Origin of the sequence: Fuerstiella sp. (assembly GCA_022447225.1) — a bacterium.
Classification (GTDB): Bacteria; Planctomycetota; Planctomycetia; order Planctomycetales; family Planctomycetaceae; genus S139-18.
Genome location: JAKVAZ010000007.1, coordinates 223,489 through 281,159, shown reverse-complemented (window position 1 = coordinate 281,159; position 57,671 = coordinate 223,489). Strand labels below are relative to the sequence as shown.

Here is a 57,671-nt window from a genome sequence, read left to right as displayed (position 1 = left end):
CCCTGGACAATTTGACGATCTCGAAGAATCCAAAACGCAGACTGCCCGCATTCATTACGATTTCCGTGCAAAACGGAGGTGACGACAGCAAAGGCAGTCAACGCGGACTGGAATACGACACAATGTCCGATCGTTTTGCCAGATTCATCAATGACGAGGTACTGCCAGCCGTGCTGAACAACGCGGAAATCAGGGCCGTCTATCCGAAGATCGCATTTACTGATAATCCCTGGGGCCGGGCAGCCATGGGGTGCAGTTCCGGCGGAGCAGCCACGCTCACAATGGGCTGGTTCCGCCCCGATCTGTTTCGTCGTTTGATCACATACTCCGGAACATTCGTGGATCAGCAGGACGATGATGCCCCCGAAGAAGCCACATACCCTCTGGGAGCGTGGGAATATCATTCCGGAATGAAGCTCATTGAAACGAGTGAGAAAAAACCGCTTCGGATCTTTACACATGTTGCAGAACATGACCTTCGTGCAACCGATCCCGAAAACACTTATCACAACTGGGTGATGGCAAACCAGCGCACCGCGGACGCACTCAAAGCCAGAGGCTATGATTATCGCTACGTGTTCAGCCGCAACTCCCGCCACTGCGATCGCCGTGTTTTCGAACACACGCTGGCCGACACGCTTGTCTGGATGTGGCGAGGCTACCACACCGAATGACAACTCCGGCGTAACGCTGATTGTGTTCGTGTCTTCCTGACTCCCCGCGACACAGAAACAACTGACGCCGGTTCCAGTCACAGGACTCGTTAAGACATTCCCCGCAACCGAACCCGCGTTTCTCTCGAGTTGGTGGTGTGTCTGCACGCCGGCACACGGACCTGGCAGCAGCAACAGTAAGGCTCACCATACCATCGAACGGTTTAACCGGCTCAGCCTTTCCCTGTAATCATACTGCTGCTCATCGGGAGAGAAAGTAGAAACCACTTCCCTCAATACCTCAGGGATGCTCGTGCTTTCCTCAAAGAGTGACTATGCTGGTGAACAGCATTACTGACCGCCTTTACGGTCGTATTCTTCTGAGGATTACTATGTCATTCAACCGTCGACAGTTCCTTAAACAATCCGCGTATTTCGGACTGGCAGGATACAGTCATTCTGTTCTGCAGGCCGAAGGCACTGTTGCGAGTGCAAAACATTTTGAGGTCGTCAGTATTGAGCGTTCCACTGTGCGTCTGGAATACCGGCCAGTCCCTTATCGTGCGATGAGTCGTGAGTTACCACACTGGCGTTATATCGAAATTTGCGATGTGACACTGCGTTCCGGTGTCACCGGAAGCGGCGAAACCATGTTGTTCTACACATGGAACGCTACATCAGATGATGCTGTTAACGACGCAGTCGGTCGAAATGCCGTTGATCTGATGTGGGATGATGGAATGGGCGCCGGCCTGCAAATGGCGCTGTTCGACGCCGTGGGACGCACCGCCGGAGTCCCGGTTCACTCACTGCTGGGCCCAAAGGTCCACAACACGACACCACTGTCATGGTGGAATATTGATACATCCGCTGCTGACATGGCACTGGACTGTGCTGAAGCCCTGCGTCTTGGTTACATGTCGTACAAAACCAAAGGACGTCCGTGGTTTGATCTTTTCGAACAGCTGGACGCCGCAACGAGTGTGGTTCCTCCCGAGTTCAAAATCGACATGGACTTCAACAGCAGTCTGCGAACCGCAGAACAGGCAATACCAATCCTTAAAAAAATGGAGGCATACCCTCAAGTTGATATTTTCGAAACTCCTATTCCACAGGGTGACGTGGAAGGAAACCGAAGGATTGCAGATGCAACACCTGTCAACATTGCCATGCACTTCGGCAGTCCGCGGCCAAAGACTGTCGTTCAGTCGGGTTGCTGCGATGGCTTTGTCGTAGGTGGTGGAGCCACGGGAGTGGTTGGCACAGGGCGTTTTTGTGAACAGGTCGGAATGCCGTTTTGGCTGCAGCTTGTCGGAGCGGGCCTGACAGCAGCACACTCGCTGCATTTTGGCGGTGTGCTGAAAGAGGCAGTCTGGCCGGCCGTCAATTGCCACCAGCTCTTTAAGCACGACCTGCTGACCGAACCTATCGTGCTTAAAGACGGCCACTCACCCGTTCCCGATCGTCCTGGTCTTGGTTATGAAATTGATCGTGACCAGGTTGCCAAACTGCGAGTGCCAAAACCTGCGGAACGTCCTCTGACGGAACGACTTGTGGAAACAACGTGGGCCAACGGTCGGCGAATGTTCACTGCGAGTGGCAAAGAAGTCAATTTCCTGCTCAACGCGGCCAACAAAGGACTGATCCCGTTTTACGAAAAAGGTGCCCACTCCCGCCTCGTACCGAATGACGGTTCCACTCGCTGGCGGGAACTGTACACCGCATCCATAGACGCAGACGGACCTGTGGAAAGGTAACCGCCTGCGATCATCGATTCCACATCGGGCGATCAATGCGAACGATGACGGCTCATTTGGAGCCCTCTCCGGCTGCAGAAGCTTTCGATATGCTCTCTGTCAGCACCACAGTTATTCCGTGTAATCGCGTCAGGATGTATTTTGCACAGGGTCCCGGTCTAAAACCGTGGCTGTGCCAACACTGTTATTCCCATACGGAGTTCTGTAGCAAACCGCAAATTATCGACCGGATACGATTTCAGCTGTGTTGTCCTGTCAAATGATGCCGCTGCCGGTCTGATCACGTACCCGTCTGCCCCCCTGACCCCGTTGCACAGTACGTACCTGCTGAGCGCGCCGCGGTACCATTGAGTAACTCACAGATTGAGTTTCCGGTGAAACGATTCAATTCGGAAGCCATCGCACCAGCCAACAACCCTCCCAGGCCTCTGACGATCACTCGTCTTTTCGATCGATTGTGTGACCGCGGAACCCGCCTTCGGCGACGACGGGTCGTCATAATGCATTGGTCATTTCCGATCCTGCGATGTGTTCCCTCGTTTTGACAGGATTCTGACTATTGCCTTTTGCAATGCAGCTTATTGTACGGAAGCAACAGACCAGTTCCGTCCGTCTCGAATCACTCTGCGATACAGCGTGTCCCGCTCAACCGGTTCACAACCGGCCTCTCGGATGAGATGATGAAGCTGCTCCACTGTTTTCCCCTCCGGCGTTTCTGCTCCTGCATCGTGGTAGATCAGTTCGTGCACCACTGTACCGTCAAGATCGTCGGCTCCGTAGCTCAGAGCCAGCTGAGCAGTCTGCTCCCCCATCATAATCCAGTACGCCTTCACATGGTCAAAATTGTCGAGCATGAGACGCGCAACGGCTACCATCCGCAGATCAAACAGGGCATCCGGTTTTTGGATATGATCCAGTTCGGTATTTTCAGGATGGAATGCCAGCGGAATATATGTCTGGAATCCGCCGGTTTCGTCCTGCAGTTCACGCAGACGTAACAAATGATCAATGCGGTGTGACGTATCTTCAACATGGCCATACAGCATCGTGGCGTTGGACCTTAACCCCAGCTGGTGGGCCGCACGATGCACGTCAAACCACACGCTCGAATCCGCTTTATGTTCGCAGATCTGACTGCGTACCTCCGGATCAAAGATTTCCGCACCGCCGCCCGGCATACTGCCCAGCCCCGCATCAATCATTTGCTCCAGAATCCATTCGACGGGCTTCTTCGTAATAAAGCTGAACCAGTGGATTTCAACAGGAGTCCAGGCCTTGATGTGGATTTCCGGACATGTCTGATGAAGCGTGTGAATCACATTCACATACCAGTCGAATTTCTTCCGATGGTGCAGACCGCCGACAACATGTATTTCCGTCGCGCCGCTGGCCTGTCCCTCCAGAATGCGTTCACGCAGCATTTCATCAGAAAAGGTATATGCCTTTTCATCTTTCAGATCTGCCCGAAACGCACAGAATCGACATCGATAGACACAGACATTGGTTGGATTGAGATGAATGTTGGTATTGTACCAGGCGACATTGCCGTTCTTTTTTTGACGTACCAGATTTGCCAGTCGCCCCAGCGCGTGAAGGTCGGCTTCTTTTTCCAGATAGAGACCATCATCAAACGTCAAACGCTCGCCCTGTTTGATTCTGTCGGTGATGGAGTCAAGTTTTGACGCAGCAATTGTCGACATGTTGGCTGACGATCCAGGTAGAACTTAAATGCGCCATTGAAAATTTATTTACTCGTGACGCAGCCAGACGTCCAGGCAACCCAGGACCAGAATACCGAAGCTCACGATCGCATTCACACCAAAGAATGCGGTATTAACCCGATCAAGATCACCGGGACTCACCAGCGTATGCTGATACAGCATAACAACGCTCAGAACCACAATTCCGACAAGAAACAGTGTTCCCAGATCCGTGAACCACCATAAGGCAAACAAACTGATCATTGCCGCGACATGGCTGAGAAATGCCACGTAGAGAGCACGCCCGATGCCAAGTCGAGAGGGAAGACTGAACAGCTTTTGAGTTCGATCGATATCAGCATCCTGACAGGCGTAGATAATGTCGAACCCACCCACCCAAAAGAAAATCATCGAAGCCAGCAGCAGCGGCGTTCGATCAACAGTACCGGTCAGTGCAATCCAGGTTGCGATCGGTGACAACATCAATGCTGCTGATAACCAGTAGTGGCACCAGTTGGTCCAGCGTTTGGCAAAGGAATAGCCAAACAGGAACAGGAGCACCGGCCCTGAAAGTCCGATCGGTAGACGGTTGGGCAGGAACAAAAGTGTCGACGCAATGAAACCTGCACCGGTCAGCGCAGTAAACAGTATGACGGCACGAACGCTGATAAGACCTGCAGGAAGGTGTCGCTGTGCCGTACGGGGGTTCAGCGCGTCAACATCGCGGTCGACCAGCCGATTAAAGGCCATTGCTGCGGACCGGGCAAAGACCATGCACAACAGTATTCCAGCAAGATCGTTCCACTGAAACGAACGGCCATCTGTTTGCCAGGCCAACACGGCTGCCAGCAGCGCAAACGGCAGCGCAAAGACCGTATGACTGAAGCGAATCAGCTCCAGATACTGCCGAACAGAAGCGGTCAGACGAACCGTTGACATATTTCAGTTAACCGGATGAAGGCTGTAAATAAACCCGGACTAGTTGTAAAAGCTCTGTCCGTCCAACCGCAACCTATACCCCAATGTAACGCGAATAAACTGCTCGAGCCGCCGAAGAATCTTCGGTCCCGCGAATGATGGCCCGACCATCCGGAAATACCGTGACTTCCATACCCGACTCTTCCAGAACGACGCGTACCAGAAATGAATTGGACGTCACCACACCGGCTGATTCCAGTCGATGTGACAGTTCTTCCAGGGAAATACTCAATTTCGAAGACGGTGAAACCTGAACCGCATTCCTTCCACACAGGACCGTGGATCCGGAAGCAGTCGATCCACTAAGAAATGCCCGTTCACCACGGTCGCAGGCGGGACAGTCTTGCTGATCGCGCAGCGCCGACACATCCATCGCTCTCACAGACCCGTTCCAGGCATCCACTATACTGAGCTGTAAGGGAACGTCTTCGGAGTGGCCGCTGAGAATCCGCAGGGCAATCGCCGATTCGAGTGAGGCAGTCATACCGATTGCCGGACCCAGGACACCGGCCGTATCACATGTCTCAGTGGAACCAGGTGGTGGAGGGTCAGGAATCAGGCATCTCAGGCAACCCGATCGCCCAGGAAAAACGGGCATCACCTGTCCCGTACTGCCTGTGCAGCCTGTATAGATCCAAGGAACTTCGAACTCCAGTGAAGCATCATTGATCAGATAACGGATCTCAAAATTATCGGTACCGTCGATGATCAGATCAACGCCCTCCGTAAATGAGCGAATATTTTGATAGTCGACGTCCGCCACATGCGCGTGGATCTGTACATTCGAATTCACCTGCTTCAAACGACGCTCTGCAACGATCGCTTTAGGCAGATGGTCCGTCACATCCTGTTCAGTGAAGAGACTCTGGCGTTGTAAATTGCTGAGCTCCACAAAGTCGCGATCGACAATCCGCAATAATCCGATGCCTGCCCGAACCAAATGATCTGCCACAACACATCCGAGAGCACCGCAGCCAACCTGGAGAACCTGACTGTTTCGCAGCTGCATCTGTCCGGTCTCCTGAATTCCGGAAAACAACATTTGCTTTTGATAGCGGGCAAGGTCTTCCATTTCGCGACAATCGCCTTTTCAAATTTTCGCTTGGTTCAACTGCGATAAAAACACGCACATTCGGAGCAACAACAACACAGGCGCAGCGATATTCTCACTATTGCCCGTCAGTCAGATCTTTGATGGCCTGTGGAAGATCCCGATCGACAAGCCCTTTGACACCTCGCCCTTCGTCAATTCGATCAAACACATCCCAGCTGATCGATTCATTGTCGATCTTCCAGTACTCCTCCATTTGCTCCCGGTTGACCGACTTCAGGGCGCGAATGATTCGAAACCCAACACCGCGGGCCGGATCATCGGTGAACCACCAGGGACTCTTAGGAATATTCGGATCCGTAAACTTCCAGTCTGTATGAACCGACAGCAAACGGGACGCACAGGTGCAGTCAGCTGCGGGCAGTTCCCAGCTTCCGCCGCAGACTTTGCGGTGATCCGGCATCTGTGTCCGCACCCATTCCGTCGAGGCGTCCAGAATCTGACCGGCCTCTGCAACAGAGGATCCGTCTGGACCGTCCAGCACCCACTCGGCTGCATTGCCGTGCATGTCATATAACCCCCATGGATTTGGCTTCTTTTGACCGACGATCTGAGCTCCCTTCTGATCTGACACCCCCACGAACCAGCCATAGTCTGACAGATCGTCGGCAGACTTTCCGAAATGGTAGGCTGTCGTTGCACCGGCCCGGCAGGCATGTTCCCATTCGGCCTCCGACGGCAGTCGGTACTGCAGTCCCGTAATTGCGGACAACCATTTGGTGTACTGTCTTGCGGCGTACTGTGTGACCGTAACAGCCGGCTGATGCGGGTCTTCACCAAATTCAAACGTGTATGTTGGTTCGTAAAGTGGTGTTGGAGCCGTAACGGCATCGACTTCATTATCATCATTCACCGTTCGCCGGCGATTGATCTGAAACTGCTTAAACACATGGTACAGCCCCATGAATTGTTTATATTCAGCCCATGTTACTTCGAATCGCCCCATCCAGAACGGCTCGACACGGTATTTACGCTGATCCGATCCTACCGTGATTTCACCGCCAGGAATCGGTTCCAGAGCAAAGACAACATCCGTACCAGGAATTGTCATTTCATATGGCAACATGAACCCCTGATCCGTCTTCACGAATCGCCCGGAATCAGGCTGCTCCAGCACAACCCCCGGAATCACGTCGGACGCAAGCACAGTGGTCGACAAACAGCAAAACACAATGATCTGGTTTTTCATACAGAAATCGACCTGTTGAACAGTACCGGGGGTGGAGAGTTGTCACAGCATACATTCAGAACACAGGAAATTGTTGTGGCGTCGGCAATCGAATACAAGACTCTGATTCGTGCGAGAATTGACTTTCGAGTGCCTGTCCCTCAACCGTTTTCACAGCCACATGAACCGAATAGTAATACGTCTACTCACCCAACTGTCCTGGTGGAACCTGTATAAACATGCGAAAGAGGTCACCCGGTCCGGAATGTTACAAACGTGGTACAGACGCCCCTGCCACCCGGAAATTAATAAAGTGAAACGAATCCACCTGAATTCACAACCTGGTGTGGTCGTGCTGACCGTTCTGATCCTGCTCAATGGTCACACCGCATCTGCCAGTGATCGAAAACCAATCACCTGGAACAATGTTTACGGACTCGACCGGATCGTCATTCGAGACCCGGCTCCTCGCGATTTCGTTTGGCTGGACACGATGACTCTGCTGCGGTTGGAGACAGTTTGGGAAAAAGTCAATGCCGTTACGGGAAAAGCAGCACCTTTGTATGATGCAAAACGGCTCCGGCAGCAACTGCTGGCAGGCGGGATTCCTGATGAGGACGCTGATGAAATCGCCGATGGAAACTGGACTCTGCACGATGCGGCGCGACGAATATGCGTTTTGCAAACCGATCGCAGACTGACTCTGGCCGGACTTGATGGCGAACACATTCGCATCGTGAATGGACTTCCGAAGCAGATCGAACTTCTGACACTCAGTCCTGTCGGGAACGCCTGCGCTTTTGTGTCGGGGAACGACCTGTGGTCCGCCAACTTCGAAACCGGAAATGTACTGCGGCTGACTCAGGACTCAGGACCCGATATCCGAAACGGTAAAGCGGACTGGGTCTATTTCGAAGAAATTCTGAAACGGACATGGAAAGCATTCCGGTTCAGCCCGGATGGTCAGTCTCTGCTTTTTCAGCAGTTCGATGATACGAGTGTCCCGAACTTCTCCATCATTGATCACACCAATCCGGTACAAAATATCGAAACAGAACATTTTCCGGTGGCGGGGCAATGCAACCCGATGGTGCGTCTGGGAATCGTTTCCGTCAATGGTGGTTCTGTTTCCTGGGTAAAATCTCCACTTCATGACAGTTCGACTCTGATCACTCACTTCGGTTGGTATCCCGACAGCAGCCACGTTTACTGGTACGTCCAGAATCGCCGTCAGACGTGGCTGGACCTTGTTCGGACATCCACGAGCACCGGTTCAAGTAATACACTGCTGCGGGAACAAACTTCCGGCTGGGTCGAGCAACCGGGAGATCTCCACTTTTTGAGTGACCACAGTTTCCTGATGCTGAGCGAGCGTTCAGGCTGGAGACATATCGAACGTATTTCGGCTGATGCAGCGACTCGGCAACCACTCACATCCGGTCCGTGGGACGTCACCGGAATTCATGCCGTCAACGAGTCCAAAAATCAAGTCATCGTGACCGGAACCCGACGTTCACCGATCGCCGATGATCTGTACCGCGTCGATCTGGACGGAGGATCCCTCCTGCGTTTGTCACAGGAACCAGGTCACCATACTGTATCGGTGAACCCGTCCGGAAGCCTGCTGATCGATTCCTGGAGCAGCCACAGCCAGCGCAGATCTGTCGTGTTGCGCAATTCAGCAGGTCACGTTGTCCGACAAATCCATCGTGCCACACCGCCCGATGAATGGACTGAATTTGAATTCGGAAACGTGGGAATTGAGGATGTACCGCTCGCTGATCAAACGAGCGCAGCTGCGATCGTCGTCTCCCCTCCGGATTTTAATAAATCACGAGCACACCCGGTCTGGATCAGGATTTATGGTGGTCCGCGCAGCCCGCAGGTCTCAGATACCTGGCATGCCCGGCTGGACGACCACCTGCTGGCCGGTCACGGTATCGTCGTGATTCGGTTTGATCCAAGAACCGCAGGGGGGCACGGGGCCGCCGGTGCATGGAAGGCATATGGACAACTGGGCGTTGAAGAAACCCGCGACGTGGAATCGGTCTGTGAGTGGCTCGCGACACAATCATGGGCCGACCAAAATCGGATCGGCATGAGCGGACACAGTTACGGTGGATTCCTGACAAGTTACGTGATGACGCACAGCAATTGTCTGACAGCGGGCATTGCCGGATCTCCAGTCACGAACTGGGCCAACTATGATACCATCTACACGGAACGGTATATGGGAACCCCTCAGGAAAACCCGCACGGATACCGGAGATCGTCCGTTGTGGCGGCTGCAGGGAATCTGCATGGCCGTTTGCTGCTGGCTCACGGACTTCAGGACGACAATGTCCATCCGGCCAACACGTTTCAGCTGGTTCAAGCGCTGCAGAACGCAAACAGGACATTCGACCTGATGGTGTATCCGCGCGCCCGTCACGGAATTCATGACCAGCACTTTGAAACGCTCAAGTACAATTTCATACTGGAGTCACTGGGAATTTTTCCATTGCCACCGTAGTTGGATTTCAAAACAGCCGAATCACGGCTGTTGCAGGATCTTAAAACGTACAGGCAGCTTTCCGGCTTACCGGGGTCAGCAATTGTAAGCGGAAGATTTCGCGCATTTTTTCTGAAGGTACTCCTGAAACCCGGCCGGACAGTCTGAATTGGTTTTGCCAGGTGGACAGTTTGCACTGCCTCATGTGCATCACACGTCAAACAGTCCCTCTAAAATTTTTCGGAAATACTTCGGCTGCGTCAGATGAGTCTTTTTACGAATGTTCGAATCAGTCTTTCAGTGAATTCGCCGATCGATCGTTCAACATTCGGACAGTGTTATGTCAATATGCCAACTCAACGATACAGCCACACCGCAACCGACGTTCGAAAACCGGCTCAATCTCAATCAGAATAACTGTAGAACACAGGTTCTCTTACCGAATCTAAATCATTTCTCAAACCGATTAAAAACACGCGGTGAACCCCGACTGTGACCGAGACATCCGATAGCCTTTAAATCGGGTACAGCAAACAATCATTGACTGATTTCCGTATAGAGAAAGAGAATATGTGGCCAGGCAGGCACGAGTGTTACACGTCCGGCAGTAACGTCAGCAGTCACCCGCCCGTTCGCCGGGACGCCCCACGGCTGGCACTGCGGGATGAGGTTTCCATCGATGCCTCCTGACCAAATCAAGTGAGACACAAATTCTGCGGGCAGCATGTCTATGCAATATCGAAAAATGACGAATCCAGACAAATGTATTATTTCCTGATTGTCACTGTGATGCTGCTGGTGCTTGGTCTGGTGATGATCTGGGTGATCGCCGGATCTCTGGTGGCCGCACATCCGGTCAAGGTCGGTGATCCGCCGGCAGATCTTCCTGCAACAAACATCACACTCGACAGCCGGTCCGGTCACTCGATTACCGGATGGCATATCCGATCTGTGGACCGCCGTGGAGTCATTGTGCTACTGCATCCGTACCGCGGATCACGTCTGTCAATGTTGAATCGAGCGAGACTTCTGTACACAGAGGGGTACTCTGTGATCATGATCGATTTTCAGAGTCACGGAGAAAGTCCCGGCAACCGGGTGACGATCGGATATCTCGAAAGCCATGACGCGAAGGCCGCCATCGACTTCGCTAAAACTGTGCATCCAAATGAACCGATTGGCGTCATCGGTTTTTCGATGGGTGGCGCAGCAACTCTGCTGGCATCCCCTCTGGACATGGACGCCGTTGTCCTGGAATCGGTCTATCCGGATATCGCAACCGCTGTACGAAATCGCGTCCGAGTCAAACTTGGTGCCTTCGCGGCACTCCCGACTCAGCTTTTGCTGATGCAGATGAAACCAAGAATGGGCATCTCAGTGTCTGAAATGCGTCCGATTGCTCATCTGAAAAACATCGGATGTCCGGTCTTCATCATGTCCGGCACTGACGATGCCCACACAACCGCAAATGACACCAAAATCATGTTTGAAGCTGCTGTCGAACCGAAGCAACTGTGGATGGTTGATGGTGCTCATCACGAGGATCTTCAGGATTTCGCCGGTAATGAGTATGAGCAGCGTATCCTGCAGTTTCTTCGGCAACACCTGGCACCGGCAACCACCATGGTTGAGCAACACTGTTAATCCGTGCGGGCGACGAAAACGACGTTAGTCCGTCGACGGGCAGCGATGGCGGCCCCAACGGTCTAACTAATACTGCATTGATGTTCGAGCCTTCAAAACGGTTGAACGCACTCAAATTTGTTTCAGTCCCTGCAGAATCGCAGGCAGGAGAAAATAAATGCAATGCGTCAATCTGCGGAAAACCAAACATCCACGCGGGCGTGCATCGTATACAGTCTCCAGTTTTCTCCGTCATGAATGAGAATACCGCTGGACTTGTTTTGCTCAATCGGCAGTAAGGGACCGCGTTTCAACTTGGTCCAGTTTCTCAGATCAGTGGACTCCACTAAATACGTACACCACTGTCGCGGCTTTTGTGGTGTGCCGGTGCCATGCATCACTGCACAAAAACGGTCACCGATTCGGACGATTTGATTCATGGCAATCATGAGTGCATCGTAGTCGTCCGGTCCGGGAATGATCAGCGGTTCGTCCGAAACATTCGTCCACACCTTTCTGTCTGTCGACGTCGCCAGCCATATTCCGGAATCATACCGTTCATAAAACAGATGCCAGATGTCATCTTTTACGAATACGGTCGGCGTCCCGTGTGGTCCCGGACTGATTGGCCGGCCGTTCGTCCGACGTACATCCAGTGTTCCGGTGCGGACCCACTGAATCCCGTCCACGGACTCAAGTAACTGCGGCTGATCACCTGCTCCTTCGGCAAACATGAAATACCGACCGTCCCGTTTGACGATCATCATATCTTCTACCCACGCATCATCATAAATCGGTTCCTCCGACCAGCGTTCCCATGTAACCCCGTCCGTGGACGTCGCGTATCCCAGCTTCATCGTCACTGGTTCACGCGATTTGTTGTATCCGGTGTACCATAATTTCCATGTGTCACCGTCTTTCATGACCCAGCCACGTTCCCGAATCAATGCATCCCATTTGTTGTGTCGGCCAGTGAACAATGGATTGGCGTCGCCACCTTTCCAATGAGCATCAAGTACTGAGACTTCATCTGCGGGCAACTGATTTTCACAAATTACCCAGCACAGCATGGTAACCATGGTCCATGTATGGCCAATTGCTGAACGGATCATTGAATTGTCCTGACTGTTTCCAAAGCGTTGACAAAACGATGCCAAAGGTCCTCCACAGGTTCGATTCCGACACTGAATCTCAATAACCATCGCGAGACACCGCAACGTTCGGCAAAATCCAGTTCTCTGTAGTGAGCTAGAATCGTGTATGGACAGCAAAGTGAAAATCTGGTCCCAAGATTGGGACCTTTTGAGACCTGAAGCTGGTCAAACACACCGGGGGTTGTGTTCGCCGCGTTTTTCAGCAGAACTGAAAACAAAGCCCCACAGCTGGTATCACTGTCACCGCTGTATTCCGGAAAAAACACCTGAGCAACCGCCGGATGCTGCCGCAATCGATCCGACAGCACCTGAGCATTCCGGACACACTGTGCCGTACGTCCTGCAAGATCGCGGGAATTCAGCTCAAGAATCTCAGTGTCGAGATCGCTAAGCGATTCCTCAAACTCGGCATCCAGCGAAGAGCGGAGTATCTCGTGCGCCACCGACTCAGAATTTAGCACAAGCGCACCTGCCAGAACATTGCCATAACCACTGAAGTATTTGGTCAGACTGGTGACCACCGCATCACAGGATGGCAATATCGTCTGCGGGCAGCAGGCCCGCAGCGTATCGTCGACTACCAGCAAAGAACCATGACGTGCGGTGATTTCCCGGAGGTATGAAAGATCAGGTGTCACCAGTAACGGATTCGTGGGAGTTTCACACAACACTGCTGCAAATTTTCGCTCAGGAAACATCCTGGTGAGTGTTTCCTCATCACCCGAAGATCCTACTGGCAGAAATTCGTGAGACGCTTCCGGAAACCGCTGCTGAATCTTAAGAGTATCCACATAAGGAAAACCAAACTGGCATGTTGGTCTTCCCGACGACAGTCGAACAATTGCACGCCAGACACCGGCTACGGCCGCCATACCGGAAGGATACAGATAAACGTTGTCCGCTGACGTCTGATGAAGTTCAGCAACTCGTTGTCTTACCGTTAATCGTGAATCATTTTGCGTGACCTCAACCGGTGTCTCCGCGAGAATTGCCCGGGCCATACGCGACGACACTATTTCTCCGGCATGTTGCCAGTATTGTCGGAGCAAAGGCAGTTCATCATCGTCAATCGCCACTCCCGCACAGGGTTGACCGGCAATCGGCTGTACAACAGCTGACCTGCCGCCGGCATGTTGCACATACTCGACAGCACGACCGGCAGCCGCCGATGTGGCAAATGGCAGGCCCGACCGCTGAGGAAACAGTTCATGACAAAGTTCCGCAACATCCGGATGAATGCAAAACCGGGGATAGGCTGCCTGGAGCTGTTTGACAACCAGAGGATCGTTCTCTTCATAGGCAATGTTGTGATCCCACTGCGGAAGGCATGCAGAAACAGCATCACGATCGTCGGGAACAGGCAACCCAAGATGTTCAGGTTTCCAGCGTGGAGATGTCAAAAGATCCGCGGACATGAATAATGAATCAGTCGGAAGCGAGGTAGTATTGGGTACCACGCGGATACTTAATCGGAATAAAAATTAAATGTCGATGCCGTGGTTCATGTAAAGTGACGGCTGATCCGTATCAGGACGTCCGACAGCTTCAGCTGGAACACCGGCAAACGTGGAATGCGGCGGCACATCGGTCAGAACCACGCTGCCGGCCCCGATTTTAGCGCCTTCTCCGACTTCGACATTGCCAAGAATTTTGGCTCCCGCCCCAATCAGAACCCCGCGCCGAACTTTAGGGTGGCGATCTCCTGAAGCCTTCCCTGTACCCCCCAATGTTACTTCATGCAGCATGGATACGTCGTCACCGACAACGGCTGTTTCTCCAATGACTACCGAAGTGCCATGGTCCATCAGAATTCCTCTGCCAATTCGCGCAGCAGGATGGATATCGACGCCGAAAATCTCGGAAATTCGATTTTGCAGGTGGATTGCCAGCAATGTCCGACCGTCCATCCACAGCCAGTGAGCAATTCTGTGGGAAGCCAGGGCATGAACCCCTTTAAGATACAGTAGCGGAACCAGACAGCAGTCGACAGCCGGGTCTCGTTCACGCACGGCCAAAATATCTGCCTGAATCGATTCCATGATGGAAGGATCTGAATTCACTGCACCTTCCGTAATCTCACGAAACTGTGTGCCGGACAGTGTCTGCGAATGTAGTTTTCCGGCAAGATGAAAACTGACGGCATCGGAAAACTGCTGGTGATTCAGAACAGACGTATGCAGATAATCGGCCAGCAACGGCTCGTTTTTCACATGGCGAAGCGCAGCGTCACGAATCGATGTCCAGACAGACTGTCCGGTTGCCGGGGTGGAAGAAGTTGAGCTTTTTGTGTTTTGTGTCACGAATCGTTTTCGGCGAATTTCGTTGATATGGTCGCAATTCACCCGGTCCCGCGGAATTACGACAGCATTTTTGAATTATTTCGTTCTGATGAGCTCTGAAGGACACAGAGGGTCCGGAAGTCAAAATATCATTTGATCGGATGATGTTATACGACACCTGCTCAACAGTCTGATCATTTGAACGCAACTCACAAGCCGGACTTCGAGATTGACCAAATTTGCTGACGTTTGACAGCTGTTGCTGAGACACAAGCCCTGCGGACGCGACGTTCTTTACTGAAATATGGGTCAGAAACAGCTTCGTACCCCCGCGTCGGGAACACAGTTCGGTGTCCTAGCCGCTTGTACTGTGTGGACACACAGAATGGCGTGCCGATTCCTCTCAACCTGTCAGCTCACCCGTCTGGCACCGGAAATCACACATCCGTACAATATCAGAACCGATCCGGCGGGATAGATCGTCTAATTCTCACTTGGCCGGATCGATATTTCTCCTGAAGGATTCAAGATGAGTAAGACCGGCAGTAACCTTTGGATGACTCTGGTGTTCGGAATTGCGGTCGGAGCATTTGCAGTCCAACTGTTGCCGCAGCAACCTGTTACTGGAGCCACCGCGAACAGCGCTGATAAGTTTTCAATGGTCACCGTACCTGTCGAAGGAATGGCCGACACAGAAGCCGTATTTATCCTTGATCATCTGACGGGTATCCTTCGGGGTGGGCGGCTGAACAATCAAACCGGAACGTTTACTCACCAGTACGTGCATGATGTTGCCGCAGATTTTCAGTCCAATCTCGGGCAAACAACTCCTGAGTACTGCATTGTATCCGGGGCGACTCAACTGAATGGCCAGGGTAATCAACCGGCCCGAGGCGCCCTCTACATCGCAGAAAAAAATTCGGGAGTTGTAGCTGCTTACAGCTTTACACTGCCACGGGGACGTGGCGCCAGCGGGTTACTGCCACTGATTCGAATTGATAACTTTAGTTTTCGTGAAGGAATTTGAATACTATTGTTTTTGTCATTGGACGCACTCAGAAATCCCGCATGTGGTCACCTCTTACAGCACACCTGTTGATTAAACATCGTATCAGTGCGACCGCCGGGACTGCGGCCCCCGGCTCGATGGATTTGATCGCAACGGTTTGATTCATGGACATGAAGGCTCCGGTCGCAGATGCCGGACATCCGCTCGCTCATCGGATACGTTGATTCCGATAAAACCGCTGCCGGTAATCTCGTCTTCAGGACGTGATTGCCGGCAGCAGTGATTCGAAACATCTGCTGCAAAGCCGCACATTGCCGGGAATTGACATCTCCGGCAGCGATCTGTGTAATCCGCAGACCATCGGCGCGACTGAATGACGGTTGCTTCAGCCGGCACCGACGGAAACCAAGGATTTAAAAATGCCCCGTCCGTGGTTGTTCCAGCCACATCAATCGGCTGCCATCACTAAGCTCTCACAGCAACTCCGTCTGTCTCCGCTTGTCGCTCAGGTATTGATCGCTCGTGGATACCAGTCAGCGGAAGTCGCGCGTGACTTTCTCAGTGCACGTCTGGCAGACCTCCTCGATCCGTGCCGGTTACCAGGAGTCAGTCAGGCTGCGGATCGCATTTTATCAGCAATCGCCGACCAGCGTCGAATCACAATCTACGGTGACTACGATGTCGACGGAGTGACTGCCACCAGTGTATTGTGGCACTGTCTCTCTTTAGCCGGGGCGACAGTCGATTACTATATTCCCTGCCGTATTGAAGAAGGATACGGACTCAATGCCGGGGCAATTCGTCAGCTGCATGAAGAAGATGCAGAGCGTTTACTGATTTCTGTGGACTGCGGGATTGCCAGTCCGAAAGAAGCCGCTCTGGCTCAGGAACTGGGTCTGGAACTAATTATCACCGATCACCACACAATCGGCCCGGAACTTCCATTGGCTTCATGTCTGGTTCATCCACGGCTGCCGCAAACAGATTACCCTTTTGGCGATCTTTGTGGGGTCGGCGTCGCATTTAAACTGGCATGGGCCGTTTGTCAGCGACTCGGCGACGGACGCAAAGCCAGTCCGCGTATGAAAGAATTTCTCAAGTCAGCTGTTGGACTGACTGCGATCGGAACTGTGGCTGACGTGGTACCGCTGCTGCAGGAAAATCGCGTGATCGTGCGCTACGGTCTTAGCACGATAAAAGAAAATGCGTCATTGGGACTCCAGGCACTGATGAAGGTCTCGAAACTGGATGAGAAACCGCAACTGACTGCTGAAGATATCGGCTTCGGTCTGGCACCTCGGCTCAATGCCGCAGGTCGACTCGGTCAGGCCCGACTGGCCGTCGAGTTGCTGACAACATCAGATCCGGAACGTGCCTCCTCCCTGGCGGATTACGTAGACCAGTTGAACAACAACCGAAAGACGGTGGAACGTCGGATCTTCAAAGCTGCCAGAGAGATGGTGGATCAGCAATCCGAATGGGAAAAACATCCCACACTGGTCCTTGCCGATCATGGATGGCATCCCGGTGTCATTGGCATCGTTGCCAGTCGGGTTGCGGAACGCTATGAAAAACCAACGGTCTTGATTGCTCTGCGGGAAGACGGAACGGGACAGGGAAGTGCTCGATCGTGGGCTGGATTTGATCTGTATTCCGGTATCGCTGCCTGTCAGGAGTGCCTAATCGGGTTTGGAGGTCATAAAGCGGCCGCAGGTGTTCGAATTGATGCAGGACGGATCAACGAATTCCGAACAGCTCTGGCAAACTGGACATCGACGCATCGGGGAGAACAGGATTCCGATTCGGCTCTGCAGGTCGATGCGGAAGTCCTGCTTTCTGAAGTCACACGCCGTGCTGTTGAGGAACTCAATCACCTGGGTCCATTCGGCGAAGCAAATCCGGTACCTCGATTTGCAGCCACCAACGTGGAACTGGCAGAGCCGCCGCGCACGATGGGCGAAGGAGATCGTCATCTGTCACTTCGTATTCGGCAGCATCAAACCGTCATGCGTGCAGTAGCCTTTGGTCGTGGAGAATGGGCGGAAGAAATTGCTGCCGTTAACGGACATCTGTCGGTGTGTTTTGCTCCGGTCATCAACTCGTTTCGAGGTTTTGAACGCGTGGAATTGAGACTGATCGACTGGAAACCAACAGGTTGACGTATCGCAGCCGGTCAGATGAAATGAAGATTCACCTCCCGACCGGATGATACAGTCAACTTCAATTCACTGATGATCCTGTTTGCGGCTCGCCTGCAGCTTCAGTCGATAAAATTCTCACAAATACATGTCTGCGCAGGACCTTAGCGGCTTCTGATGTAGTTCTGCACAGGTAAGTGCAACGTCAGACTTGGACTGGTATGTTGTCTCAACCGGATTCTCAGCGCCTCAATGAACGAAACCATCTGGGGACGCCCGTTCAGTTTGTACCGGGTGTCGGTCCGGTCCGGGCGGAACTTCTGCACAAGCTGAATATCCGCAGTGCTTTCGATCTGCTGTATCATCTGCCGCATTCATTTCATGACTTCAGCAATGTGAGAACGGTCCCCCGGCTGGAGTCCGACGTTGAACAGTCTGTCCACGGCATTGTTGTCGAACGAGACTCCCGCAAACTGACAAATGGCCGCAGTCTGGTAGGAATTTTGCTGGACTGCAGCGGTCATTTCGTGAGAGGCACCTGGTTCAATCAGCCGTGGATGTTCAGCAAATTCAGCGATGGCGACCACGTGGTCTTCAGAGGCAAACCCAAACGCCGGTCCGGACGCTGGGAATTCAGCAATCCTCATCTCCACTTTCCGGCGACGGATGACGATGACCTGATGAGTGCTGCCGGGGTGCTGCCTCGTTATTCACTGACCGAAGGAATTTCGATGGATCAGATGCGTCGCATGACCGCTGCCGTCGTCGAATACTGTGCGAGTGAACTGATCGATCCACTTCCTGAACACTTTCGCAACTACCATGAACTTTCGGGCCTCGCTGAATCGTTACAGGGTGTGCATTGTCCTCAATCGGTCCAGGACTTCAGGCAGGGACGACACCGACTCATCCTGGATGACCTGCTGGAATTTCAGCTGGGGCTGGCGATACGTCGCCGCTTATGGAATCACGCATCGAAAGCTCACACCGTCGCAACACCACCGGTTGTGGATGCCAGAATTCGAAAACTCTTCAGTTTTCGGTTCACTGACGGACAGAATGCCGCGGTTGCTGAAATCATCGAAGATCTGGGCAAACCGCAGGCCATGCATCGCCTGCTCCAGGCAGACGTTGGTGCCGGTAAAACGGCTGTCGCCGCCTACGCGATGCTGTCCGCTGTGGCGGCCGGTTATCAGACGGTGCTGATGGCACCTACGGAAGTTCTGGCAACGCAGCACTGGCAGACATTCGAAGAACTACTCAGTCACAGTCAGGTTAAACGGGGATACCTGGTCGGAGGACTTCCCGCGGCATCGAAACGCCGACTGCTGGAGGAAATTGCTGAGGGCGAATGCCGCTTGATTGTCGGAACACAGGCCGTCATTCAGGACAGCGTGCATTTTAAAAATCTAGCACTTGCCGTGATCGATGAACAGCATCGATTCGGAGTCCGGCAGCGAGCTCGGTTCGGCAGTGAATCGGAATCACCTCATGTGCTCGTGATGACGGCTACGCCCATTCCTCGCAGTTTGTGCCTGACCCGTTTCGGTGATCTGGACGTCTCACTGATTCAGGAAATGCCGCCTGGCCGTCAGAAGGTGGTGACATCGAGAGTCTCAGATTCTGTTAATCAGGCGAAAGCATGGGACTTTGTGAGGCAACAGATTCAGAAAGGTCGGCAGACGTATGTTGTGTGTCCCCGCGTTGAGGGTCAGCACGAGGATGATGATGCAAGTGCCGAATCCGTGTATCGGCAGCTTTCGTCCTCCGAACTCTCCGGACTGCGCGTCGATCTGCTTCATGGACGAATGGATCGAGATAAACGACATGAAGTTATGAACCGATTTCGACATCACGAATCCGATGTGCTGGTCAGTACCACAGTGATTGAAGTCGGAGTCGATGTTCCGAACGCCACCATCATGGTCATTCGCCAGGCAGAACGCTTTGGCCTTGCCCAGCTGCATCAACTTCGCGGCCGGGTTTGCCGGGGTCGCTTTCAGGGCTACTGTTTTCTGTTTTCGGATGTGGACTCCCCCGAAGCACAGGCTCGTATTAACGCTCTGGTGGAATCGTCCGACGGTTTCGTTCTGGCAGAAAAAGACGTGGAATTACGAGGCCCGGGAGATGTTCTTGGAACCCGGCAAAGCGGAGTTCTGCCCCTGCGGGTCGCTAACCCGGTCCGTGACATATCGATCCTTGCCACCGCTCGACGCATGGCCTTCGATCTGGTCCGTACGGCGGAGTTTGACGGACCGGATTATGCCGCCCTGAAATCTCTGGTGCTCGAACGCTTTGCAGACGTGCTTGACCTGCCCCGCACAGGATAATCCGGTGCAGAATTAACAGCCTTCAGACCCGTTTTCGCAGCCAGCTGCGGCCCAGATAACGCCATAACAGTAGTGCCGCACGCAATGTGACATCGACAAACATCCCCGTCCACGCCCCAATCAGTCCCATTCCGAGATGAACGCCCAGGAACCACGCCAGCGGCAGCCGCAGACAAATGGTACCGGTAATTGTGGCGATCATCGGCCACTGTGTATCTCCCGCGCCGTGCAGAGCGAATTTCAGCACCAGAAACACAATCAGAGGGATCTGAAACAGTGCCATCGCTCGAAACGGTTCTGCGCCCACTGAGGTAATTTGAGGATCACTGTGCATTGCGAGATAGATCGTTTCCGCCCCCCAGAAAAAAACAACCGTAACAATCACTCCCAGAACACAGCACTGGAGGGTGGCCACAATGCCGGCCCGAAAAGCCCGACGAATTTTTCGAGCTCCCAGACACTGACCGGTAATTGCCGCAGCCGACTGTCCCCAGGCAATTGCCGGAAGATAAGTGATGGCTTCCACCTGCAGTCCTACCATGTGTGCTGCAAAGATTACGTCGGCGGAAAACGGCATTCCTGTTACATTGCGGATGATGATCAAAAAACTGAACTGCCCCAGCCAGTTGATCAAATTGTCGGCTGCTGCGTATCCCCCCAGACTGACAAGCCGCCGGATGATTTGTGAGTCCGGACGCATGAGTCCCGGCCGAAATCGAAGAGCACCGCTTCCCGACAGCAGGACGCAGGCCATCATCAAACCGCCGGCGAGTCTGGCACCGACTGTTCCTGCTGCGATCCCGTACACACCGAACGCCGGCAGCCAGTCGGTCGCGGCAGAGATCGGACTCTCGGGACCAATTCCGTAAACAAAGCAGCAGGAAAGAATGATGTTCAGAACATTAATCGTTCCAAGAACTAACATGGGTCTCGCCATATCACCGGATCCGCGAAGCGCTGCTGCTCCAACGAATACGATTCCGGAGAGAACATGACCGATCGCATCCATTCTCAGGTAATTCAGACCAACCACAGCCGTCGGCCCCTCCAGCGCAAATGCCATGACGAATACCGGAGCCATCACATACAGAAACGCCGACATTCCCAGGCTGACCAACTGGCCGACAATCAAGGCAGTGTGCATGACACGATTGGCCTGCTCTGGCTCGCCCGCTCCTAAATGTCGCGCGACGATCGCTGTTGTGCCGATACAGATTGTGCTCACCACCAGACCTGCCAGCCAGCCAATGTAAGCCGCCATGCCGATAGCGGCTGTCGCGGCTGCATCGATTCGTCCGCTGAGCCACGTGTCGAAGAGTGCCACACAGAAAGTGAGCAACTGCTGCAGCAGAGTCGGCAGTGCCAGGATAAGTATCCTTTGCCCAAGATGACCGTGCAGGATCTGATGGGTTTTCAGTGCACCGTCTTTGCGGCAGGTCGTTATACTGCTGTCTGACAACGGTGAAGACTACTTTCAGTATGCCGGAGCGGGCAGAAGAAAACTCGTCTGGTCGAGGAGACGTGAACCGCTGGTTCCTGTGTCAGCTGTCAAACCGGACGTCGACACTCCCGAATCACCGGAATGTTCCTGCAGACGACTCGTCGAAATATGCGATTCATTAATCAACTGATAACAATAACATTGTTGTGATGCTCGTGTTCGGCATCATCCTGTCCCGCCATGAGCTGGAGTCAGTGGCTGAACCTCTTCTTCGATAACGCCGCGAATCCTTGGATACAGCAACACACATTCCAGCACCATCCAGGCCTGCAAAGCAAGAATTGCCAGTGCGAATCCTGTCAACAACCACTGGCCATGCCCTAACCAGCCGGTTTCACTGTTGAACAACTGCCAGAATAAGGCAACAGTCGGCAGGATCGACATCGCAAACGCAGGGATTAGTGCAAACAAAACCGGCAACCCGCGACGAGCCAGATAAAACACCAGGACCAGGAAGGCGAGACCGGCCAGCAACTGGTTGGTCGCCCCGAACAGAGGCCACAGAATTAATCCCCCTTTGCCGGCTTCGTGATTTGGTCCGCCAGGAATCATGGCCACCAGAGTTCCCAGCGTCACAGCACACAGCGTCGCTGCATATTTGCCTGACAGAGGCTGCAGATGCAGCGTGCCGGCAAGTTCCTGAATTACGTACCGCTGAAGACGAGTCGCCGTATCAAGCGTTGTCGCCGCAAAACAGGCCACCAGCACCGCAATGATTCCCACCCCAAGTTTCAGTGGAATCCCCAGGGCATTCACGAAGTTCGCTCCTCCCTGAACAAATGCACCAATCTTCGCACCCAGACTGAAGCCGGCCCAGCTGCTGTCGGCTTCATAAACCTTTCGCCAGGCTTCCCGCCCGACAACAGCACCGCCGTTCTCTGACACCACCGGTGCCCACTCACCACCTGAGTTGTCAATACTTCCCATTCCCAGTCCGGCACAGCACGCCAGAATAACGAGCACCGCGAGCGCCCCTTCAAGGAGCATTGATCCATATCCAACGTACTGAGCATCGGCTTCACTGCTGATTTGTTTGCTGCTCGTTCCACTGCTCACCAGACAGTGAAATCCACTGCACGCACCACAGGCAATCGTAATAAACAGGAACGGAAAAATCGGAGGAGCGTCCGCCGGAACGACGGTCGCAACTGCCGGAGCGCTGTCCGCCAGATCAGCCTGACCTGTCAGACACGCAACGACGAACCCTCCGATCAGAAGTGCCAGAGCGACCAGCAATTGCTGACTGTTGATGAAATCTCTCGGCTGAAGCAGCACCCAGACAGGCAACACCGACGCGATGAAGCAGTAACCCATCAGAACCACAGTCCAGGTAATCACCGGAGATCCCGCGATCCACAGCCACTCAGGCAGGTGCAGCTGAAAAAAGTCGGTGTAGACCCCCAGCAGAACGGAACCATACAGAATTGCCAGTGCCGCAATCGACGGCATCAGCAGGCTGCCCTGACGTCGATGCACCCACAACCCCACTCCAACGGCAACCGGCATCGCAACCCACACGGAAAGCACAGACTCCGGATAAATCGTGAAGATGCTGGCGATCACCAGACCAAAAATCGCCAAAACAATCGTCAGAGCAAAAAACAGAATCAGTAAAAATAAAAGTCGTGCCCGGGGATTGATCAGTCGCCCCGCAACTTCGCCAATCGTCTGTCCCTGATTTCTCAGTGAAATTACGAGTGCCGCGAAATCATGGACCGCACCGACAAAGATCGATCCCAGGACGACCCACAGCAATGCCGGCAGCCAGCCCCAGAAGACGGCAATGGCCGGGCCAACAATAGGCCCTGTACCGGCGATACTGGTAAAGTGATGACCGAACAGCACATGACGATTGGTGGGCACATAGTCTACGTCATCCTGAAGCTCGACTGACGGTACAACCGCCGTCGGATCAGTACGAAAAATACGCCGGGACAACCAGCGACCATATGTGTGGTAGGCAACGATAAATCCGATAAACGACAAAGCAGCGACCAACAATGTCATCATTTCCATATCTCCAGATACTGTCTGGGTCCGATGGTGCTCGCACAGGCATCAATACAAGACTTCAGGAACTCAACCTACTACTGCTTTTTCACTTCCAGATGCCGCAGCACCACTGAAATTATGATTTTTCAGATGCACTCAAGCCTCACGACAGTGTTACATAACTCCCCAACCAGGCAGTGACGATGCCAACCGTCTTCTTTAAACCGACATCAAAACAGGACAACAACGGCTCTCATCTCATGCGATTAATTAACCCGACTGCTCATCGGGACAGTGCAATCTAAAATGCGACGCACCAATACGACCTGAAGCACGAACGGACATCACGCACGATGCTTCCGGAACCAGCATCCTTACCATTCCGTGATGTGCCACACATGGTAAGCCGGCAGACAGAGACAGCGACAGCGACCGGACCAGTCTGGTCACTTTCAGCAGCAACACCCGTCTATGTGTTACGAAGTGTTAACAAAACACCAGTCGAATTGACAACCTGGACAGGGAATTCGAGATGATCATCAGACGACAGTGTTACTGGTCGTGACCACAGCCCCGGACTCGTTTCGGAACACGAGATTCGTTTCTCAGCAGATGAGGCTCTTTGACCGACGCAGAGGTACCGGGACGGCGAAACTTAGCATTTTGCGGCACAATGACGATTCCCGAATCGCTGATCGTCAGGTTATTTGCACGATCTTCCTCAGCGTCGTAACCGATCCGAGTGTTTTCGGGAATCTGAACACCCTTGTCGATGATTGCCCGACGAACGCGGCAATACCGCCCGATATGGACATCTCCGTAAAGGATCGAATCCTTGACTTCAGCATAACTGTTGACTCGCACCCGCGGGCCAATAATGCACCGATCAACCATACCTCCCGAAATCACTGATCCGGCGCACACCATACTGTCTGTCGCCCGTCCCACCCGTGGAAGTCCGCTGGTGTCGTCATTGAAAACAAACTTCGGAGGTGGAAGCGGCGGTTGTGCTGACCGAAACGGCCAGGCTGGATCATACAGATTCAGTTTTGGATGGACGCTGATCAGATCCATACTGGCTTCATAGTATGAATCAATCGTGCCAACATCTTTCCAGTACGCAGAATCACCGGTGTTCGAATCGACAAACGACCACGCCCGAACCACATGTTCATCAATGATCGAAGGAATAATGTCCTTGCCAAAGTCTCGATGGCTGCCAAGCCTGTTGGCATCTTCGCAAAGTCGCTCAAACAGAAATTCCGTGCGGAACAAGTAAATACCCATCGACGCCAGACATCGGGACGGATCACCAACAATCGGGTCCGGATTATCCGGCTTCTCACGAAAACTGAGGATCCGGCCCGAATCATCAGCCTGCATAACTCCAAAACGCCGTCCGTCCCGACACAGCACAGGCAGACAGGCGACCGTACACTCTGCCTCCGACTGCATGTGATCATGCACGAAGCCTGAGTAATTCATCCGGTAGATGTGGTCTCCACTCAGGATCAACACGTGAGAGGGCCGCTGTTGTTCAATCGCATAGATGTTTTGATACAGGGCGTCCGCTGTTCCCTGATACCAGTTTTCGTCGACTCGCTGTTCAGGCGGACGAACTCGGATGAACTCTCCGAGTTCCGCGGACAGGAAATGCCAGCCGCTTTCAATATGACGTTCGAGACTGGCCGCCTTATACTGAGTGACCACCAGAATTCTGCGAAGCCCGCTGTTGATACAGTTGGACAGCACGAAATCAATGATGCGAAAGTAGCCCCCAAACGGCACAGCCGGCTTACTTCTGTCGCGTGTCAGTGGATCCAGTCGGGCGCCCTTACCACCGGCCAGGATGACTGTCAGAACGTCGTTCAATGGACATCCCTCCCCATTAATCGTCTGTACACCCATTTTGTAGCGTTTTTCAGTAACTCCGCGACCCCTTTAGACATGATTATTCATCATTCTGCTGTTGTTGGCCCAATGACTCTGTTCCGGTATCCAGCCGAAAAAACATCGCCCCGGGAATCATGACCACGGCAAGTGCTGCAAATACCAGATATCTCAGGCGGTAGGCTGATTCGGCACCGTCCAGGTAATCTGTCACAAGATTTGAAATTTTGATGAACACGGCCGATGCCAGGATACCAAGCCAGCTCAGCAAATTGAGTGCTCCAATGACTCTTCCTTTCTGATTCGCCGGTGGTGCTGACTGGATGTATACCTGAATGGGAATCATGAAAACACCTGCCGAGAATCCCAGAAAGAACAAACTGCCACGCAGCATCCATTCCATCCTGTCCGCCTGAAACAATTCCACCGGAATCGATTTTGGTATATCTGACGGCAGGGGAGATCCGGCCAGTCCACTGCTGACGAAAGCAGTCACAGCCAGTGCCAGCACAATCATCCAGCCGCCAGCCCTGACCCACATCGAACCGTCACCCGAATTCCAGCTGAATATACCCGCAGTCAGACAACCAACGCCGATTCCCACACCGATGGACGCGGCCAGCAGACTGGTGCGAGTCTTACTCAGTCCGTAAGTGAGTTCTCCCAGACTGTTCACCGCCGGCTGTGTCACACCACCAATAAACCAGAAGAGCATGGCCATCATCAAACAGTTTCGCAACACGGGTCTGTTCCAAATCAGTCGCCAGGTTTCTCGCGGAACAAACAACATTTCCAACCGTAACGGTAACTCAGAGTGAGTCGGTTGGGTGCGTCGGATCAGAAGTGAACTGAGTGTCCCTGCGAACGCAATTCCTACCGCGATCACGCTGGCATACCACAACGAGTCTTCCAGTACATCCAGGGCAATTCCGGCCAGTGCCATCCCGAAAATGATGGCCAGAAAGGTCGTCATCTGGACCGCTCCGTTGACCGGCAACAGCTGATTGCGTGAAAAAAGTTCCGGAAGAATCCCGTACTTCGAAGGACCAAACAAAGCACTCTGGCCACCCATCATTGCCAGGACACCAATCAGCAGGACTAACCGGAAATGTGTCGAAATATCGCCCGTCAGCAGAACAATCAGGACACATGCCATCACAGCGATCTCAGCAACTTTGCACAGGACAATCACTCGCTGTCTTGAACAGCGGTCGGAGAGATATCCACCCAGCCCTGACAGCAGCACGAAAGGAAGCGCAAACGCAAACATCGCATAAGGCTGAAGATCGATTCCTGAACCCGTTTGTTCCCTGGTGACACGTTCGAACTCAACACACTTCAACAGCACAATCTGTTTGAAATAGTTGTCATTAAACGCCCCCAGAAACTGCGTGATCACGACTCCCGCAAAGATGGGGCTGGCGACCAGACCGGCTATTCCTGTATCTGCCAATGAGTCGACAGGTGAATCGCCCGGATTCGTTTCCATTGAGCCAGACAGATTCGACATGCAGCTCCTTCCAAACACCATCGTCCTTCAGTCGGGCGAGTCGATCATTACACTGTAGTTGACTCCCACAACACAGAACACCCCTGACTGATCGTGGTCGCAAATGACTGGTGTGCGTGTTGATCGACATATCAGCAGCACCGGCTGTCATTATGAGTCTTCACAGTAATTCCGCCACTAAAGAATTGGATTCAGAGTTAGTCCCGACACATCAGAACTCAGCAAATCCGACATTATCCCAGGTATCCACAGATCGGCGCAACCCGCCTCGCATCTGCATCCGGACCGGTTACCGATTCATCCCCCGGGAACCACGGAACAAAGGGTTGTAAGCTTCCGAACTCGTCATTAGACTCCGCCGCTCGCAACATAACATTGCGGGCAGGAAGCACGGACTGTAGCCTGCGGGCGGATAGCTCAGTTGGTAGAGCACAGGACTGAAAATCCTGGTGTCGCCGGTTCGATTCCGGCTCCGCCCAATAACAAGACGAGTCGGCAACTGCGGTTGCCGATTTTTTTTTTTGCGATGTCGGAGATGTTCATGCTGTGACCGGATGACTTGCGGACGTCCGATCTCACCTCATGTTTTTTCCTCGTGGCGAAAATCGTTCGTCTGATCAGAACGTATCGGTTTGCAATCGCCACCTGATCTTCACCGATCCGGCCCGTGGCACAGACTGCGGACGATCGATTCCTGGAGGCCGCATTCCGTGATCGCTGCCACCGCAGATTCACCTACGGAAGCGAAACAGTTTTCAGATTGACACGCTTATCCTGATCTATGAGCACGATCGCAGAATCATCATTCAACTGATCCATCTGGACGACTCCCTGCAGCGAATCAATCTTTTCATAGGTTTGTCCGGCCACTCCACCGCGGCGGACCGGCTCACTCAAACCTATGTTGTCACTTAAACCCGATGTCGTAATCTTCATGACACCACGTCGATCATTACTAAGCAGCAGGTAGTCTGTTCCGTCTCTGTTGTAGCTGATCATATCCAGAGGCCGATTGCGGTTTCCAAGCTCAGCCACCGTTGTTGCCTGAATCCGGTCTCCGGCATTCCTCAGATCATTCAAAGGGATCTTCACGAGAGGTGTGCAGGTATACGCAGCAAGCAGATTCGGTTCACCATCAATCATCAGTGTGATGAACGTCCTGGCGGCCGCATAGTCTTCTTCCCTTCCGTGTGCCGCATGGTAGATCGCGATGCCGGTTCCTCTGTCAATCGCGGAAAACGGAAAGCTGAATTCCCGAACACTCGACGGCACTTCTCCGGCTGTCAGGCCGGACACCAGAATGCGTCCTTCATAGAAAGCAATGTCGGTGATAGCGTCTCGGCGATCATTCCGCTTGCGGCGTCCGCGCTGCACCAGCCGGTCTTCGGGTGCATTCGGAAGAGTGGCTTTGGCAAACGGAACATTTTCGAGGGAAAGTCGCGTTATTCGTCCTGCTCCTTCAATTTGACATATTACGGGAACTTCGCCCGCAGTCCCTGATACGAATACAGTTCCGGTACGAGGGTTAACCACCAGGTCGTTGATGATAGTCTCGGCATCACAGGCGTCACTGAGCGCTGTTCGAAAGTCAGTGATGTTGATGTCAGTACGTACCGGGTCACCGGAAAAGTCACCGGTCGCAATCGCAAAAACGGCGGCGGATTTTGTATCACCAACGAACAGCACGTCATCTGGCCCAAACGCCAGCGCTCCGGCTGACTGCAGATTTGGTGTGCCGCGTTCCAGCCCCCAACGATCGTCGCTCAGCACACGCACCGGACACATCAAAAGAAATGCAATCAGGAAAGTCAGCAACCTCATCATACCGTCCCCGTGAAGGTGTGGACTGTGGTGAACAACAGTAATCCGAATGTAACGAACAGCCGGTCTGTGCAGATTACCTGGCCGGCCACAAATGGCAAGACAGCAGGGGAACCTGTCAAGATCGCTTCAGTTTTATCTGTGGTTTGGTCACAGATCAGCGATCCAGGCCATACTTCGCCAGCGTAATCACCCGATCCCACACAGGCGGACTGCTTGACTGACTGCTAATGATGGCAGTTGTCCGAATCCCGTTGCGTTTTCGCAACATCTTTAGCGAAGTTTCGAATCTGCATTAACGTCGAAGTGGTAGCGTTGGATTGTGCTAACTCGAATTCTTCTGTTTATGTTTCATCACTCCACCTATGTTTGACTTCGAAAGATTCAGAAACGACGCACTTGCCCTGGGGCTTCTGGCTCTGGTGGTGTTCGTTGGGTTGAGTTTTCTGAGTTACGATCCGGCTGACCCGCCATCTGACCTTATATTTCCGGTACGTCGGTCACCACTGAATATTTGCGGAAGCTTGGGAGCAGACATCGCATTTTACGGGCGACATTTGCTTGGGTTCGGTGTGTGGGTCGCGATGGCTGCTGTGGTGGCGTGGGATATGAGACTGCTGTCACGCGACAAGACACGCGGCAACCTGCTGTCTCTGACCGGAACTCTGATTCTGGTGATCTTCGGCTGCGTAGCGTTACAGCTGGCGGCTCCCACATTCGATTCCGGCTCCACATGGGGAAGCGGCGGCATGGCAGGTGCCGTGGGCGGAACATTGCTGACGCATTTTTGCGCCCCGACCGGTGTCATCATCGTGGTGACCTGCGGCCTGATTTCGGGATGGATGCTGTCGCCACTGTGGCACCTCACCAATCCGGGGCTGAAGCTTGCTGCTACCCCCGTCGCAATCGTATCGACGGCCACCGGTCTGTTGCGATTGCAGCCGGCCTGGCGATCATCGATCGAGGAAACCAGCAATCATCCCGATCAAAATACATCCCGATTGGCTAATATCGAAGAAGAAGAAGAAGAAGAAGAAGAAAGTTCCTGGGATGATGAGCCGCTCGACTCAGAGGAGGAATCTGCCAGTCTGAGAATTAATCCACCTGTGGCTTTGACTGTGCACGCCCCGGCTGAACCACGAATGCAGCGCGAATACCAACTGCCGGAAATCGAGCTGCTCGATCCGCCGGAAGACTTTGATTACGAATATTTGGCGAAAAAAGCTCGTCTCGCTGCCGCAACCCTTGAGAGTACATTCCAGCAGTTTGGCCTGAACATCAAGGTATCGGAAGTTGATACCGGCCCAGTGATCACTCAGTTTGAATTGGAACTCGAACCCGGTTTGCGCCTGAGCAAAGTCACAGCCCTGGAAGATGACCTTGCCATTGCACTGCGGGTGCCGTCGGTTCGCGTCGTGGCACCGATCCCTGGCAAGAATACAGTTGGCGTCGAAGTCCCCAATGAGAATCAAGTGACCGTTCGGCTTCAGGAACTACTGCTGACCGCCGGCAGTGAGATCGAAAAACTTAAGATTCCACTGCTCGTGGGAAAAGACGTGAGCGGCCATCCCATGGTCGTGGATCTGGCTAAAATGCCCCATCTGCTGATCGCAGGACGAACGGGGACCGGAAAGAGCGTCTGCCTGAACAGTCTCATCCTGTCCATGTTGATGACACGGACTCCGGACGAAGTCAAAATGCTGATGATCGACCCCAAGATGGTTGAACTCAGCCCGTACAAAAATCTGCCGCATCTCATGCATCCGGTTATTACGGACATGAAAAAGGCAGAGGCTGTTCTGGCGTGGGCCGTTGATAAAATGGAGGAACGCTACGATCTTCTGGCGCGGGTCGGCGTACGTCATCTCGATGGCTTCAACAAGCTTAGCCGAGGAAAAATCCTGGATCGACTGGGGATCAGCGAGTTACATGAAGAAGCAGAGAATATCCCTCACAAGATGCCGTACATCGTGATTGTTGCCGATGAAATGGCTGATCTGATGATGACATCCGGTAAGGATGTTGAAGCGCACATCATACGTCTGGCCCAGAAATCCCGAGCTGTTGGTATTCACTTGGTACTGGCCACCCAAAAGCCAACCGTCGATGTGATCACTGGTCTGATCAAATCGAACCTGCCGGCACGGATTTCATTTCAGGTTGCCAGCAAGATGGACAGTCGTGTTGTTCTGGATGAAGGTGGCGCCGAACGGCTGCTGGGATGTGGCGACATGTTGTATCTCGCTCCCGGAACCAGCAGCGTGTCCCGAGCACAGGGCACATTCGTCAGCGACGATGAAATCACCGATGTCATTGACTTCTTTGGCGACCTGGAACCGGATTACAGTGAAGAACTGCAACAGATTGTAGCGGGCAGCTCCACATCAGGCGGAGGCGGGGATAACGCACCACGACAGGCCGATGATCTGTACGAGAACGCCATTGATGTCGTGGTCAGGGAAGGGCGAGGCAGCGTTTCCCTGCTCCAGCGATGTCTGGGCATCGGCTACGGTCGTGCCGCCAGAATGATCGACTGGATGGCCGAAGACGGAGTCGTTGGTGAATACAACGGTGCTCAGGCCCGCGAAGTTATTTATTCACCGGAACAGTGGGAAACGGTGAAAGCCTCTCGCGAATCATAAGGTTCTGTAAGGTTACTGATGTGCAACGACACATCATCCTCAGTGAACGACGAAGGTGAGGCTTCGACGAGCATCCAGTGATATCAGACATCAACAGGATACTCCCCTGGACTCTCCGGCAGGACCATGACCGATTGACCTCTAAGAAAACGCAGTCCTGCATCTCATCTCCAGTGCAGGAACTTCTGCACTGTTTCGCTGATTTTACTGCTGAACATTCGGAGTACCGCAATCCAGCAGCATCCGGCGCGTCTGCTCTTGAAATTTTTCACGGATGTCGCGTGTGGGAGGACGACAGCGGCTGGAGTCGAGGCCCACCAGCTCCATACAAAGTTTGTCGAGGTAACCGTCGCCACTGGTGTGTTGCTCCATCTCGGCCCAGAGTTGCATAAAGGGCAGAATGACCCGCATCATTTGCTGTTGGGCTTCGACATAGCGTTGTTCTTCCAGCAACTGCCAAAGCTTTACACCGAACTGTGGCCAGTGGTTACAGATATGAAGCTCAATACTCCTGGCGCCAAGAATGTGGCTGGTCAGGAAGCGGTTCTGATTATCGATGATGCTCAGTCGATCTGAAAACTGGGCCACGACAGATTCAAACGTCATCCACGTGGCGTCCGCAGTCGCCCATTTGAGTCCGACCATATTCGGAATCTCTGCCAGTCGTTCCACCATTTCCGTGGAAACCCCCGTACTGGTCCAGTAGGTGTTGTAGACAATGATACCTACGTCTGCGGCCTGTGCGGCGGCAGCAACGAATTCAAAGAAGTCCTCTTCTGTATGCCCGAAATAAAACGGCGGAGAGACCTGAATGTAGTCCGCTCCCAGTCGTTCGGCGGCTCGAGCCAGTTCGATCAGTTCGCGGGTGTTTGTGGTTTGCGCGCCCATGGCCACCGGCACCCTGCCGTCAGCTGCCTCGATGACAGTTTCCGCAACCTGCAAACGCTCTGAAAAACTCATTGTGGAAAAATCACCGGCAGCACCACCGGCCAGCAGGACGGCCGTGTCCTCGTTGATTCCTCCCTCGCGAAGAAACTGCACGTGTCTGCGGATGGCCGGTAAATTCAGTTCCAGGTCCTCATCCTGAAACATAGTGGGAACGGTGACATAGCAGCCGGATAATCGATTTTTCAGTTTCTCACGGTCCACAGAAACAGTTCCCTTCCAAAACAGATACCATTCAGCATTTACCAGAGCTGTCATAGTAGAAGCATTCACGATAAACGCGACTGATCTGCACATCACCTGTTGGGAAATGAGGATGACTGAACCGATCCGGAGAAATCACTTTGGGCAAACACTCATGTTGTGGTCCCTGACACCGGGAATACTGTTCAACACTGACCGGATCACAAATGCAGCCGAGGAATCAGAATCGCCAACCTTTGAAGAGCAAACATTGTTTCAAAGTGGAACCGAAGGCTACTACTGCTATCGAATTCCCTCACTGCTGATGACAAAACACGGGACGATTCTGGCATTCGCGGAAGCACGAAAGTTGGGCTGCCGCGATCACGGTGATATTGATCTGGTCGTGAAACGAAGCTTCGACAGCGGCAAAACCTGGAGCTCAATGCAGGTAATCGCCGACGATGGCAATCACACGATGGGCAATCCCTGTCCGGTCGTGGACAGGAGTACGGGAACCATTTGGCTTCCCTGCTGCCGGACGAACAGGGAAATCCTGGTTATGAAGAGTACGGATGACGGAAAAACCTGGTTGGAGACGGTTAATATCAAAGTCCAGACGGCCAACCCGGCCTGGCATTGGTTAGGAACCGGCCCTGGCCATGGAATCCAGTTGAGTAACGGTCGACTTGTCATCCCCTGCTGGGCCGATGCGACGCCTAATCTTGGTGAGATTCAACAGTCCTTTGCCTTGTACAGTGACGATGCAGGCGCGAGCTGGACGGCAGGGACAGCACTGGAATCCAACATGTCGGATGAATGTGAAGTCGTCGAATTGGAGGACAGGTCACTCTATATGAACGCCCGCAGCCGACAGGGAAAGCATCAGCGCGCCTATGCCTTCAGTCAAAACGGTGGCGAAACCTGGTCCCCGATCAAATTCGATCCAACTCTTCCGGAACCATCGTGTCAGGGTGCACTGGTCCGATTTACAGACACAAATCGATTCGAACGCAGTCGAATTTTGCTGTCCTCGCCCGCCGCGCAGAACACAAGAAGTCACATGACGGTTCGACTCAGCTACGACGAATGTCAAAGCTGGCCTGTCTCAAAGATTGTACATGAAGGTTCATCGGCGTATTCCGATTTGACCGTCTCAGCTGATCGACACATATTGTTGCTGTATGAGGTAGACAAATCTTCCAGCCTCACACTGGCCCGATTCAATATTCAGTGGCTAACTGACGGCACAGATAACCTGCGGCCATCGCGCCGTCCATAATACTGGACGACCGCATGAAACAGAATCAGGGGAACAACTGTTGCCCTAAGCCAGTACTCGAATCAATCCATCATTCGGAAGCCCAGGTGATTCGAAAACGTATGAAAACAGTACGCTTGATCCCACCCGACTGTGCGCCAATCACAACTGAAAATTAAGGAAACCGATGGACAAACCAACTTTTCTTGACCGCCGAAACATGCTGGTCAGTAGTCTGGCCGCCGCGACCATGTCACTGGCTGCAGCACCGGCAAAAAAACGGCTGCTGATCGACACTCACCTTGAAGTCTGGACTCTCGATCCTCAGTTTCCGTTTAATCACCCTGAAGCCGGTCCAAATCTGAATGTGCAGCAACCGGCACCGATCGAAAATCAGGTAAAACAAATGGAAGATTTCGATCTGCGGTACGCGGTACTGATCAATCCTCGCTACTTTGGCTGGGACAATTCCTATATTGCCCACTGCGTGCAGCGTTACCCGGACCTTTTCGTGGGCCATGGACTGCTCGAACCCGAAGATCCCAAAGCCGCCGAAAAACTTCGATATTGGGTGACGGAACGCGGGCTGCACGGAATGCGATTCAGCCCGATCTACCACCCGGACTCAACATGGCTGAATTCGAAGGAACATTATCCGCTGTGGCGAGAGGCGGAGAAACTGGGTGCCGTGTTCAACTATTACATCGCTCCTCATCAAATGCCGATGCTGGAAGAAATGGCAGGTCGCTTTCCTGGTGTGAAGATCGTGGTGGACCACGCGGGGAAGCCGGACCTGAAGGCCAAACATTGCTGGCCGGAATTTCGAAAGATGTTTCGTTTGAAGAAATTCCCTCAGGTCTGGATCAGCAATTCTGAGCCGTATGAGATGTCAGAGATCAAGCAATATCCGTACGAAGATACGTGGCCATTCTACAAAGCCATTTATGAAGAGTTCGGTCCCAAGCAACTGGTGTGGGGAACCGGTTATCCACGTCCGCGCTGGGAATTACCAATGGACAAGGAACTCGAGTTTGTGGACAGGTACTGTGACTTCTACACCGATGCCGATCGTGAACTGTTGCTGGGCCGTAATGCGCTGGATATCTGGGATTTCCCAGGCAGCGTATGATCACATGTCCCCGGTACGTTTAACGGCTCTTCCGTACCCGCATTCAGAACTCAAATAATCCCCGTCTTTGGACGAATACAGTGAGATCGCCGACTCCGGCCGGTGGACATGTGTTTGAGGTCGATCTGGAATTACGGAACACGTCACCTGTGAGATGTGTGAACAGTATCAGACTGCTCACGTTTGCCTGGGAAACCGAGTGCAGGAACATGCAGATGCGCTCGGAATTTCAGCTCCCGGATTGACACCCATCGTATGAACAGAGGATTTACGTTCCCTGCTCCACCTATGAAATCTCTTCTGTCCGCTTAGTCGCAACTCGGACGGAGATCATTCTCAACAGGACTCGAACCAGCTCTGACTATCCGCTGGCGGATTACGTGTCCCATTGATATAAGTGAGATATCATCGATCCATAATCCATAGCTGCAAGGCAGAACGATGGACCTCACGAAGAATGAGTTACTGCGAACGTATCGGGTGATGAAAACAATTCGCGAGTTCGAAGAACGGGTTCACGTGGAGTTTGCTGCCGGAGAAATCCCCGGGTTCGTACATCTTTATGCCGGCGAAGAAGCCAGTGCTGCCGGTATTTGTGGTCATCTGACCGACGAAGACTCTATCGCGTCCACGCACCGCGGGCATGGACACTGCATTGCCAAAGGCGTGGATGTTAATCGCATGATGGCAGAGATCTTTGGACGAACCACGGGGCTTTGTCGCGGTAAGGGCGGGTCGATGCACATCGCGGATCTCGACATGGGAATGATGGGTGCCAATGGCATTGTCGGTGGCGGACCACCACTCGTCTGTGGAGCGGCGCTTGCGGCGCAGCGGGCAGGAAAAGGCAACGTGGCCGTCGCCTTTGTCGGAGACGGAGGTTCAAACCAGGGGACGACGTTTGAAAGCATGAATTTGGCCAAGATCTGGAACCTGCCGGCAATTTTTGTGGTGGAAGACAACGGATATGCAGAAGCAACGTCGTCTTCTTATTCGATTGGTGCCGAAAGCAATGCGAAGCGTGCCGAAGGATTTGGATTGCCAGCTGTAAGGGTTGACGGACATGATTTCTTCGCTGTCTATACGGCGGCAGGAGAGGCCATCGAACGTGCAAGGAACGGTGGAGGCCCCTCGTTCATCGACTGTCAGCTCAACCGCTACTACGGCCATTTCGAAGGCGATGCGCAAACGTACCGCGGACCGAATGAAACCAAGATTCTGCGGGATGAACAGGACTGCCTGTTACTGTTCGCCGAACGCGTCACTCGTGACACTGACGTGACTCAGGCTGATCTGCAGGCAATCGATCAGGATGTGGCAACCTTGATCGAAGATTCCGTGACAGCCGCAAAGGCGGCACCGAAGCCGGATCGTGCAGAACTTTTAACAGACGTGTACGTGTCCTACTGATTTTTCTGCGATACAAACTGAATTCGACATCAGTTCATTTTCCCTGTGTTCAGGAGTTGCACGATGGCCCGGACTTTGACCTATCAGCAGGCGATTAACGAAGCCCTCGATCAGGAGATGGCGAGGGATTCCAGTGTGATCCTGATGGGCGAAGACATCGCGGGAGGGCAGGGTGCTGACGGCGAAGAAGACGCATGGGGCGGCGTGCTGGGCGTCACAAAAGGACTGTATGCAAAGTACGGCGACCGCGTGATGGACACACCAATCAGCGAATCCGCATTTGTCGGCGCCGGTATTGGTGCCGCAACGGCAGGTCTGCGTCCGGTGGTTGAGTTGATGTTCAATGATTTTCTGGGTGTGTGCTTCGACCAGATTTTTAATCAGGCAGCAAAATTTCGCTACATGTTTGGAGGTAAGGCAGAAACTCCCGTGGTGATTCGCACCATGATCGGCGCCGGATTTCGCGGTGCGGCTCAGCATTCGCAGTCACTGTATTCTATCTTCACACACATCCCCGGTTTGAAGTGTGTGGTGCCTTCAACTCCCTACGATGTCAAAGGCCTGCTGATCTCAGCAATTCGAGACAACGATCCGGTCATCTTCTGTGAGCACAAGGGGCTGTATCAGCTCGAAGGCGATGTTCCCGAAGAATCTTATACGATTCCGTTCGGCGAAGCTGAAATCGTCCGCGAAGGAAGCGATGTCACCATCGTCACCCTGTCCGAAATGGTGCATGAGTCCGTCAAAGCTGCCGAACAACTGGCAAAAGAGGGAGTTGACTGTGAGGTCATTGACCTCAGAACGACCTCTCCACTGGACGTTGAAACCGTACTCGACAGTGTGGAACAGACCGGACGCGTGGTTGTCGTCGATGAAGCAACTCCTCGTTGCAGCATGGCAACTGATATCTCAGCGTTGATTGCTCAGGAAGCGTTCGGAGCACTCAAGGCCCCCGTTAAAATGGTCACCGCACCGCACACTCCGGTTCCGTTCAGTGACAATCTGGAAGACCTGTACAAACCGAACTCGGAGAACATCATTCCAACCGTCCGCGAAGTTTCGGAGTACCAAAAGTGGGCAACCCCCGTATCGACAAGCTGATCATGCCCAAATGGGGTTTCGCAATGACACAGGGCCGCATCGGCGAATGGAAAGCCGCTGAAGGATCTGTGATTGCCGCCGGCGACGAAGTCCTGGAAATTGAAACCGAAAAGGCCATCGGAGTGGTGGAATCTCCAATTGGCGGAACACTGCGCCGTCTGGTAGCACAGCCTGATCAGGAAATCCCGGTTGGCGGACTGCTGGCCGTGGTCGCCGATCCCACAGTGCCCGAAGAAGAAATCGATCGGTATGTCGAGGGATTCGTGGTCGAAACCGTTGAAGAACAGAATCAGTCTCAGGAGACCACCCCCGCGTCGATTGAGGTCGGCAGCCGGAATATTCAATATCTGAAACTGGGGGAGGGTGGACCGCCTTTGGTTCTCGTCCACGGGTTCACCGGCAACCTGAATAACTGGTTGTTCAACCATGCCACGCTTGCCGAAGAACGAACGGTGTATGCCCTGGATCTGCCGGGACACGGCCTGTCGTCAAAGGACGTGGGAGACGGTTCAATCCAGACACTCACCGGCGTGCTCTGCGATTGGATGGATGCCCTGGACCTGCCACGTGTGCACCTTGCAGGCCACTCACTGGGAGGAGGTATCGCAATGGACACCGTTTTCCGACACTCCGATCGACTGCTGTCCTGCACGCTGATTTCCAGTGCCGGGCTCGGACTGGATATTGATGAGGAGTATCTCGACGCTGTCGTCCGTACCGACCGCCGCAAACAGCTCCGCCCCTGGCTCGAACGACTCTTCGCCGACCGAGAGCAGGTCACTCGTCAGTCGGTGGACGATTTATTGAAGTTCAAACGCGTTGACGGCGTGCAGGACGCACTGACGACCATCGTCGGCCAGTTGACGACGGATGGCCAGCAGACGGTTGTATTTCGAGACCGACTGGATCAGATCGAAATACCGGTCCAGGTCGTCTGGGGTGAAAGTGATCAAATCATTCCTCACAAACACGCCGAAGAACTCCCGGACAGCTGGCGGGTTCGTGTGTTCGAAGACTGCGGACACATGGTCCAGATGGAAGCCGCCGTTCCTGTCAACAGGCTGATCTCAGACTTCCTGCGGGATTGCGATCAAACGGCCCCGTGATGGTTTCGGAAATGTTGTCATTGGGAATCGTCTGCACCCCGCGGTGACCGAAATTAACTCCCACGGGTGAACAGAAAGACGGAGGTGACTCCCGGTCTGCTGAGATCAAACCAAGGTGGTTCCTTCGGTCCCGTGTGAGCGTGTTGCTTTCTGCGGGATGCACAGCTCGTTGGTCCGACAAACAGAATCTGACACATCTTCATAACAGATGGACGTGGTGTCATTGCCTTTCGGCAATCAGTCAGTGGCGGTTTTGTTCACGTCCTGGATCATTCGGATCACGCGATCTTCGGCAAGACTCATGGGATGAGCGAGAGCCTTCTGCCAAAACTGTTCCAGACGTTTTGACGCAGCTTCGTTGTCCTGAGTCCATTCCTTGACGAATGCCCCTCCCTGAATGTCGTTGACCAGATTGTGCCGCGCCTGGTCCCGAACTTCTTTGCTGATCAGATTCCCGGCGCGGGTCAGCGTTCCGTACTGGCTGGTTGTCGAGTGATACTTCATTTGCTTGTAGAATCCGTATTCCGCCATCAATCCCATAATTTCAGAACTCTCGGTCGACGCATACAGAGCCATCACCACGTTTTCCGAAGGGATTCCGTTCTCGACAGCTAACTCAAAGCAAAACTGCAGCCACGCAGCGAGTCCGGCCCACACAACCTGCTCCGTATACAAATTGAGTTCTGCCTCGCCGCGAAAAGACGTCTGATAGATTCCGGCACGCGTCAGTCCCATGCCTTTGCACAAAGCCAGAGCAACCTCACGGGCATTCCCGGTTGTATCACGCTCCACCGCGAACTGACTGATCACTCCCTGGCCCTGTTCGTATCTGGTACGAACAACATTACCAGGCATCATCGGAGCGATCATGATCCAGTCCGCCTCAACGGACGGACTAATCACTTCGAAACCAACGTTGTATCCACTTCCCCAGCAAAGAACGTTGCCCGCTTGGATTCCCGGAGCTATCTGATCATCCCAGATGAGCGGCATCGCTTCATCGGTGGTAAGCACCAGCAGTACGTCTCCGGCAGCAGCGGCTTCCGGAATTTCAACCGGGTCGAATCCCTCACGGACGGCCAGGTCCCGGTATTCATCATCCCGATTTCCAATCACAACCTGTACGCCACTGTCACGCAGGTTCAGTGCCTGTGCACGTCCCTGATTCCCGTAACCCAGTACGGAAACCGTTTTGCCGTCCAGAGCCTTCAGGGAGACGTCATCATCCTTGAGTAACTGCATCAGGCACCTCTCAAACGTCTAAAATAAGTGATCAGGTTGCATAGTCCGGACATTCGCGATCGAGAATACGACGAATGGCACGAAGATGGTCTTCTGCAAACAGCTGGCTCTGCCGAAACTGCTGACGCGTTTTCTCCGCCGTCTGATCGTCGACAATATTCAACGGCATCTGTGTCGACTGGGCGATCATCTGCACCTGGCAGGCTCGTTCCAGATAGTAAAGATCATCAAAGCCAACAGCAAGCGACGGTCCGACCACGATCACACCATGGCTGGCCAGGAAAAGAACGCGTTTATCACCCAGTTCACCACAGATCCGATCGCCTTCCGTCGCGTTCAGCGCCAGTCCGTCATATTCATCGCTGTAAGCGATGTCATTGAAGAATCGCAGCGCGTTCTGATTCGCCATGATCACACGACCACCCTCGATTGAAGTGATCGCAGTGGCATATGGCATATGGGTATGCAGAACACAGCGAGCGTGCGGAAGCCCCAGATGGATTCTGGCATGAATGAACAGGGCGGTCGGTTCCACAACTCCCTGTCCTTCCAGGACGATCCCGTCATGGTCAACAACAAGCAGATCGCCGGCTCGCAGCTCCGACCAGTGCAGCCCCTGAGGATTGACAAGAAAGGTGGTATCGTCCAGTGCCAGAGAAATGTGATTGCAGATGCCTTCACTCAGCCCCAGCCGGCTGGTCCATCGAAACACGGCCGCCATATCGCGCCGGGTTTCCGCAATATCAGTGATCATTGAAACTTATCCTTTTGGTATATTCGCCAGCAGGCATGCTAGCGGAGAATTTTTGAGGTCGCGAGCCACACGAGCAGCCCGCGTGACTCCGACACACCTGGAATTCGCCACCGCCAGGTTCTAACGCGGCGTCGTTTCTTCCTGGCATTCAGTGTCTGCCGCATCAGCCGTGTCAACGTCGGTCTTGTGTGGCACGGTACTGCCGGTCTGCGGATTCAGACGCATGATAATCAGACCGCCCAGAATTAAGGCCCCCCCGCACAACTGAGTTTCTGTCACAGCCTCTCCCCGGCTGAACCATGCCACCGCAATCGCGATCAGTGGTACCAGATTTTGTAAGGTGGCAGCGTGTGCGGCTCCGGCATGCCGTACACCATAGCTCCACATCGGCAGTGACAGTCCCGAAGAAAGGGCTCCGGCGTACAGAATAATCAGCCACAGGTTAACCGACTGAAGCTGTGTCCAGCTCTGTTCGTAACGTCCTGCGGCAACCAGTAAATGCAGCGGCAGTGTGATCACCGTTGCGGCTGCCGACAGCTGTATCGGAGAAACAGACCGCAGCAGTGGCCGGCTGTACACGGTTCCACCGGCCCATGTCAGTGCAGCGGCAAGAATGATCAGGTTCCCGGCCAGATGTTCAGTACCGCGGCTAAGATCTTCACTCTGCAACGCGACAATCACAGTACCCAAAAATGCCAGGCACAGCCCGCCCCAGGCCCCTGCGGCCAGTTTTTCGCCAATGAACAACGTGGACAGCAACGCGGTCCATGCGGGGATGGTTGCGATGATCAGACCGGTGTTACCCGCCGTCGTTCCGGCAATTCCCAGCAGAAACAGCAACTGGTACAGCCCCGCCGCCAAACATCCGTAAATCAGGATTTGCCGCCACGAGATCCCTGACAGGGACCATCCTGTCCTGTGCCGTTCGCAAACGGCGAAGCCTGTCAGAACGACAGCGGACGTGACCAGCCGAATCGCATTAAACACAAACGGATCCAGCTGATCCAAACCGATCTTCATCACCGGAATATTGATGCCCCAGATCACGACGGCTCCCAGCAGGGAAACGTCCGCCCGGAGTGTACTGGTGCGATCCTGCTGCACCTCGGCTGTCGCAGTTGACGGAACGATCTTCAAGATACCGATACTTCCACCGTGCGGTCACACAGCCGATCTACTGTCCAATATCGAACGGAATTCGATATCGCTAGGCAATGATTTCGTCCACCACACGACCGTGGACGTCTGTCAGTCGGAAGTCACGTCCCTGCGAACGGTAAGTCAGTTTGGTATGGTCAAGCCCCATCAGGTGTAGAATCGTGGCCTGAAGATCGTGGACATGAACGTTCTGTTCCGTGACACCGAAACCAAGTTCATCGGTCTTCCCATATGTGAACCCGGACTTAACACCACCACCGGCCATCCAGATCGTGAATGCGTCAATGTGGTGATCACGGCCGACTGCTCCGAGTGAGCGGTCTTCGCCCATCGGTGTTCTTCCAAATTCACCTCCCCAGATCACCAGAGTGTCTTCCAGCATTCCCTGCTGTTTCAAATCCCTGACCAGCGCCGCGGATGCCTGATCGATCTCTTTGCAGCGAACCGGAAGTTCATTGTCCAGCGATGCGCCGCCACCGTGCTGGTCCCAACTCGTATGGTACAGCTGTACAAATCGAACCCCACGCTGCACCAGTCGCCGGGCAAACAGAGCGTTATTGGCAAAGGATGCTTTGCCAGGTTCGGCACCGTACATGTCGATGACATGTTTTGGTTCGCTTTCAATATCCATCAGTTCCGGCGCACTCATCTGCATTCGATAGGCCATTTCGTATGCAGAGATTCGCGTCTGAATTTCCGGATCACCCACGGCGTCATAACGAGCCATATTCAGATCCCGTACAGCATCAGTGAACTGTCGCTGGGCGTGCTGATCAAATCCTTCCGGGCTTTGCAGATTCAGAATCGGGTCCCCCTGTCCACGAAACGGGACACCCTGATGAGTTGTCGGCAGAAAACCGCTGGACCACAAAGCGGAACCTCCACGGGGACCGCGGGGACCGGACGGCAGGACCACAAAACCAGGCAGGTTTTTAGATTCACTGCCAAGACCGTATGTCACCCACGACCCCATTGATGGTCGGCCGGGCTGAGGAGACCCGGTCTGCAGGAAGATCTTGGCAGGACCATGGTTGAAAACATCGGTGCTCATGCCTTTCAGCCAGCATGCTTCATCCGCTATCTTACTGGTAAATGGCAGCAAGTCGCTGAGCACGACATCACTGTCGCCGTAACGACCAAAAGTTCTGCGTGATCCAAGAAGTTTCTCCGTCCCCTTCAGAAATGCAAATCGTCGATCCTTTGTGAAGCTTTCGGGTGGTTTCTGTCCCGACAGCTCAGTCAGCTGAGGCTTGTCTTCAAATAATTCCAGCTGACTTGGCCCACCTGCCATAAACAGATAGATCACAGACTTGGCACGAGGCTTGAAGTGCGGCATTGGCGCTCCGGTCGCTGCCTGTGCCTGTTCCCCTGCCAGTAACGAAGACAGTCCAATGGATCCAATGCTGAGTCCCGCATTTCCCAGCAACGCCCGACGCCCGGCACTTGTCAGGGGGTGAATATCTGATCGTGTCATATATTTTGTTCTTTCCGAGTACAGTCGATTCCGCCGGGCCTGATGGCTCTATCGGCAGCATCGTGTCGTCTATGTCACTCCCGAGTTATAAACTCATCAAGATTCATCAATAGTCTTGCCACAGCCGTCCAGACCTTCTCTTCCTCAGTAAAGACCTGGCGGGATTGCTCCAAATATCTCATCAGAACCACAAGTTCATGTTGCCTGGGCTGGCGACTCACACACAGGCGAAAAGCAAAAATGAGTCGTTCTTCATCCAGTGCAGCTGACTCAGAACCCACCGCCTCATTCGACAGAATTCGCTGTCCAAAATACTGTGCCAGCTCATACATTGCTTCCGAATTCGATATCGTCAGAGACTGCAGGGGCGTATTTGATCGGTCACGGTGAGTGCAGGTATCATTAAATTTTGGCACATCAAATGTTTCCAGCATCGGATAGGGCGCACTGCGGTAGAAAAACGTGTACATCCCACGGCGGTATCGATCTTCATCAGCACTGGTTTTCCAGTTCTTCTTGCGCTGAGTGAACGCATAGATACCGGATTCCTGAGGCGGATAGACTCCTTCGCCCCCGATCACCGGAGACAATTTTCCACTGACAGACAAAGCCAGGTCGCGTACAATTTCGGCCTCAACACGAAGACGATTCTGTCGGGCCAGCAGGACATTTCCGGAATCCACCGACATCAATTCCGGCCGAGCTGCCGAAGTCTGTCGATAGGTCGCCGAATTCATGATTAGCTTCAGCAGATTTTTGGTGGACCACCCCTGGCCACGAAATTCATCGGCCAGCCAGTCGAGCAACTGCGGATGACTGGGCAGGGTGCCCTGGGTTCCAAAATCGTCTTCGGTTTCAACGAGACCTCGCCCAAACAGACGCATCCAGATCCGGTTGACTCGCACACGTCCCGTGAGCGGATGATCGGGGTGCATCAGCCAGTTTGCAAAATCAAGTCGTGTCCGTGCACCTTCTGCCTCGGCAACCTCCGGCAGCACCGCCGGAACGGCGGGAGTCACTTCATAGCTGGTCCTGAGGAATTCCCCTCGAATCTGCAGATGCGTCTTCCGGGGTTCCTCCAGTTCCTGCAGCACCATCGTGGTCGGAATCGTCTTCCTGATTGCATCCAGTTCCTTCGTGACGTCCGTGAGCGAAGCCCGAACCGGTCCCAACACAGCGTCCTGCCGCAGAAAAGCATCATCCAGTTTGTGATTCTGTTCCTCACTGCGGTCAGCCGAATCAATCGCAACAAGGACTGCTAAAATCGCAGGGTCGGGATCGTACTGCCATTCCGTTTCAGACACTCCGATACGAAAACGGCCGATTCCAGCGGCTTTCTTCGCAAACCGCATCTTGAATGTTAATGAATGATTCAGATCGACCTCCAGCGGTGTCGGCAGAACAAACCAGGCCGTTCTGTTTCTGTTCAGACTGCCCTCCGGCGCACCGTCAATCGCCCACCCGGTCTCGTCCTTGCCGTCAATCGTCTTTGCCGCTTCGTAACCTGGCTGAGAATGCTGCGCACCTGCCGTGGAAAATCGAAGTTCACGTCCGTCACCCGTGCGAAACCAAAATTCAGACAGTTCAAAATTACCGTCCTCCGCACGTCCGGGACCCGTTTGTGGGAGACTGTCATGAGTCAGCACTTCCAGACGCACTGATCGGATCTTTTTCAAAGGACTGGGTGCTGAGGCATGGTACTCATCAGTATCATCCGATGATCCGCTCACAAGCAGTGAGTGATCCTGCAGCGCATTCAGTTCCGCTCGACCCTCCAGTGATTTCCCCGAAAGATTCAAGACGGACCAGTCGGCGTCAGAATCGTGCTGCTCCAGCGATCCATCGCCGGCCCTGTCAAGCAACTGTTGCTGCCACGCCAACTGGCGGCTTTCACGATCCGGATCCGTGCTGATCTGCTGCTTTAATTCAATCTGCTTTGTTTCAAGACGCAGAATTTCAGATTTCTGGTGTGGTCCCGGCACCTTCACCGTTGGTGTCTCAGAGTTATTATCAGCCGTCGAATTAAAGAAAGCGTACAGCTGGTAATATTCCTGCTGACTAATCGGATCGAATTTGTGACTGTGACATTTTGCGCAGCCCACCGTCAGCCCCATCCAGACGAGTCCCGTGGTATCAACGCGATCCTTCACCTGTTCGTCACGAAACTGATCTGCCTTGGTTCCCCCTTCGGTATTGATCAACGTATTACGATGAAATCCGGTGGCAACCTGCTGCGACAAATCCGGACTGACAAGCAGGTCACCGGCCAGTTGTTCAATAGTAAACTGATCAAACGGAAGGTCCCGGTTGAATGCATCGATCACCCAGTCGCGATACGGCCACATCGATCGCTCGTTGTCGTTGGTGTAGCCGTGTGAATCAGCATAACGAGCCTGATCCAGCCAGTGGCGGCCCCAACGTTCGCCGAAGTGAGGATTATCCATCACCTGATTCAGCAACTGCTCCCATGCGTCTTCACGCTGGTCATTAACGAACTGGTCGACTTCTTCGATAGAAGGTAGCAGCCCCAGCAGGTCGAAATATGCGCGCCTGATCAAGGTGTAGCGATCGGCCGATGGCGAAGCCTGGATATGATGTGAGGCCAGACGGCTGACAATAAAGTTGTCGATACCATTCCGAACCAAATCCTCCGGTCGAACCGATGGCACCGGTGGTCGCCGGATCGCTTCGAAAGACCAGTGATTCGTATAGTTTGCTCCGGACTCAATCCATGCCACCAGCAGATCTATCTGCTTCTGCGAAAGCGGCTTCTCAAATGTTGCCGGCGGCATCCGGAGGTCCACATCCTCTGACGTAATTCGCTCCACGACCGTACTGTTGGCCAAATCACCGGGCACGATGGCTGCATGCCCGTCACGGTGCGCCAACGCTCCCTCCTGCTGATCCAGTCGGAGATCGGCCTGCCGAGCATCGTCATCCGGACCGTGACACTGGAAACAGTGGTTGGAAAGAATCGGACGAATATCCCGATTGAAGTCGACCTCTGTCGCTGTTGCGCACGAGGCAACCAACAGAAAGACGGCAGTCACGTGCAAAAACGGCTGAAAGAAACGTCGCATCATCGCAGCACGCTGTTCACTGTCAGGACACCTGTCCGCGGAAAACGGAAACAGGAATGAAGAAGAAACAGATCAATATCGTTTGTCTCCCATTTTGGAACGTTTCCCCTGACGATGCAAGTTGCACCTCGTGAAGTCGGGCAGACCCGGTCAATGGTCACTGTGAACGACAGGTTTGTCAGGATTGTGGGGCACGGGAAAGTGAATTTGGTACACTTGGCGGGATGCGGGCTTTTTCTGCATATTTCAGAGTGTGGCGTCGGCTGTTGTTTAGGAAACAGTGTTAACATTGGTGACCACAACGCTCATTGTGAACGATACGGAATAACCGCCGTCGAACGTTCACACCCGATCCGGACCACAATGCAAGGAACTAACAATGAACTCCGTGGTAAACAACGTCCCGCCATTCAGTTCTGATCACTGCTCTCGGCGCAGCTTTCTAGCCGCATCTGCGGGCGCTGCGGCGGCCGGCGGACTGTTGCCGAGTAGTTCCGCAGCGCTGCGGGCAGCCCTGAAACGTTCTGAATCTTTGCATGGCCCCGTCACTGTCACAGACATTGAAGTTCACGAAATCACCAACGAATTCGTCGACTGGCAGGCATGGCCACTGAACCATTTTTACGGCCCGTGGACACGGACAATTTACGTCGCACATACGAATACAGGACTCATCGGACTCGGTGAAAGTGGCTGGACGGAACCCCCGGAAACCATCGAAAAATACATCGGGACGAGTCCGTTTGACTGGGTCGGTGATGAAACATCACTGGGCCTGGGAACAGCGATGTATGACCTGATGGGAAAAGCCGCCATGGTTCCGGTCTACAAACTCTTCGGACAGCAATACCGCAAGTGGGTGTCGGTTTCTTCGTGGACAGTATCAACACACCCGGACCGTATGGCGGAAGCAGTCCGGCGTTACTCAAAGATGGGCTACACATGGATGAAATACCATCTGTCACCGTTCGAAAATGTGCTTGATCAGATGGATGCCATGCAGGCTGTTGCTCCACGCGGTTTTCGCATTCACCATGACTTCACAATGCACGGTACCGACGACCATATGTTTGAACTGCTGGAGAAGATCTCCGAATATCCGATCGCCGGCTGTTTCGAAGACCCGCTGACGGCGCGGGATATCGATGGTCATGCCGAGCTGCGCAAACGCTGCCGACTTCCGATTGTGTATCATCATTCCCCCTTAGGGGCCACATTCGAAGTCCAGATGCGAGCTGCCGATGCCTACATGCTTGGACATCAGAAAATCGGAACAGTGATGCGGCGGGCCGGTCTTTTCGCGGCAACCAACACCCCCTTCATGCTGCAGAATACCGGCGGCAACATTACTCGGGCGATGGTGGCGCACATGCAGTCAGCATTTAAAACATCAAGTTTCCATTTTGGAACTGCATCGGAAATTATGAAATGGGACGTGGTGAAGGAACGACTTGATCCCGTCAATGGTTTCGTGCGGGTCCCGGAAACACCGGGACTTGGTGTGACTCTTGATCGGGAGGAACTGGAACGGATCAAGAACCTGAATGTCCCGGGTCAGGACAAATGGATCGTCAGGACACGGTTCGAAAACGGCACAGCCATGTACAACATTCATGATCCGGAAGACTCAATTTTCATGGTGCGCCCGGACACGCACCGGCTGATCCCCATGAGCTATGACGCTCCCGTCACGACTGACTACTGGGACGACGACGGAACCAACGAATACCGCAACATGTTTGCCCGGATTCAACGCGAGGGAATCGTAATCATTAACGAGTAATCCATCACCGACAATTGAACAGAGAACTTTGAAGGTACCAGTTTCTCTTTGACAACTCCGGTACGTCGGAGTTCCGAAACACCCCTTGTGTGAGGACAAGGAATCGACGGCGCATCCCTTAAACAAAAATCCATTCGTTCCCTATAGACACACGGCTGCTCACGATGCAGACCAACAAGTGGATTTCGGAATCAGGGAACAAAAAATTTCACACAGGCGGGTTGTCCGATACTGATCGAATGCCCCGTGGCCTGGAATTCACCGGTTAGCGTATCGATGCGGAAGACGACGACATTGTCGCTTTCCCGCCCCTCCACGAGAGCAAAGTTACCAGTAGGATCAATGTTGAAGTTTCGCGGCATTTTGATCGTACCACCGGCAAACTGGCCAATTGGTGTCAGTCGGCGGCTGACCGGATCAATTCTGAATCCGGCGATCGTATCATGGCCGCGATTTGACCCGTAGACGAACTTTCCGGAAGGATGAACCACGACTTCTGCAGTCGAGTACCCTTTACGATTCACGCCACCGGGTACAGTGGATATCGTCTGCACAGCAGTGAGTTCGCCGGTTTCCGGAGTGTAGTCAAACAACGTGAGACTGAGTTCCGATTCGTTGATCACGTAAGCGTGCTTTCCGTCAGGGTGCCACGCAAAATGACGAGGTGCGGCATCAACTGCCACAATGCCGGCCGGAGGATCATTGGGCGTCAATGTTCCTTCATCCGCGTCATATCGGTAGATAAAAACCCTGTCGACGCCGGCATCACAGACAAACGCGAAACGATTGGCGGCATCAAGATGAATCGCGTGAGCCAGCGGCCCTTTTTTCCTGCCGCTGGAACTGATGACAGACTGGTGCTGAACGAAACCGGTCTGCGACCCGAGTCTTCCGTCCGCTGATAACTCAAGGACAGACGCATTTCCGACATAATAATTGGCAACAAGCACATGGGTGCCGGCTCTGTCAACGACCAGGTGACAGGCTCCTGGTCCTCCCGAGGGCTGCTGATTCAGTAGCGTCAGATCACCACTGCTCGGGTCAATGGCATAAGCCCCCACACTGCCGTCGCCGGCTTCACTGACCGCATACAGGAATTTTTTACCGGGATGGATTGCCAGAAACGACGAATTGACAGCCTCCACCGCCAGCACCGGCTCCGTCAGCTGCCCGGTAACCGGATCCAGTTCAGAACGATAGATCCCGTGGCTCGTCGGACTGTTGTAGGTTCCAATGTAGAACCGTGTCATGTCCGACACCGCATCATTCGCCACAAGAGAGTCAACCAACATCAGTTGACACGTGAACAGACACAGAAAAACAAGTGCAACGGCTGAGAATCGAAGCATGATGCGATCACTCTCTGCAGGTAAAAGAAGTTGTCTGTAATTTTTCGGAACAGCAACATCACAGAAGCAGGCTGCCCCGGCATCTCTGTCAGTCTCTCGGTTCCAACCGCACAATCATCCATCCGGGCCGAGAATCCGTTCCAATTTATCCGGCTTGTGATTCGTTGGGAGTCATTCCAAGAATGATGTTGAAATTTGCATGTAATTCACCGGTTTCAGATCTATTCAGCGGGTTGAAGTCCACGAGCAGGGTTTCTCGCGCCCTGGGATCTTCGACCTGACGGAACAGGAAATCGCTGTCGTTCAACTTTTCGCCCCTGATGTACAGCTGAGTTGTCAAAAGACGTTTACCAGATTGCTCCACAGCGACGTGGATGTGTGGTGGTCTCCCCGTGTAGCGAACGGGTTTGATACAGCGAAAATAGTATTCACCGTTCAGATTGGTGGAAAACCGGCCAAACCCCTGAAAATTTGTGTCGAGTCTGTCCCGACGGCCACCGCGGCTGTGGAGATACACGGCGTTATTATCGGCCTGCCAGATTTTCACCAGAACATTACGGACTGGATTGCCCCTAACATCCGTAACACGACCGGTGAGGTGAGTGATTTGACCCACTGCAGGAGTAATCGAATCATTGATAATGATGAGGTCATTATCGGTGTCCAGCGGAAGTTTGTCGGGATAAAACGGTCCCTCACCCTGCGGAGCCGTGCGAATTAATTCCTCGGCATAGGCTCCTGGAACCGTGAATAGTGCCGCCGAACCCATTGTCGCACGAAACAAAAACTGACGCCGTTCACAGACTGGACATCGCTGCATCACAGATTCCTTTGACAGGTAAAACGCACGCGTATTTTCCGGCTCTGAAACCAGAGTCCTCAGTCCCATTGAACAGGCTCAACCGTTCATGAACCAGAGCACAACCGCATTGAGATTCGAATTCACTTAAGTTACCGGAGATGCCCCCTCAACTGAATAACACCGAACATTATGTCTGTCCTGTCTCGCCGACATCGACCTTCCAGAGCACTCAATTCAAGTTTTCGCTGAGTGTCTTCACAGAAATATTCCCCGACTCCGGATCTGAAATTCGGACGTCTGCGCAATATCAAGTGAAACAAACAACGTCACCTGATTCGGGACTTATTCGCCGATTTTCGTGGCCCCGTTGTTTGATGTGCAGCGGTATCCGCCAATGTGAATCTTAACAACCCAGACGTGCTCTTTTGCCGTGTGAACTAAATTGTTCAGGCACAACTCACGGGAACAAACTGCCGGAGTACCCGTACACAAGTTCAGTCCGGGGACCTGACGAGTTCTTACTGATCAAATCAGCCGGCGGCGCGTTTGTAGTTCATAACGCCCAACACGGTCCTGAGTTCCGGGTGACAGGAACGTTTCGATTCAGGGAAACGAAAAGCCTTCAGGAGGAGAAAACACAGCATCGGATGATACTGAAGACTCATCCGGAGAAACTTCCTGGTGCTCGAATGGATTCTCTTCGACAACAGCACTGGAAGTGACCGGTTTCTCAATCTCAACAGACTGATTCCGACCGGGAAACGCCGTAAAATCTGCGGCGTAATCCGGAGACGCGGACGCTCCCGATTCATAGACAGAATTCCGCGTGTGAGCGGAATTCTGTACCACCTGAGTTCCGTGTTTCAGCAGCCATTCATCGAACCCCCCGTCGATATCGGTCACTGCCACGGCAGAAGCCCCCTGTCCTACAACCGCCGTCGTGTCCGCACCAGTCAACCCGGAGAAGGAATCCGGACCTGTCGCTGCAGAACGAATCTCCGTCAGAGTTCCTTTAAAATCCGGAATCGGCGCAAGCGGTTCACTGGACGCAGCCACTAGCCGTTTCAACGGATTTTTCGTGACAAGTCCAGGTGTTTCAGAATCGACGTCGTCAACTGAAACATCGTCAAAACCAACTCGCTGTTTGGATTTGTCCGTCACCGATTGACTCGTTGCACTGACTCTTTGAATCGCAGGACGATGATTTCCTGCGACATGTTCCGCGTCGGCCTCAGCAGCCAAAAACGGATCTGCGTCCAGTTTGGCGTACTGGCTTCGGGAAAATCGACCGGAATTCTGACAGCCGGAGAACAGGCTGACCACCAGCGTCAGGATCACGACGCTCGTCCATCGGTGTTGCGACATGGCGAGTCCTTCGCACTAAAGTGAACCGCGCGTAGCCGGCTCCGTTTCGGAGTCCGGCAACTGCGCCGAAACTCGATACCGCTGGTTAAAGATCTCAGGATCAAATTTGTCAATTCGGTTCCGGCGCCGGGCATCGTCCAGCAAACCATCCTCAGCCGTTTTTCCGACAGGATGCGTATCGAGTTCAATCGACGTCGCAACTTTCAGTGAAGAATCGCTTTGCTGCGGGGTGCCGACATCTGCCGGTGCTGCATCAGAGTCAACATTCCGGACCGTACCCGATGTGGCTGCGGTCGGACGGATATTTGCCAATCCTCTCTGCCGTCGAACACTGTCGATCCACGCTTTCAATCGATCACGCTGAATCGTCCCCACCTGTCCGTTAAACGGCTCCGTTTCCATCGAACCATGCCGGGACAGAGCCATCTCTAAAAACGAATCTGACTTTGAGACCGGGGAATCAAGCTGTTCCAGAATTGCGTCCAGGTTTTGTGATGCGATTTGCGGCGTTGATCCGGTCCGAACTGATTCCATCACAAACGTTCGCTCACTGTCTTTTCGATGGCAGCCCGCACATTTGTTGGACAGCAGTGGCTGAATCCGGCGAGTGAACTCACCAGCCAGTTCAATTGACAATCCGCCGAGTGAACGACGCAAGCGCGTGACATGGAGGCCCACATCCTTCTTCTGCTGCTGTGGTCCCGCAGACAGTTGATGCGCCTGATCCTGCAACCTCAGAATCCTGGCAAGCATTCTGCGAGCATCTTCGCGATAAGGATCAAGATGAAGTGCATCAAGCAGTTCACGGCGAGCAGTTCCCCACAACTGGTGATCGGAACACCAGGATGCAATTTGCATGTGAATATCGGGAGTCAGGACAGCAAAGGAATCTTTTATTGTCTGGTAGGCCTGAGGTAGATCGTCAGCCAGCAGCCACACCTGCTCCGAGCCAACGAACATGTGCCCGTTCTTCTGATCAATATCGTAGCCCGTACCCCGCGGCCTGATATTACCTTTCACGACGCGACCCGACTTCAATACCAGAACCTGTTTTGCTTTTACTGAATCTTCTCCAGCAACGTCATCACCGACCGTCTGTTGCGCAGGCACGGCCACGCCGCCGGCGCAGACAGCGAGAAGCAGGAGTCTCAGGAATCCGTTCCACAGAGACACAACGATGACCCGTTTGATACAGAATTCTTTGTCGGGGCCGATTAACTCAGCCGACGGTCACGCACGGTAGCCGGGGGCCAGGGTTTGGGTCAATACATGTCTGTGTAACGGCGACCTTAAGCCTCGGTTCCCTCCGTGGCCATGGAATCCAAAACAATTCCAGTTTCCTGCGGAAACGCCGGTGCCGGCACCATTAAGCATGGTTAATGAAGCACAAGATCGGTTCTGTCAGATTTTCGTCGTCACTGCCCGACAGAGGTCAAATCTGGTGTTCGAGAAGATAAAACGCGCTGTCTGCTCGCAGATTCGCGGCCCACGCACGATCCACCGCGCGGCCTCGGATGATTGGACTTTCTTTGACAATTGTCAGCCCGATACTCGTCATTAAATCGCGAAAATCATACATCGACATGAAATGCAGATTGGGAGACTCGTACCACTCATACGGCAGACGACTTGTGACTGGAGTCCTCCCTCGCCACAACACTTCCATGCGGACGCGCCAGTAGCCGAAATTGGGAACCACCACGAGCGCGCGTCGAGCAACTCTCAACATCTCTGTGAGTAACTGCCTGGGTTCTTTGACCTGCTGCAGAGTCTGACTCAACACAGCAAAATCGAAACTTCCGGACGGTATGTCTGTCAGTCCTTCATCCAGATTGGCACTCACAACCGGCAGACCACGCTGAATCACCGAGACGATATTAGAACGTTCCAGGTCAACCCCCTGAACACTACAGTTCATTTCGCGTCGAAGTCGCTCCAGCAGCCGACCATCACCACATCCCAGGTCGATGACGCGGCTTTCTTTGTCAATGTGCTGCATAATCAACTCATCCGTGAGACGGACACTGATGTCCGGCAGCTGATAGCGGTTAAAAACAGACATAGTGATCGAAGAATAGAAAGAAAATCAAACCGGCGTAGTGAATGCCGCTGTAGCTGTCTTGCCTGCACCGGCTGGATATTCCCGCTCAGCGACGATGGTTTGGTCAATGAACGGGGCAACCAGTTCGGACAGAGGATCGATGTCGATAAGAAACGAGTCATGCCCGAAGCTGCATTTTAACTCAAGGAATGACACATGCTTATCCACTTTCATCAAAGCGGTGGCCAGCTCACGACTTTGCGACGTTGGAAACAACCAGTCGGTATCATAGGAAATCACCAAAAACCGACAGCTGGCCCGCCGGCAGGCAGCAGCCAGCGAGTCGTGTGATTCTGCAAGATCAAAATAGTCCATCGCTCTGGTCAGATATAGATAGCTGTTCGCGTCGAATCGCTGCACAAACCGTTTCCCCTGATAGTGCAAATAACTCTCGATCTTAAATTCAGTCTCCTTCAGCATGTCAAACGCGAATTTGTCACTGTCCTGCAGACGACGTCCAAACTTCAGTTCGATGGAATCTTCCGAAAGATAAGTAATGTGAGCGATCATACGCGCCAGCGCCAGACCAAAACGCGGCGGAGTCTCCGGACCATAGTTGCCTTTGTCAAATCCCGGATCGGCATAAATGGCGCGGCGGCCGACGGCATTGAACGCGATTCCCTGAGCGGACAGGCGATGCCCCGCCGCCACAATGATTGCTGAAGCGATTTGATCCGGAAAACGAACGGACCACTCCAGTGCCTGCATACCGCCCAAACTTCCACCAATGACTCCACAAAGTCGATCGATTCCGAGGGAACGTACGAGCTCCGAATGCACTGAAACCATGTCACCCACGGTGAGAAACGGAAAATCCAGGCAATAGCGTTGTCCCGTTTGCGGATTCAGGCTCCCCGGACCTGTGGTTCCCTGGCATCCGCCAAGCACATTGGCACAAATAACGAAGTATTCATCCGTGTTCAGACCACGTCCGGGACCGATGAGAGCATCCCACCATCCAGGCTTCCGTTCATCCGTGGAATGAATTCCAGCAGCGTGGGCATCCCCGGTAAGAGCGTGGCATACAAAAATTGCGTTGTCCCGGGCTTCATTCAGCTGTCCATAGGTCTCATATTCGACGGTGATCGGGCCAATGGATTCACTGGAAGCCAGTGTCAACGGCGGGTCCGTAAACAGTGTCGCAGTCTGTTTTTGGACAATTCCCGGAGATTCTGACGGCGTCTGAGCGCTCTTTGGCTGTGAACGTGCAGACATGTGTTATCAGGATCGCCTAAGGTGCGAATGGAATTGATGATTCACGATCGAACGGGAATGTTTGATTCTAAAGTGGATAGCAGCCGTTTGGGCACCCGTTGGACCGGAAAACCGGGCAAAAGCCGGCAATGACTGCGATCCTCCGGGCCTGTGCACTCATGACATTGATTAATTCGACATTGAGTCCGCAGTCCGGCAATATCCTCTGATTCAGAAACCGGATTCCGCAAATCCTGCGGTAAGGCCCGACATTCACTGACGGACACTGTCGATTTGGACGGGGTTCATCTTGCAACTGTGGCCGCCAATGTCCTAAAAGTCATGCTGCCAAATTCCGTGAATATAGAATACAGTCATTAAGTGTTTTTCCGGGGGGGGGGCGGTGTCAAACCGGGCTCGGGCACGACTCTCCGGAGTCAACGGACACGCTGGTCCCTGATTCGCTAACCGTACAGGTAAACCACGTAGCAAGGAGGCTGCGATGTCAGAACAGCAGGCGCTGACGGCCGGGCAAATTGCCAATCTCGTCAATGGCCGAATCATCGGAGACTCAGAAACCTTTATTTCCTCAGTTGAGGTGATCGAACGGGCAACCAAAACACACCTTACCTATTTGAATGACCCGAATAAGCTGTCCCGACTGGACTCATCAAACGCTAAACTTGTGCTGGTTCCCCATTCCACGGAACAGGCAGTGAGCCATCTCAGGGATGTCACGTTCATTCTGGTTGATGAACCTGAAGTTGCGTTCCTTCAGATTGCCGGCATTCTTCATCCTCGACGAACCCCGACAGGCGAAGGCATCGCCGGAACGGCAGTGGTCGCTCCGTCTGCGAATATTGGCAGCGGAACGGTGATTGGGCACCATGTGGTGATCGGCAACCATGTCACCATCGGCAACAACTGTCGAATTGAACACGGCACTTTGATCGAAGACGGCTGTAAGCTGGGTGATCAGGTTATGGTGCATGCGAATTGCGTAGTTTATTCGGATATGATCATTGGAAGCAGGGTCACAATTCACGCAACCTGTGTGATTGGTGCCGATGGTTTTGGATACCGTACGGTCAACGGTCACCATCAGCGAATTCCACATTACGGAACCGTGCGTATCTGTGACGACGTGGAAATTGGCGCCGGCACCACCATCGATCGTGCCAAGGTGGGTGAAACGGTCATTGGAACGGGTACACGCATCGACAATCAGGTCATGATTGGGCATAACTGTCAGATCGGACCACATAACCTGATCGTTTCGCAGGTTGGATTCGCGGGATCCGCTTCGACTGGGGCATACGTTGTTTGCGCCGGTCAGGCCGGTATTGCTGACCACGTTCATCTGGCAGACGGAGCAATTATTGGAGCCAAAACGGGCGTGCATCGGGATATGAAAGGCGGACAGTCGTATTTGGGTATCCCGGCACTGCCGATTGCCGAAACAGCCAGGAATATGATGGCACTGCGGCGCCTTCCTGAAATACGAAACTCTGTCAAACAGCTGGAACGCAGCGTTAAAGATCTTCAGAAGAATCTGACAAAAACCGAAACGTCCGGTAATTCACCTGTCTCTCACCCGAACGATATTGGCCCGCCGACTTCTGAGACCTTCGACAGTGAAAGTGAAGCTGCCTGAACATTCTGATGATTTCCCTGATTCCTGATAACCGTCCGCAGCTGTTCTGTAAAACATGACTTCCAGCTTTTCATCCGACCGAAATCTGATTCCGTTATCTGCTGATCACGGTCGACCACATACTGATGGTCCGATGAAACTTGGATTGCTGGCAGGTGGAGGAGATTTTCCCATCCGTTTTACCCGATCCGCTCAGGCATCCGGGCATTCCGTTTTCGGACTCGGTGTAACAGGAATGGCTTCGGAGGCACTCGGCGACGTCTGTGACGATTTTCGTTTCGCTCCGCTGGCTCGAATCGGCAAGGCTATTCGGCTGTTCAAACGTGCCGGTGTCGAGAGAATCGTGATGGCCGGAAAGATTGAGAAAACAGTGATCTTTCATCCGTTCAGGTGGGTTCGGCATATGCCTGACTGGCGCACGATCCACATGTGGTTCCGTTATGCGAGCCATAACAAAAAGGACGACACTCTGCTGTTGGCCGTGATCCGTGAATTTGCCCGTGACAATCTGTATTTTGATTCAGCCCTGAACTATTGCCCGGAGCTTCTCGTGAAACACGGCTTCCTGACCAGAAAACGGCCAACATCCCCGCAGTGGAAGGACATTCAGTTTGGCTGGGAACTGGCCCGTGAGATGGGTCGTCTGGATGTGGGACAAACCGTGGTCGTCAATGACACTGCCGTGCTTGCCATAGAAGCCATTGAAGGGACGGATCAGTGTATTCGCCGTGCAGGAAATCTGTGCCGCCGTGGCGGATTTACAGTCGTGAAGGTGGCGAAACCGCAGCAGGATATGCGATTCGATGTTCCCACAGTCGGTGTAGAAACCATTA

Annotated in this window: 40 protein-coding genes and 1 tRNA gene (2 of these 41 only partly in view); 17 read left to right on the top strand and 24 right to left on the bottom strand. The window is 53.4% G+C overall.

The annotated features are described in order from the left end of the window. On the top strand, positions 1 to 674 hold the 3' portion of the coding sequence (locus MK110_08575; GenBank protein MCH2211343.1) for an alpha/beta hydrolase-fold protein. It extends 400 nt beyond the left edge of the window; the window shows 674 of its 1,074 coding nt (coding positions 401-1,074); its start codon lies off the left edge, out of view; its stop codon occupies positions 672 to 674. A gap of 314 nt (positions 675 to 988) precedes the next feature. Continuing rightward, entirely contained in the window at positions 989 to 2,410 is a 1,422-nt protein-coding gene (locus tag MK110_08570; GenBank protein ID MCH2211342.1) for a mandelate racemase/muconate lactonizing enzyme family protein, read from the top strand. Between the two features lie 578 nt (positions 2,411 to 2,988). Here MK110_08570 and mqnE read toward each other — a convergent pair. The 4 genes from mqnE to MK110_08550 all read right to left on the bottom strand — a co-directional run bounded on the left by mqnE (position 2,989) and on the right by MK110_08550 (position 7,388). Beyond that, on the bottom strand, positions 2,989 to 4,110 hold the full coding sequence (gene mqnE / locus MK110_08565; protein ID MCH2211341.1) for an aminofutalosine synthase MqnE: 1,122 nt from the start codon (positions 4,108 to 4,110) through the stop codon (positions 2,989 to 2,991). Between the two features lie 48 nt (positions 4,111 to 4,158). Beyond that, positions 4,159 to 5,049, bottom strand: a complete 891-nt coding sequence (ubiA, locus tag MK110_08560; protein MCH2211340.1) for a putative 4-hydroxybenzoate polyprenyltransferase — start codon at positions 5,047 to 5,049, stop codon at positions 4,159 to 4,161. A gap of 73 nt (positions 5,050 to 5,122) precedes the next feature. Beyond that, positions 5,123 to 6,160 (bottom strand): ThiF family adenylyltransferase, encoded by a 1,038-nt coding sequence (locus tag MK110_08555; GenBank protein ID MCH2211339.1) that lies wholly within the window; start codon positions 6,158 to 6,160, stop codon positions 5,123 to 5,125. Between the two features lie 97 nt (positions 6,161 to 6,257). After that, complete coding sequence (locus MK110_08550; protein ID MCH2211338.1) at positions 6,258 to 7,388, bottom strand: formylglycine-generating enzyme family protein; 1,131 nt, start codon at positions 7,386 to 7,388, stop codon at positions 6,258 to 6,260. Positions 7,389 to 7,680: 292 nt separating this feature from the next. Here MK110_08550 and MK110_08545 point away from each other — a divergent pair, with 292 nt between their 5' ends. Further along, the gene (locus tag MK110_08545) at positions 7,681 to 9,879 is read left to right on the top strand and encodes a S9 family peptidase (protein ID MCH2211337.1); all 2,199 of its coding nucleotides are present in this window, start codon (positions 7,681 to 7,683) and stop codon (positions 9,877 to 9,879) included. 678 nt (positions 9,880 to 10,557) lie between these two features. After that, positions 10,558 to 11,502, top strand: coding sequence for an alpha/beta fold hydrolase (locus MK110_08540; GenBank protein MCH2211336.1), 945 nt, complete (start codon positions 10,558 to 10,560; stop codon positions 11,500 to 11,502). Between the two features lie 167 nt (positions 11,503 to 11,669). On the opposite strand, the gene MK110_08535 is transcribed toward MK110_08540, so the two are convergent. The 3 genes from MK110_08535 to cysE form a co-directional block, all read right to left on the bottom strand. Further along, the gene (locus MK110_08535) at positions 11,670 to 12,593 is read right to left on the bottom strand and encodes a glycosylase (protein ID MCH2211335.1); all 924 of its coding nucleotides are present in this window, start codon (positions 12,591 to 12,593) and stop codon (positions 11,670 to 11,672) included. Next, positions 12,590 to 14,050: a PLP-dependent transferase gene (locus MK110_08530; protein MCH2211334.1), complete on the bottom strand. Its 1,461-nt coding sequence runs from the start codon at positions 14,048 to 14,050 to the stop codon at positions 12,590 to 12,592. The genes MK110_08535 and MK110_08530 overlap by 4 nt, the downstream gene beginning before the upstream one ends. Before the next feature lie 66 nt (positions 14,051 to 14,116). After that, on the bottom strand, positions 14,117 to 14,935 hold the full coding sequence (gene cysE, locus MK110_08525; GenBank protein MCH2211333.1) for a serine O-acetyltransferase: 819 nt from the start codon (positions 14,933 to 14,935) through the stop codon (positions 14,117 to 14,119). Positions 14,936 to 15,443: 508 nt separating this feature from the next. Here cysE and MK110_08520 point away from each other — a divergent pair. The 3 genes from MK110_08520 to recG all read left to right on the top strand — a co-directional run bounded on the left by MK110_08520 (position 15,444) and on the right by recG (position 20,391). After that, positions 15,444 to 15,941: a hypothetical protein gene (locus MK110_08520; GenBank protein ID MCH2211332.1), complete on the top strand. Its 498-nt coding sequence runs from the start codon at positions 15,444 to 15,446 to the stop codon at positions 15,939 to 15,941. Between the two features lie 401 nt (positions 15,942 to 16,342). Further along, entirely contained in the window at positions 16,343 to 18,082 is a 1,740-nt protein-coding gene (gene recJ / locus MK110_08515) for a single-stranded-DNA-specific exonuclease RecJ (protein ID MCH2211331.1), read from the top strand. Positions 18,083 to 18,282: 200 nt separating this feature from the next. Continuing rightward, the gene (recG, locus tag MK110_08510; GenBank protein ID MCH2211330.1) at positions 18,283 to 20,391 is read left to right on the top strand and encodes an ATP-dependent DNA helicase RecG; all 2,109 of its coding nucleotides are present in this window, start codon (positions 18,283 to 18,285) and stop codon (positions 20,389 to 20,391) included. A 22-nt stretch (positions 20,392 to 20,413) separates the two neighbouring features. Here the strand turns inward: recG and MK110_08505 are convergent, their stop codons facing one another. From MK110_08505 to MK110_08490, 4 genes are all read right to left on the bottom strand, one after another. Then, positions 20,414 to 21,850 carry an MATE family efflux transporter gene (locus MK110_08505; GenBank protein MCH2211329.1) on the bottom strand — a complete coding sequence of 479 codons (1,437 nt, stop codon included), beginning with the start codon at positions 21,848 to 21,850 and terminating at the stop codon, positions 20,414 to 20,416. A gap of 207 nt (positions 21,851 to 22,057) precedes the next feature. After that, entirely contained in the window at positions 22,058 to 23,899 is a 1,842-nt protein-coding gene (locus tag MK110_08500) for a carbon starvation protein A (protein ID MCH2211328.1), read from the bottom strand. Between the two features lie 537 nt (positions 23,900 to 24,436). Continuing rightward, complete coding sequence (glgC, locus tag MK110_08495) at positions 24,437 to 25,756, bottom strand: glucose-1-phosphate adenylyltransferase (protein ID MCH2211327.1); 1,320 nt, start codon at positions 25,754 to 25,756, stop codon at positions 24,437 to 24,439. 79 nt (positions 25,757 to 25,835) lie between these two features. Beyond that, positions 25,836 to 27,284: an MFS transporter gene (locus tag MK110_08490; protein ID MCH2211326.1), complete on the bottom strand. Its 1,449-nt coding sequence runs from the start codon at positions 27,282 to 27,284 to the stop codon at positions 25,836 to 25,838. Between the two features lie 406 nt (positions 27,285 to 27,690). Here MK110_08490 and MK110_08485 point away from each other — a divergent pair. After that, positions 27,691 to 27,763, top strand: a tRNA-Phe gene (locus MK110_08485). Between the two features lie 256 nt (positions 27,764 to 28,019). On the opposite strand, the gene MK110_08480 is transcribed toward MK110_08485, so the two are convergent. After that, entirely contained in the window at positions 28,020 to 29,105 is a 1,086-nt protein-coding gene (locus MK110_08480) for a hypothetical protein (protein ID MCH2211325.1), read from the bottom strand. 365 nt (positions 29,106 to 29,470) lie between these two features. On the opposite strand from MK110_08480, the gene MK110_08475 reads away from it, so the two are divergent. Continuing rightward, positions 29,471 to 31,747 (top strand): DNA translocase FtsK, encoded by a 2,277-nt coding sequence (locus MK110_08475; GenBank protein MCH2211324.1) that lies wholly within the window; start codon positions 29,471 to 29,473, stop codon positions 31,745 to 31,747. A gap of 204 nt (positions 31,748 to 31,951) precedes the next feature. On the opposite strand, the gene MK110_08470 is transcribed toward MK110_08475, so the two are convergent. After that, the gene (locus MK110_08470; GenBank protein ID MCH2211323.1) at positions 31,952 to 32,950 is read right to left on the bottom strand and encodes a dihydrodipicolinate synthase family protein; all 999 of its coding nucleotides are present in this window, start codon (positions 32,948 to 32,950) and stop codon (positions 31,952 to 31,954) included. Between the two features lie 58 nt (positions 32,951 to 33,008). Between MK110_08470 and MK110_08465 the strand changes: the two genes are divergently transcribed. The 5 genes from MK110_08465 (at position 33,009) to MK110_08445 (ending at position 38,882) form a co-directional block, all read left to right on the top strand. After that, positions 33,009 to 34,157, top strand: a complete 1,149-nt coding sequence (locus MK110_08465) for a glycoside hydrolase (GenBank protein MCH2211322.1) — start codon at positions 33,009 to 33,011, stop codon at positions 34,155 to 34,157. Between the two features lie 166 nt (positions 34,158 to 34,323). Continuing rightward, positions 34,324 to 35,265, top strand: a complete 942-nt coding sequence (locus MK110_08460) for an amidohydrolase (GenBank protein ID MCH2211321.1) — start codon at positions 34,324 to 34,326, stop codon at positions 35,263 to 35,265. A 441-nt stretch (positions 35,266 to 35,706) separates the two neighbouring features. After that, complete coding sequence (locus tag MK110_08455) at positions 35,707 to 36,675, top strand: thiamine pyrophosphate-dependent dehydrogenase E1 component subunit alpha (protein ID MCH2211320.1); 969 nt, start codon at positions 35,707 to 35,709, stop codon at positions 36,673 to 36,675. Between the two features lie 63 nt (positions 36,676 to 36,738). Beyond that, complete coding sequence (locus tag MK110_08450; protein ID MCH2211319.1) at positions 36,739 to 37,776, top strand: alpha-ketoacid dehydrogenase subunit beta; 1,038 nt, start codon at positions 36,739 to 36,741, stop codon at positions 37,774 to 37,776. Beyond that, positions 37,749 to 38,882 (top strand): acetoin dehydrogenase dihydrolipoyllysine-residue acetyltransferase subunit, encoded by a 1,134-nt coding sequence (locus tag MK110_08445; GenBank protein ID MCH2211318.1) that lies wholly within the window; start codon positions 37,749 to 37,751, stop codon positions 38,880 to 38,882. Before MK110_08450 ends, MK110_08445 begins: the two co-directional genes overlap by 28 nt. Positions 38,883 to 39,119: 237 nt before the next feature. On the opposite strand, the gene ilvC is transcribed toward MK110_08445, so the two are convergent. From ilvC to MK110_08420, 5 genes are all read right to left on the bottom strand, one after another. Then, positions 39,120 to 40,124 (bottom strand): ketol-acid reductoisomerase, encoded by a 1,005-nt coding sequence (ilvC, locus tag MK110_08440; protein ID MCH2211317.1) that lies wholly within the window; start codon positions 40,122 to 40,124, stop codon positions 39,120 to 39,122. 31 nt (positions 40,125 to 40,155) lie between these two features. Continuing rightward, positions 40,156 to 40,878 (bottom strand): aldolase, encoded by a 723-nt coding sequence (locus MK110_08435; protein ID MCH2211316.1) that lies wholly within the window; start codon positions 40,876 to 40,878, stop codon positions 40,156 to 40,158. Positions 40,879 to 40,998: 120 nt separating this feature from the next. After that, on the bottom strand, positions 40,999 to 42,015 hold the full coding sequence (locus tag MK110_08430; protein MCH2211315.1) for a DMT family transporter: 1,017 nt from the start codon (positions 42,013 to 42,015) through the stop codon (positions 40,999 to 41,001). Positions 42,016 to 42,085: 70 nt separating this feature from the next. Beyond that, complete coding sequence (locus MK110_08425) at positions 42,086 to 43,510, bottom strand: DUF1501 domain-containing protein (protein MCH2211314.1); 1,425 nt, start codon at positions 43,508 to 43,510, stop codon at positions 42,086 to 42,088. Between the two features lie 74 nt (positions 43,511 to 43,584). Then, positions 43,585 to 46,590, bottom strand: coding sequence for a PSD1 and planctomycete cytochrome C domain-containing protein (locus MK110_08420; protein ID MCH2211313.1), 3,006 nt, complete (start codon positions 46,588 to 46,590; stop codon positions 43,585 to 43,587). A 379-nt stretch (positions 46,591 to 46,969) separates the two neighbouring features. On the opposite strand from MK110_08420, the gene MK110_08415 reads away from it, so the two are divergent. After that, the gene (locus tag MK110_08415) at positions 46,970 to 48,373 is read left to right on the top strand and encodes a mandelate racemase/muconate lactonizing enzyme family protein (protein ID MCH2211312.1); all 1,404 of its coding nucleotides are present in this window, start codon (positions 46,970 to 46,972) and stop codon (positions 48,371 to 48,373) included. 191 nt (positions 48,374 to 48,564) lie between these two features. Here MK110_08415 and MK110_08410 read toward each other — a convergent pair whose 3' ends face one another. From MK110_08410 to MK110_08385, 6 genes are all read right to left on the bottom strand, one after another. After that, positions 48,565 to 49,722, bottom strand: a complete 1,158-nt coding sequence (locus tag MK110_08410) for a lactonase family protein (GenBank protein MCH2211311.1) — start codon at positions 49,720 to 49,722, stop codon at positions 48,565 to 48,567. Between the two features lie 145 nt (positions 49,723 to 49,867). Next, positions 49,868 to 50,542 (bottom strand): protocatechuate 3,4-dioxygenase, encoded by a 675-nt coding sequence (locus tag MK110_08405; protein MCH2211310.1) that lies wholly within the window; start codon positions 50,540 to 50,542, stop codon positions 49,868 to 49,870. 585 nt (positions 50,543 to 51,127) lie between these two features. After that, positions 51,128 to 51,889, bottom strand: coding sequence for a hypothetical protein (locus MK110_08400; GenBank protein ID MCH2211309.1), 762 nt, complete (start codon positions 51,887 to 51,889; stop codon positions 51,128 to 51,130). Between the two features lie 15 nt (positions 51,890 to 51,904). Beyond that, complete coding sequence (locus tag MK110_08395) at positions 51,905 to 53,062, bottom strand: hypothetical protein (protein MCH2211308.1); 1,158 nt, start codon at positions 53,060 to 53,062, stop codon at positions 51,905 to 51,907. A gap of 259 nt (positions 53,063 to 53,321) precedes the next feature. After that, entirely contained in the window at positions 53,322 to 53,951 is a 630-nt protein-coding gene (metW, locus tag MK110_08390) for a methionine biosynthesis protein MetW (GenBank protein ID MCH2211307.1), read from the bottom strand. A gap of 24 nt (positions 53,952 to 53,975) precedes the next feature. Then, complete coding sequence (locus tag MK110_08385; GenBank protein ID MCH2211306.1) at positions 53,976 to 55,205, bottom strand: homoserine O-acetyltransferase; 1,230 nt, start codon at positions 55,203 to 55,205, stop codon at positions 53,976 to 53,978. A 481-nt stretch (positions 55,206 to 55,686) separates the two neighbouring features. Here MK110_08385 and lpxD point away from each other — a divergent pair, with 481 nt between their 5' ends. Beyond that, positions 55,687 to 56,838, top strand: a complete 1,152-nt coding sequence (gene lpxD, locus MK110_08380) for a UDP-3-O-(3-hydroxymyristoyl)glucosamine N-acyltransferase (protein MCH2211305.1) — start codon at positions 55,687 to 55,689, stop codon at positions 56,836 to 56,838. Between the two features lie 55 nt (positions 56,839 to 56,893). Beyond that, positions 56,894 to 57,671, top strand: the 5' portion of a protein-coding gene (gene lpxI / locus MK110_08375; GenBank protein ID MCH2211304.1) for a UDP-2,3-diacylglucosamine diphosphatase LpxI. Its footprint extends 155 nt past the window's final position; 778 of the gene's 933 nt are visible here — the first part of the coding sequence; it begins with the start codon at positions 56,894 to 56,896; the stop codon falls past the right edge of the window.

Bases quoted from the DNA above. Each gene is read 5' to 3' on its own strand.
- MK110_08570 (MCH2211342.1), top strand. From the start codon at position 989: ATGCTGGTGAACAGCATTACTGACCGCCTTTACGGTCGTATTCTTCTG.
- mqnE (MCH2211341.1), bottom strand. From the start codon at position 4,110: ATGTCGACAATTGCTGCGTCAAAACTTGACTCCATCACCGACAGAATC.
- ubiA (MCH2211340.1), bottom strand. From the start codon at position 5,049: ATGTCAACGGTTCGTCTGACCGCTTCTGTTCGGCAGTATCTGGAGCTG.
- MK110_08555 (MCH2211339.1), bottom strand. From the start codon at position 6,160: ATGGAAGACCTTGCCCGCTATCAAAAGCAAATGTTGTTTTCCGGAATT.
- MK110_08550 (MCH2211338.1), bottom strand. From the start codon at position 7,388: ATGAAAAACCAGATCATTGTGTTTTGCTGTTTGTCGACCACTGTGCTT.
- MK110_08535 (MCH2211335.1), bottom strand. From the start codon at position 12,593: ATGATCCGTTCAGCAATTGGCCATACATGGACCATGGTTACCATGCTG.
- MK110_08530 (MCH2211334.1), bottom strand. From the start codon at position 14,050: ATGTCCGCGGATCTTTTGACATCTCCACGCTGGAAACCTGAACATCTT.
- MK110_08520 (MCH2211332.1), top strand. From the start codon at position 15,444: ATGAGTAAGACCGGCAGTAACCTTTGGATGACTCTGGTGTTCGGAATT.
- recJ (MCH2211331.1), top strand. From the start codon at position 16,343: ATGCCCCGTCCGTGGTTGTTCCAGCCACATCAATCGGCTGCCATCACT.
- recG (MCH2211330.1), top strand. From the start codon at position 18,283: ATGTTGTCTCAACCGGATTCTCAGCGCCTCAATGAACGAAACCATCTG.
- MK110_08500 (MCH2211328.1), bottom strand. From the start codon at position 23,899: ATGACATTGTTGGTCGCTGCTTTGTCGTTTATCGGATTTATCGTTGCC.
- MK110_08490 (MCH2211326.1), bottom strand. From the start codon at position 27,284: ATGTCGAATCTGTCTGGCTCAATGGAAACGAATCCGGGCGATTCACCT.
- MK110_08480 (MCH2211325.1), bottom strand. From the start codon at position 29,105: ATGAGGTTGCTGACTTTCCTGATTGCATTTCTTTTGATGTGTCCGGTG.
- MK110_08475 (MCH2211324.1), top strand. From the start codon at position 29,471: ATGTTTGACTTCGAAAGATTCAGAAACGACGCACTTGCCCTGGGGCTT.
- MK110_08470 (MCH2211323.1), bottom strand. From the start codon at position 32,950: ATGACAGCTCTGGTAAATGCTGAATGGTATCTGTTTTGGAAGGGAACT.
- MK110_08465 (MCH2211322.1), top strand. From the start codon at position 33,009: ATGACTGAACCGATCCGGAGAAATCACTTTGGGCAAACACTCATGTTG.
- MK110_08460 (MCH2211321.1), top strand. From the start codon at position 34,324: ATGGACAAACCAACTTTTCTTGACCGCCGAAACATGCTGGTCAGTAGT.
- MK110_08455 (MCH2211320.1), top strand. From the start codon at position 35,707: ATGGACCTCACGAAGAATGAGTTACTGCGAACGTATCGGGTGATGAAA.
- MK110_08450 (MCH2211319.1), top strand. From the start codon at position 36,739: ATGGCCCGGACTTTGACCTATCAGCAGGCGATTAACGAAGCCCTCGAT.
- ilvC (MCH2211317.1), bottom strand. From the start codon at position 40,124: ATGCAGTTACTCAAGGATGATGACGTCTCCCTGAAGGCTCTGGACGGC.
- MK110_08435 (MCH2211316.1), bottom strand. From the start codon at position 40,878: ATGATCACTGATATTGCGGAAACCCGGCGCGATATGGCGGCCGTGTTT.
- MK110_08425 (MCH2211314.1), bottom strand. From the start codon at position 43,510: ATGACACGATCAGATATTCACCCCCTGACAAGTGCCGGGCGTCGGGCG.
- MK110_08420 (MCH2211313.1), bottom strand. From the start codon at position 46,590: ATGCGACGTTTCTTTCAGCCGTTTTTGCACGTGACTGCCGTCTTTCTG.
- MK110_08415 (MCH2211312.1), top strand. From the start codon at position 46,970: ATGAACTCCGTGGTAAACAACGTCCCGCCATTCAGTTCTGATCACTGC.
- MK110_08410 (MCH2211311.1), bottom strand. From the start codon at position 49,722: ATGCTTCGATTCTCAGCCGTTGCACTTGTTTTTCTGTGTCTGTTCACG.
- MK110_08405 (MCH2211310.1), bottom strand. From the start codon at position 50,542: ATGCAGCGATGTCCAGTCTGTGAACGGCGTCAGTTTTTGTTTCGTGCG.
- MK110_08400 (MCH2211309.1), bottom strand. From the start codon at position 51,889: ATGTCGCAACACCGATGGACGAGCGTCGTGATCCTGACGCTGGTGGTC.
- metW (MCH2211307.1), bottom strand. From the start codon at position 53,951: ATGTCTGTTTTTAACCGCTATCAGCTGCCGGACATCAGTGTCCGTCTC.
- MK110_08385 (MCH2211306.1), bottom strand. From the start codon at position 55,205: ATGTCTGCACGTTCACAGCCAAAGAGCGCTCAGACGCCGTCAGAATCT.
- lpxD (MCH2211305.1), top strand. From the start codon at position 55,687: ATGTCAGAACAGCAGGCGCTGACGGCCGGGCAAATTGCCAATCTCGTC.